Annotated in this window: 55 protein-coding genes (2 of these 55 only partly in view); 20 read left to right on the forward strand and 35 right to left on the reverse strand. The window is 56.9% G+C overall.

All coding sequences use genetic code 11. The annotated features are described in order from the left end of the window. Positions 1–1,210, reverse strand: partial view of an ATP-dependent Clp protease ATP-binding subunit ClpA gene (clpA, locus tag ABIE02_RS03860; RefSeq protein ID WP_032617326.1) — the 5' portion only. It extends 1,067 nt beyond the left edge of the window; 1,210 of the gene's 2,277 nt are visible here — the first part of the coding sequence; its start codon is at positions 1,208–1,210; its stop codon lies beyond the left edge, outside the window. Between the two features lie 30 nt (positions 1,211–1,240). Further along, a complete protein-coding gene (clpS, locus tag ABIE02_RS03865) occupies positions 1,241–1,561 on the reverse strand; it encodes an ATP-dependent Clp protease adapter ClpS (protein ID WP_032617325.1) in 321 nt (106 codons plus the stop codon). A gap of 321 nt (positions 1,562–1,882) precedes the next feature. On the opposite strand from clpS, the gene cspD reads away from it, so the two are divergent. Then, positions 1,883–2,104 (forward strand): cold shock-like protein CspD, encoded by a 222-nt coding sequence (gene cspD, locus ABIE02_RS03870; protein ID WP_032617324.1) that lies wholly within the window; start codon positions 1,883–1,885, stop codon positions 2,102–2,104. Between the two features lie 165 nt (positions 2,105–2,269). Here the strand turns inward: cspD and macB are convergent, their stop codons facing one another. Both macB and macA read right to left on the reverse strand, forming a co-directional pair. Beyond that, entirely contained in the window at positions 2,270–4,210 is a 1,941-nt protein-coding gene (gene macB / locus ABIE02_RS03875; RefSeq protein ID WP_059308384.1) for a macrolide ABC transporter ATP-binding protein/permease MacB, read from the reverse strand. Further along, entirely contained in the window at positions 4,207–5,322 is a 1,116-nt protein-coding gene (gene macA, locus ABIE02_RS03880; RefSeq protein WP_032617322.1) for a macrolide transporter subunit MacA, read from the reverse strand. Before macA ends, macB begins: the two co-directional genes overlap by 4 nt. Positions 5,323–5,481: 159 nt before the next feature. Between macA and ABIE02_RS03885 the strand changes: the two genes are divergently transcribed. Further along, on the forward strand, positions 5,482–6,438 hold the full coding sequence (locus tag ABIE02_RS03885; protein WP_059308385.1) for a VirK/YbjX family protein: 957 nt from the start codon (positions 5,482–5,484) through the stop codon (positions 6,436–6,438). Here ABIE02_RS03885 and ABIE02_RS03890 read toward each other — a convergent pair. Beyond that, the gene (locus tag ABIE02_RS03890) at positions 6,435–8,093 is read right to left on the reverse strand and encodes an ATP-dependent endonuclease (protein ID WP_336995021.1); all 1,659 of its coding nucleotides are present in this window, start codon (positions 8,091–8,093) and stop codon (positions 6,435–6,437) included. The genes ABIE02_RS03885 and ABIE02_RS03890 overlap by 4 nt on opposite strands. Before the next feature lie 358 nt (positions 8,094–8,451). On the opposite strand from ABIE02_RS03890, the gene aqpZ reads away from it, so the two are divergent. The 4 genes from aqpZ (at position 8,452) to hcr (ending at position 12,952) form a co-directional block, all read left to right on the forward strand. After that, positions 8,452–9,147, forward strand: a complete 696-nt coding sequence (gene aqpZ, locus ABIE02_RS03895) for an aquaporin Z (RefSeq protein WP_032617319.1) — start codon at positions 8,452–8,454, stop codon at positions 9,145–9,147. A 130-nt stretch (positions 9,148–9,277) separates the two neighbouring features. Further along, on the forward strand, positions 9,278–10,177 hold the full coding sequence (locus ABIE02_RS03900) for a lysine exporter LysO family protein (RefSeq protein WP_165717607.1): 900 nt from the start codon (positions 9,278–9,280) through the stop codon (positions 10,175–10,177). A gap of 143 nt (positions 10,178–10,320) precedes the next feature. After that, on the forward strand, positions 10,321–11,973 hold the full coding sequence (gene hcp, locus ABIE02_RS03905; protein WP_032617316.1) for a hydroxylamine reductase: 1,653 nt from the start codon (positions 10,321–10,323) through the stop codon (positions 11,971–11,973). Positions 11,974–11,983: 10 nt separating this feature from the next. Beyond that, positions 11,984–12,952 carry an NADH oxidoreductase gene (gene hcr, locus ABIE02_RS03910; protein ID WP_077227496.1) on the forward strand — a complete coding sequence of 323 codons (969 nt, stop codon included), beginning with the start codon at positions 11,984–11,986 and terminating at the stop codon, positions 12,950–12,952. Between the two features lie 98 nt (positions 12,953–13,050). Here the strand turns inward: hcr and ABIE02_RS03915 are convergent, their stop codons facing one another. Continuing rightward, on the reverse strand, positions 13,051–13,485 hold the full coding sequence (locus ABIE02_RS03915) for a DoxX family protein (protein ID WP_336995020.1): 435 nt from the start codon (positions 13,483–13,485) through the stop codon (positions 13,051–13,053). 152 nt (positions 13,486–13,637) lie between these two features. On the opposite strand from ABIE02_RS03915, the gene poxB reads away from it, so the two are divergent. From poxB to ABIE02_RS03935, 4 genes are all read left to right on the forward strand, one after another. Then, positions 13,638–15,356 (forward strand): ubiquinone-dependent pyruvate dehydrogenase, encoded by a 1,719-nt coding sequence (gene poxB, locus ABIE02_RS03920; RefSeq protein ID WP_144838797.1) that lies wholly within the window; start codon positions 13,638–13,640, stop codon positions 15,354–15,356. A 154-nt stretch (positions 15,357–15,510) separates the two neighbouring features. Further along, positions 15,511–16,512, forward strand: a complete 1,002-nt coding sequence (gene ltaE, locus ABIE02_RS03925; RefSeq protein ID WP_336995019.1) for a low-specificity L-threonine aldolase — start codon at positions 15,511–15,513, stop codon at positions 16,510–16,512. 9 nt (positions 16,513–16,521) lie between these two features. Beyond that, positions 16,522–17,958 (forward strand): SDR family oxidoreductase, encoded by a 1,437-nt coding sequence (locus tag ABIE02_RS03930; protein ID WP_336995018.1) that lies wholly within the window; start codon positions 16,522–16,524, stop codon positions 17,956–17,958. Between the two features lie 91 nt (positions 17,959–18,049). Further along, positions 18,050–19,063, forward strand: a complete 1,014-nt coding sequence (locus tag ABIE02_RS03935) for an NAD-dependent epimerase/dehydratase family protein (protein ID WP_032617309.1) — start codon at positions 18,050–18,052, stop codon at positions 19,061–19,063. A gap of 176 nt (positions 19,064–19,239) precedes the next feature. Here ABIE02_RS03935 and iagB read toward each other — a convergent pair whose 3' ends face one another. From iagB to gspC, 14 genes are all read right to left on the reverse strand, one after another. Next, entirely contained in the window at positions 19,240–19,683 is a 444-nt protein-coding gene (iagB, locus tag ABIE02_RS03940; protein WP_059308392.1) for a type III secretion system invasion protein IagB, read from the reverse strand. A gap of 123 nt (positions 19,684–19,806) precedes the next feature. Next, on the reverse strand, positions 19,807–22,500 hold the full coding sequence (locus tag ABIE02_RS03945; RefSeq protein ID WP_336995017.1) for a glycosyl hydrolase family 18 protein: 2,694 nt from the start codon (positions 22,498–22,500) through the stop codon (positions 19,807–19,809). A 247-nt stretch (positions 22,501–22,747) separates the two neighbouring features. Then, positions 22,748–23,545 carry a prepilin peptidase gene (locus ABIE02_RS03950; protein ID WP_336995016.1) on the reverse strand — a complete coding sequence of 266 codons (798 nt, stop codon included), beginning with the start codon at positions 23,543–23,545 and terminating at the stop codon, positions 22,748–22,750. After that, positions 23,542–24,027 (reverse strand): type II secretion system protein GspM, encoded by a 486-nt coding sequence (gspM, locus tag ABIE02_RS03955; protein WP_077227489.1) that lies wholly within the window; start codon positions 24,025–24,027, stop codon positions 23,542–23,544. The genes ABIE02_RS03950 and gspM overlap by 4 nt, the downstream gene beginning before the upstream one ends. Continuing rightward, on the reverse strand, positions 24,024–25,169 hold the full coding sequence (gspL, locus tag ABIE02_RS03960; RefSeq protein WP_336995015.1) for a type II secretion system protein GspL: 1,146 nt from the start codon (positions 25,167–25,169) through the stop codon (positions 24,024–24,026). Before gspL ends, gspM begins: the two co-directional genes overlap by 4 nt. Positions 25,170–25,184: 15 nt before the next feature. After that, on the reverse strand, positions 25,185–26,204 hold the full coding sequence (gene gspK / locus ABIE02_RS03965) for a type II secretion system minor pseudopilin GspK (protein ID WP_336995014.1): 1,020 nt from the start codon (positions 26,202–26,204) through the stop codon (positions 25,185–25,187). Further along, positions 26,201–26,863, reverse strand: a complete 663-nt coding sequence (gene gspJ, locus ABIE02_RS03970) for a type II secretion system minor pseudopilin GspJ (RefSeq protein WP_336995013.1) — start codon at positions 26,861–26,863, stop codon at positions 26,201–26,203. Before gspJ ends, gspK begins: the two co-directional genes overlap by 4 nt. Further along, entirely contained in the window at positions 26,860–27,234 is a 375-nt protein-coding gene (gene gspI / locus ABIE02_RS03975) for a type II secretion system minor pseudopilin GspI (RefSeq protein ID WP_172747808.1), read from the reverse strand. Before gspI ends, gspJ begins: the two co-directional genes overlap by 4 nt. Next, entirely contained in the window at positions 27,227–27,712 is a 486-nt protein-coding gene (gene gspH, locus ABIE02_RS03980) for a type II secretion system minor pseudopilin GspH (RefSeq protein ID WP_144883934.1), read from the reverse strand. The genes gspI and gspH overlap by 8 nt, the downstream gene beginning before the upstream one ends. Beyond that, positions 27,712–28,155: a type II secretion system major pseudopilin GspG gene (gene gspG / locus ABIE02_RS03985; protein ID WP_032617298.1), complete on the reverse strand. Its 444-nt coding sequence runs from the start codon at positions 28,153–28,155 to the stop codon at positions 27,712–27,714. Before gspG ends, gspH begins: the two co-directional genes overlap by 1 nt. 2 nt (positions 28,156–28,157) lie before the next feature. Then, a complete protein-coding gene (gene gspF / locus ABIE02_RS03990; protein ID WP_336995012.1) occupies positions 28,158–29,366 on the reverse strand; it encodes a type II secretion system inner membrane protein GspF in 1,209 nt (402 codons plus the stop codon). Beyond that, positions 29,366–30,844, reverse strand: a complete 1,479-nt coding sequence (gene gspE, locus ABIE02_RS03995) for a type II secretion system ATPase GspE (protein WP_032617296.1) — start codon at positions 30,842–30,844, stop codon at positions 29,366–29,368. The genes gspF and gspE overlap by 1 nt, the downstream gene beginning before the upstream one ends. Before the next feature lie 14 nt (positions 30,845–30,858). After that, the gene (gspD, locus tag ABIE02_RS04000; protein ID WP_270735862.1) at positions 30,859–32,766 is read right to left on the reverse strand and encodes a type II secretion system secretin GspD; all 1,908 of its coding nucleotides are present in this window, start codon (positions 32,764–32,766) and stop codon (positions 30,859–30,861) included. Between the two features lie 13 nt (positions 32,767–32,779). Next, the gene (gene gspC / locus ABIE02_RS04005) at positions 32,780–33,553 is read right to left on the reverse strand and encodes a type II secretion system protein GspC (RefSeq protein ID WP_336995011.1); all 774 of its coding nucleotides are present in this window, start codon (positions 33,551–33,553) and stop codon (positions 32,780–32,782) included. Positions 33,554–33,815: 262 nt separating this feature from the next. Between gspC and ABIE02_RS04010 the strand changes: the two genes are divergently transcribed. Next, complete coding sequence (locus ABIE02_RS04010; protein ID WP_336995010.1) at positions 33,816–35,393, forward strand: ExeA family protein; 1,578 nt, start codon at positions 33,816–33,818, stop codon at positions 35,391–35,393. Next, a complete protein-coding gene (locus ABIE02_RS04015; RefSeq protein ID WP_336995009.1) occupies positions 35,393–36,046 on the forward strand; it encodes a hypothetical protein in 654 nt (217 codons plus the stop codon). The genes ABIE02_RS04010 and ABIE02_RS04015 overlap by 1 nt, the downstream gene beginning before the upstream one ends. On the opposite strand, the gene ABIE02_RS04020 is transcribed toward ABIE02_RS04015, so the two are convergent. The 3 genes from ABIE02_RS04020 to ABIE02_RS04030 form a co-directional block, all read right to left on the reverse strand. Beyond that, positions 36,040–36,663, reverse strand: coding sequence for a helix-turn-helix domain-containing protein (locus ABIE02_RS04020; RefSeq protein ID WP_077227480.1), 624 nt, complete (start codon positions 36,661–36,663; stop codon positions 36,040–36,042). The two genes, ABIE02_RS04015 and ABIE02_RS04020, sit on opposite strands and share 7 nt — an antisense overlap. A gap of 274 nt (positions 36,664–36,937) precedes the next feature. After that, positions 36,938–37,768, reverse strand: a complete 831-nt coding sequence (locus ABIE02_RS04025; protein ID WP_164540061.1) for an N-acetylmuramoyl-L-alanine amidase — start codon at positions 37,766–37,768, stop codon at positions 36,938–36,940. After that, positions 37,765–38,088 carry a heavy metal-binding domain-containing protein gene (locus ABIE02_RS04030; RefSeq protein WP_032617291.1) on the reverse strand — a complete coding sequence of 108 codons (324 nt, stop codon included), beginning with the start codon at positions 38,086–38,088 and terminating at the stop codon, positions 37,765–37,767. Before ABIE02_RS04030 ends, ABIE02_RS04025 begins: the two co-directional genes overlap by 4 nt. Positions 38,089–38,348: 260 nt before the next feature. On the opposite strand from ABIE02_RS04030, the gene ABIE02_RS04035 reads away from it, so the two are divergent. From ABIE02_RS04035 to artJ, 6 genes are all read left to right on the forward strand, one after another. Continuing rightward, positions 38,349–38,867: a lipoprotein gene (locus ABIE02_RS04035; RefSeq protein ID WP_336995008.1), complete on the forward strand. Its 519-nt coding sequence runs from the start codon at positions 38,349–38,351 to the stop codon at positions 38,865–38,867. A gap of 238 nt (positions 38,868–39,105) precedes the next feature. Continuing rightward, a complete protein-coding gene (gene artP, locus ABIE02_RS04040) occupies positions 39,106–39,834 on the forward strand; it encodes an arginine ABC transporter ATP-binding protein ArtP (RefSeq protein ID WP_059308406.1) in 729 nt (242 codons plus the stop codon). A gap of 19 nt (positions 39,835–39,853) precedes the next feature. Beyond that, complete coding sequence (gene artI, locus ABIE02_RS04045) at positions 39,854–40,585, forward strand: arginine ABC transporter substrate-binding protein ArtI (protein WP_032617288.1); 732 nt, start codon at positions 39,854–39,856, stop codon at positions 40,583–40,585. A gap of 6 nt (positions 40,586–40,591) precedes the next feature. Beyond that, positions 40,592–41,308, forward strand: coding sequence for an arginine ABC transporter permease ArtQ (gene artQ, locus ABIE02_RS04050; RefSeq protein WP_032617286.1), 717 nt, complete (start codon positions 40,592–40,594; stop codon positions 41,306–41,308). Then, positions 41,308–41,976: an arginine ABC transporter permease ArtM gene (gene artM / locus ABIE02_RS04055; protein WP_032617284.1), complete on the forward strand. Its 669-nt coding sequence runs from the start codon at positions 41,308–41,310 to the stop codon at positions 41,974–41,976. Before artQ ends, artM begins: the two co-directional genes overlap by 1 nt. Before the next feature lie 174 nt (positions 41,977–42,150). After that, positions 42,151–42,882 carry an arginine ABC transporter substrate-binding protein ArtJ gene (artJ, locus tag ABIE02_RS04060; protein ID WP_270735859.1) on the forward strand — a complete coding sequence of 244 codons (732 nt, stop codon included), beginning with the start codon at positions 42,151–42,153 and terminating at the stop codon, positions 42,880–42,882. Between the two features lie 85 nt (positions 42,883–42,967). Here artJ and ABIE02_RS04065 read toward each other — a convergent pair whose 3' ends face one another. The 11 genes from ABIE02_RS04065 to nfsA all read right to left on the reverse strand — a co-directional run bounded on the left by ABIE02_RS04065 (position 42,968) and on the right by nfsA (position 53,704). After that, positions 42,968–44,422 carry a sensor histidine kinase gene (locus ABIE02_RS04065; protein ID WP_164540059.1) on the reverse strand — a complete coding sequence of 485 codons (1,455 nt, stop codon included), beginning with the start codon at positions 44,420–44,422 and terminating at the stop codon, positions 42,968–42,970. Beyond that, the gene (locus ABIE02_RS04070) at positions 44,419–45,111 is read right to left on the reverse strand and encodes a response regulator transcription factor (protein WP_032617280.1); all 693 of its coding nucleotides are present in this window, start codon (positions 45,109–45,111) and stop codon (positions 44,419–44,421) included. Before ABIE02_RS04070 ends, ABIE02_RS04065 begins: the two co-directional genes overlap by 4 nt. A 149-nt stretch (positions 45,112–45,260) precedes the next feature. Continuing rightward, the gene (gene rlmC, locus ABIE02_RS04075) at positions 45,261–46,388 is read right to left on the reverse strand and encodes a 23S rRNA (uracil(747)-C(5))-methyltransferase RlmC (RefSeq protein ID WP_032617279.1); all 1,128 of its coding nucleotides are present in this window, start codon (positions 46,386–46,388) and stop codon (positions 45,261–45,263) included. A gap of 40 nt (positions 46,389–46,428) precedes the next feature. Further along, positions 46,429–46,917, reverse strand: coding sequence for a YbjO family protein (locus ABIE02_RS04080; protein ID WP_032617278.1), 489 nt, complete (start codon positions 46,915–46,917; stop codon positions 46,429–46,431). A 57-nt stretch (positions 46,918–46,974) separates the two neighbouring features. Then, positions 46,975–47,820, reverse strand: a complete 846-nt coding sequence (gene potI, locus ABIE02_RS04085; protein WP_032617277.1) for a putrescine ABC transporter permease PotI — start codon at positions 47,818–47,820, stop codon at positions 46,975–46,977. Next, the gene (gene potH / locus ABIE02_RS04090; RefSeq protein WP_144883918.1) at positions 47,817–48,767 is read right to left on the reverse strand and encodes a putrescine ABC transporter permease PotH; all 951 of its coding nucleotides are present in this window, start codon (positions 48,765–48,767) and stop codon (positions 47,817–47,819) included. The genes potI and potH overlap by 4 nt, the downstream gene beginning before the upstream one ends. A gap of 9 nt (positions 48,768–48,776) precedes the next feature. Further along, positions 48,777–49,910, reverse strand: a complete 1,134-nt coding sequence (gene potG, locus ABIE02_RS04095) for a putrescine ABC transporter ATP-binding subunit PotG (RefSeq protein ID WP_032617274.1) — start codon at positions 49,908–49,910, stop codon at positions 48,777–48,779. A 96-nt stretch (positions 49,911–50,006) separates the two neighbouring features. Then, on the reverse strand, positions 50,007–51,119 hold the full coding sequence (gene potF, locus ABIE02_RS04100; RefSeq protein WP_059308409.1) for a spermidine/putrescine ABC transporter substrate-binding protein PotF: 1,113 nt from the start codon (positions 51,117–51,119) through the stop codon (positions 50,007–50,009). Between the two features lie 349 nt (positions 51,120–51,468). Further along, positions 51,469–51,945, reverse strand: coding sequence for a YbjN domain-containing protein (locus ABIE02_RS04105; RefSeq protein ID WP_032617271.1), 477 nt, complete (start codon positions 51,943–51,945; stop codon positions 51,469–51,471). A 61-nt stretch (positions 51,946–52,006) separates the two neighbouring features. Then, entirely contained in the window at positions 52,007–52,909 is a 903-nt protein-coding gene (gene rimK, locus ABIE02_RS04110; RefSeq protein ID WP_032617270.1) for a 30S ribosomal protein S6--L-glutamate ligase, read from the reverse strand. A 72-nt stretch (positions 52,910–52,981) separates the two neighbouring features. Continuing rightward, a complete protein-coding gene (gene nfsA / locus ABIE02_RS04115) occupies positions 52,982–53,704 on the reverse strand; it encodes an oxygen-insensitive NADPH nitroreductase (RefSeq protein ID WP_117385730.1) in 723 nt (240 codons plus the stop codon). A 179-nt stretch (positions 53,705–53,883) separates the two neighbouring features. Between nfsA and ABIE02_RS04120 the strand changes: the two genes are divergently transcribed. Beyond that, entirely contained in the window at positions 53,884–54,153 is a 270-nt protein-coding gene (locus tag ABIE02_RS04120) for a GrxA family glutaredoxin (RefSeq protein ID WP_032617267.1), read from the forward strand. A gap of 13 nt (positions 54,154–54,166) precedes the next feature. Here the strand turns inward: ABIE02_RS04120 and ABIE02_RS04125 are convergent, their stop codons facing one another. Then, on the reverse strand, positions 54,167–54,556 hold the full coding sequence (locus tag ABIE02_RS04125) for an inner membrane protein YbjM (protein ID WP_032617266.1): 390 nt from the start codon (positions 54,554–54,556) through the stop codon (positions 54,167–54,169). A 275-nt stretch (positions 54,557–54,831) separates the two neighbouring features. Here ABIE02_RS04125 and ABIE02_RS04130 point away from each other — a divergent pair, with 275 nt between their 5' ends. Beyond that, positions 54,832–56,499, forward strand: partial view of an aspartate:alanine antiporter gene (locus ABIE02_RS04130; RefSeq protein ID WP_032617265.1) — the 5' portion only. 18 nt of this gene lie beyond the right edge of the window; the window shows 1,668 of its 1,686 coding nt (coding positions 1–1,668); it begins with the start codon at positions 54,832–54,834; its stop codon lies beyond the right edge, outside the window.

A 56,499-nucleotide genomic window follows, 5' to 3' on the forward strand; every position in this document is an offset into this window, starting at 1 on the left:
CGTCGATCACGTCGATCGCTTTATCCGGCAGATGGCGATCGTTGATGTATTTCACCGCCAGCTCCACCGCGGCACGCACCGCTTTCGCGGTATAACGCACATCGTGGTGCGCTTCGTACTTCGGTTTCAGGCCGTTGATGATCTGCACCGTTTCTTCAACCGACGGTTCAGTAATGTCGATTTTCTGGAAGCGACGCGCCAGGGCGCGGTCTTTTTCGAAAATATTGCTGAACTCCTGGTAGGTGGTCGAGCCAATCACTCGGATCTTGCCGCTGGAGAGCAGCGGTTTAATCAGGTTGGCCGCATCCACCTGGCCACCAGAGGCAGCACCGGCACCGATGATAGTGTGGATCTCATCGATAAACAGGATGCTGTTGGTATCCTGCTCCAGCTGTTTCAGCAGCGCTTTGAACCGTTTTTCAAAATCACCGCGGTATTTGGTTCCGGCCAGCAACGACCCGATATCCAGCGAGTAGATGGTGCAATCGGCGATCACTTCCGGAACGTCGCCCTGCACAATGCGCCAGGCCAACCCTTCAGCAATGGCCGTTTTACCGACGCCGGATTCCCCCACCAGCAGCGGGTTGTTCTTGCGGCGGCGGCACAGTACCTGGATCGCCCGTTCCAGCTCTTTCTCGCGGCCAATCAGCGGGTCAATACCGCCGACGCGGGCAAGCTGGTTAAGATTGGTGGTGAAGTTTTCCATACGTTCCTCCCCGCCTGCTTGCTCTTCGCTGTTGACCTGATGACCGGAATCGGATGCCTGATTCGGCTCGTCTTTTCGCGTTCCATGAGAGATGAAGTTCACCACATCGAGGCGGCTGACTTCGTGTTTGCGCAGCAGGTAGGCCGCTTGCGACTCCTGCTCGCTGAAGATGGCAACCAGCACGTTGGCACCGGTGACTTCGCTACGCCCTGAGGACTGGACGTGAAATACCGCACGCTGGAGAACACGCTGGAAGCTGAGCGTCGGCTGCGTGTCGCGCTCCTCTTCACTGACGGGCAGTACAGGTGTGGTCTGTTCGATGAAGGCTTCAAGTTCCTGACGCAGCGCCACCAGATCCACGGAGCAGGCTTCAAGCGCTTCGCGGGCGGATGGGTTACTGAGCAGTGCAAGCAGCAGGTGCTCGACCGTCATAAACTCATGTCGGTGCTCACGCGCTCTGGCGAAAGCCATGTTTAAACTGAGTTCCAGTTCTTGATTGAGCATAGGCACCTCCCCCAATTTTCATTGCCTTATTCAGGCTTTTTCCAGCGTACACAGCAACGGATGCTCGTTCTCCCTCGCATACTGGTTCACCATCGCCACCTTCGTCTCTGCGACTTCTGCAGTAAAAACACCGCAGATGGCTTTGCCATGATAGTGAACGGTAAGCATCAGTTGCGTTGCACGTTCTACATCATAAGAAAAGAACTTTTGTAGCACGTCAATAACAAATTCCATCGGCGTGTAGTCATCGTTCATTAACATAACTTTATACATAGATGGCGGTTTTAGCGCGTCGCGCACTTTATCTTCCGCCAGCTTGTCGAAATCGAGCCAGTCGTTCGTCTTACCCATTGTCAGTCGTCATCTTCGTTTACGGTCTCCGGTCGCGGTTCTGATGCTGACAGGAGGCTATACATAACCTGAATCTACCTCAGATGTCAGATAACTCACATCTATTATTGCCATCCGCGATGTCTGTCACAATACCTGTCAATAGCGTTAACTGCTTCAAATTTTGACTCATTTTCCCCCTCCCTTCACCGGCAAATGCTTGACGATCTATCTGGTTTATCTAAATTGTACAGGCGTGAGTTGGCGAGGTTTTGAACAGCCCCCACTCCATCACCGGTTCATTACATCTAACTCAATAAGATTTACGAAGGATGTCGAAGCATGGAAACGGGTACAGTTAAGTGGTTCAACAACGCCAAAGGGTTTGGTTTCATCTGCCCTGAAGGCGGCGGCGAAGACATCTTCGCGCATTACTCCACCATTCAGATGGATGGTTACAGAACGCTGAAAGCCGGACAAGCCGTTCGGTTCGATGTACACCTCGGGCCAAAAGGCAATCATGCCAGCGTTATTGTGCCCATCGAAGCAGAAGTGGTGGCATAGCCCTCTGTTTCATTGTGTACACCCCTCACTCAAAATGCCAGCCCGATACGCTGGCATTTTTATTTGCGGGCTGTCGTACGGCTTCATGCCCGGCGGCGCTGCGCTTGTGCGGGCCTACAAATTTTTGTAGGCCGGGTTAGGCGTAGCGGCCGCCCGGCAACAGACTCACTCCCGGGCTAAGGCATCCACCGGATCCAACCGTGCGGCATTTCTTGCGGGCAGCCAGCCAAACAGAACCCCGGTAAAGGTAGAACAGAGGAAGGCCGTTAACAGCGCCATCGGTGAAAAACCAATTTCCCAGCCGGGTAAAAACAGCTGCAGCGTAAAGGCAATTAACAGGGAGAGCGAAATCCCCAGCGCACCGCCCACCAGACAAACCAGCACCGCTTCAATCAAAAATTGTTGCAGTACATCGCTGGCCCGGGCACCGACCGCCATGCGGATGCCGATTTCGCGCGTACGCTCGGTCACCGACACCAGCATGATATTCATTACCCCAATTCCCCCGACCAGCAGGGAGATGATCGCCACCAGCGTGAGGAAGAGCTGAAGAGTACGTGTGGTCTTTTCCGCCGTTTTCAAGAGGCCGTCCATGTTCCAGGTGAAGAAATCTTTCTTCCCGTGGCGCAGCGTCATCAGGCGCTCAAGCTGTTGCTCCGCCTGGGCGCTGTCGTAGCCCTCCTTCACTCGCACGGTGATCGAGTTCAGCCATGACTGCCCCATAATGCGCCCGGAGATGGTGGTGTACGGCAGCCAGACACGTAAAATCTTGCTGCTGCCAAACATCGACTGCTTCTCCTCCGCCACGCCGATCACCGTCGCGGGCATATTGCCCACCAGGACAATCTCGCCCACCACCTTCGATTTGTTGGGGAACAGCTGTCGCCGGGAGTTCGCATCCAGCACCACCACCTGCGCCCGGCCCGCCAGTTGCTCTGCGTTGAAGGTGCCCCCTTCGCTGAAGGTCATGCCGTAGACGTTAAAGTAATCGCCGCTAACGCCGTTGGCGCTGGCGGCCACGTCGATATTGCCGTAGCGCAGACGCAAATTCTGCGACACCGCCGGGGTGGCGGAATTGACCCACGGCTGCTTCTGGATAGCGGCCAGATCGTCATATTTCAGCGCCTGCTGATACTGCGGCTCATCATCGCCAAAGTCTTTGCCGGGATAGATATCTATGGTGTTGGTGCCAATGGAGCGGATATCGGACAGCACCAGCTGTTTGGCGGCATCGCCTACCACCACAATCGACACCACCGAGGCGATACCGATGATGATCCCGAGCATCGTTAACAGGGTCCGCATCTTGTTGGCGGCCATTGCCAGCCAGGCCATGGTCAGCGCTTCGCGGAAACTGCTGGCAAACTGCCGCCAGCCGGACGGCGGTGGTAGCGCCACCTCCTGACGTCGGGTGGCGTTAAGCGTGGCAGGCGGGTTGCTCACCAGCTCACCGTCGTGGATCTCCACGATCCGCCCGGCCTGCGCGGCCACCTGTGGGTCGTGGGTAACGATGATCACCGTATGCCCCTGATCCCGCAGCTGATGCAGGATCGCCATGACCTCCTCCCCGGAGTGGCTGTCCAGCGCCCCGGTCGGCTCATCGGCAAGAATCACCTGCCCGCCGTTCATCAGCGCCCGGGCGATACTTACCCGCTGCTGCTGGCCGCCAGAGAGCTGCGAGGGCTGGTAATCCACCCGCTCCCCTAACCCCAGCCGGGTGAGCAGCGCCTGCGCCCGCTCAAGGCGTTTTTTTCGCTCCACACCGGCATAGACCGCCGGCACTTCGACGTTCTGCGCCGCGCTCAGGTGCGAGAGCAGATGGTAACGCTGAAAGATAAAGCCGAAATGTTCCCGCCGCAGTTTTGCCAGCGCGTCGCTATCCAGCGTGGCGACATCGGTCCCGGCCACCCGGTAGGTGCCGCTGGTGGGTTTATCCAGACAGCCAAGGATGTTCATCAGCGTCGATTTACCGGAACCTGAGGCCCCGACAATCGCCACCATCTCCCCGGCCTCGACCTGCAGCGTGATGCCCTTCAGCACCTCCACCGGCCCGTCGCCGGAAGGGTAGCTCCGGCGGATATCAATCAGCTCCAGCAGCGCGGTCATTTAGCCGCCCCGGGCTGGCTCTCGCTGATAACCACCTCGTCGCCCTCTTCAAGCCCTTTCACCACTACTACATCGGTGTCGTTACGCGAGCCGAGGCTCACCTCACGTTCACGCGTCTCGCCGTTACGCAGCACCTTCACGTTATAGCGGTTATCTCCCGCCGGTTGCCCCAGCGCCGCCAGCGGTATGGTCAGCACGTTTTTGACCCCCGCCAGCTGGATATGCACCTGCGCGGTCATATCCAGACGCAGCACCCCCTGCGGGTTGGGCACTTCAAAACGGGCGTGATAGAAAATGGCGTCGTTGACCTTCTCGGGCGTCGGGAGAATGTCTTTCAGTACCCCTTCATAGCGGGTTTGCGGATCGCCCAGCACGGTAAACCAGGCTTTTTGTCCCGGCTTAAGGTGGATCACATCCGCCTCGGAAACCTGGGCTTTCACCAGCATGGTGCCCATATCCGCCAGCGTCAGGATGTTCGGTGCCTGCTGGGCGGCGATCACCGTCTGCCCCTGCAGGGTGGTAATTTGCGTCACTTCCCCGGCCATCGGGGCGACGATACGGGTATAGTCGAGGTTGGTTTTGGCCGTGTCCAGTGAGGCCTGATTGCGTTTGATCTGCGCATCGATAGTGCCGATCTGGGCCTGTTTAACGGCCAGTTCGGTCACTGAGGTATCCAGATCCTGCTGTGAGATCGCCTGGGTTGCGGCCAGCTGCCGCTGACGGTTCAGGGTTACCTGGGCCAGCTTACGCTCCGCTTCGGCCTGGCTGCGCTGGGCGCGCAGCTCCATCAGGGTCGCCTCCACCTCTTTGATCTGGTTTTCTGCCTGCTCCGGGTCAATGACCCCCAGCAGCTGCCCCTTTTGTACTTTGTCGCCGATCTCCACCGACAGCGTTTTCAGCTGCCCGCTGACCTGCGCGCCCACGTCTACCTTGCGCAGCGCGTCCAGCTTGCCGGTGGCGAGCACGCTTTGCTGCAGTTCGCCCGGACGGACAATCAGTGTCTGATATTGCGGCACCGGCGCGTTTAGCACCTGCCACAGCCAGAATCCAGCCACCAGTACAATCAGCACCAGCAGCAGAAACAGCTTCCTGCGTTTTCCCTTGAAGTTCATAAATATTCCAAATAGATATTCTGGCTTACATAACTGTTGATTCTAACTAAACCGTTCCTCAACGAAACCCCTGCTTGTCGGGATGGATGAAAATCGTTGAGGAGAGGTTGATAAAACCCCTGCTGAAATAAAGACCTTGCAACAAGACCGGTATTGATTATGTCATCCATCGCAGAGTCATCTTATTCACATCAACCGCAACCCAAATCGGGCTGGCAGCTGTTTCAAAGCCTGGCCTCCGGGAGATTAACCCCCGGGCTTGCCTGGCGCAATCCGGCCTACCGCCGCAAGTTTATGCTGCGATCGCTGATGACGCCATTCAGCACTGCCCGCCTGCTGACAAGCCTGGCAAAACAGCCGCAGTTACTGCAGCTGTTGCAGGTACAGCCGGGGCTGCCCTGCCGCCTGCACCGCCCGTGGTTATCCGTTGCCATCAACCGTCAGCAAACCCTGCAGGCGCTGAGCTGGCACTATCAGACAATGCAGCGCCAGCTCCCGGCAGCGCTGATGAACGGCTATCTCTCCCGGGAAGGGGTGACGTTACTGACCCTGACGGGCAAAGACGATCAGCAGTTTACCCTGCGCCTGTGCGCCGATGCGTTTCTGGATAAAGAGGGTGAAGCCACGCTGGCGTTTTGCGACGCGCAGCAGACGGTGCTGGCAGAGATGACTTTCACGCTGTGCCAGGTTAACGGCACCGCGACGCTGTTTATCGGCGGGATGCAGGGGGCAAAAGCCTTTGTGCCGCACGAGGCGATCCAGAGCGCCACCAAAGCCTGTCACGGCCTGTTCCCGAAACGTCTGCTGGTGGAGGCTGCCATGACGCTGGGCAGCGCCCTCGCCGTAGAGCAGATCGTTGCAGTGAGCAACAGCACCCATATCTACCGCAGCTGGCGCTATCGCAAGAAAAAAGAGGGCAAACTGCTGGCCGATTACGACAGTTTCTGGGCGTCGCTTGGCGGCGAACGCAGCGATGACGGCAATTTCCGTCTGCCGCTCGCCATGCCGCGCAAACCGATGGAGGAGATCGCCAGCAAAAAGCGCGCCGAGTACCGCCGCCGCTTTGCCCTGCTGGACAGCCTGATCGAGCAGGTCAACCAGGCCACCGGCCGTTAATCGGCTCTCCCGCGCGCCAGCCACAGCACGCGGGAGAACATTTTCCGCAACAGGGTCGGCACCGCTTCAACTCCACGCCGCCCGGCCTCCATCGCCACTTCAATCGCCAGATCGGGCTTCGACGAGCGATGAATGGCTTTCATGATCACCCGCCGCATATTCATGGGAACATCGTCGGGGATCATCGCCACCCGATGAAAGACGTCTGAGAATCCCTGGCGGTACATGAAGTGCTCCATGTCCATGGCGGGTAGCGCCGTCAGGTGCGCGCGCTCCTCTTCCCGATCGTTATTGATCAGCCCGCGCACGGTGGCGGCATATTTCTTGCCCGCCTCGTCGCCGTCCACCAGCACATGCCACTCAATGCCCATCCGGCGGGCAAATTTGATCAGCGGTTTTAAGCCCGACTGGGCGAACTCAATGACCTTAATCCCTTCTGCATCGAAGTGGTGGCCGCACTGGCGGGCCAGCTCGTTGATTACCCAGGTTTCGGTCTCCCCTTCCACCAGCAGCCAGCAGCGGGCGAACAGAGAGGAGGCGCGATTAAAGCGAATATGGAAGGCGATCCGGCGGCTGTCCTCGGCGTTCATCCCCCCCGGCCCGAGACGAAAAGCCGTGACACGAGATGATTCGCGCACCAGGCGACAGACGTGCTCGACCGGGGTTAACGACAGTAGCTCGCCGGAGTTAGTGGTGGTGATGCGTTGCAGCGGCAGTAGGTTGAGCAGATGCCACGCTACCGAGAGCATAATCGGGTGCAGGCGCGTCTCGGGATCTTCCACCAGCAGCAGCGGGCGGGCATCCCTGTCGAGCCGGACCGTGCCCTTGGCCTGCAGCAGCGTTGAGAACAGCCCCAGCAGGATCACCCGGTGCGAACGGCCGCCGGGCTTGTCGATCATCCGGTTGATGATGTCGAGATAGCGCCAGCTGCGCTGTTCATCATGGGATCGCCGCCGCATCAGCCGGTTGCGGACCGGCGAGGTGCCCTGCTCGGTAAAGTAGTGCTCCAGCAGCTGAACCATCGCAGACAGTCCCTGGCGGATCTGGCCGTCGGTTAAATTTTGCGGCCGGGCTACCAGCTCGCGGGCCAGGTAATCCAGTTCGCGGGCGGTGACTTCCACGTCGGGCATGTTGGGCACCGTGCCGTTACGGATCCGGCGCATAAACCGGGCGTCGCGCAGGCGTAGCACCGGCATCAGGCGCACCAGATGACGCGCCAGCTCATCAATATCCGCCAGCTTCAGAGGATTGCCATCAGTATCAAGAAAGCCGCGCAGGGTCAGCACGCTGTCGTCATTGGCCAGCTCCCCTTCAAGACGATAAAAGATGCGCTGATAGCCGTCATCGCAGGGCACCCAGCAGTCGGCAAGCGGGCGGTAGCGACGAACGCGATGGCGGCCCGGCTCGGATTCACGGAAGGTGAGAATAATATGCAGATGGTGTTCACGTCCCAGCATATCCCCGGGAGGAAACCAGAAGTCTTCCCGGACAAAATGATACAGTTCGGATTCAGGGGAGAGCAGCAGCGTCAGGGCATCCAGCAGGCTGGATTTACCCCAGGCGTTTTCCCCAATCAGCACGTTGTTGTGCTCCAGCATCAGCGACAGACGGTTAATGCCGCGAAACCCCACGATTTCCACACGTTCCAGCAACATGTACCCTCCGGGAGAGATGAACTTTTTCCTTTAAGTTATCAGGAGTATAACCCCAGCACGGCCGAACGGACACCCGATTATCAGTAGAATAGTCATATGAAAATTTAAAAAAAATTAAATATTCAGCCGCCAGCTTTCATCCGAAATAAAAATATCCGCGTAATCGTTTTGCTGCCGGAAATTCCGCCATGCGTTTTTTACTTAAAGGCATCACCTTGCCCTACATCAAATTTACCTTATTTATTTCGCTGGTGAGGGGGGATATTCATTTTTAAAATAATGGCGTTTCAAAACTCATCGCCCTATTGGCGATAAATAACAATGGCGCAGACTTGCGCCTTTTTTCATTGAGGTGGTTATGTTCAGAAAATTAGCAGCGGAATGTTTTGGTACATTCTGGCTGGTGTTTGGTGGCTGCGGCAGCGCCGTGCTGGCGGCAGGTTTCCCGGAACTAGGGATTGGTTTTGTCGGGGTTGCTCTGGCCTTCGGCTTAACGGTATTAACCATGGCGTATGCCGTGGGGCATATTTCCGGCGGGCATTTTAACCCGGCGGTTACATTAGGTTTATGGGCGGGCGGTCGTTTTCCGGCAAAAGAGATTATCGGCTATATTATTGCCCAGCTGATTGGCGGCATTATTGCGGCCGCTATTCTGTATTTGATTGCCAGCGGTAAAGCAGGCTTTGATGCCGCGGCCAGCGGTTTTGCTGCGAACGGATTTGGCGAGCACTCGCCGGGCGGTTACTCGATGCTGTCTGCCATCGTCATTGAAATTGTGCTGACCGCCGGCTTCCTGCTGGTGATCCACGGCGCCACCGATAAACGCGCCCCGGCCGGTTTTGCCCCCCTTGCGATTGGCCTGGCGCTGACCCTGATCCATCTGATCAGCATTCCGGTGACCAACACCTCAGTTAACCCGGCACGCAGTACCGCAGTAGCGCTCTTCCAGGGCGGCTGGGCGCTGGATCAGCTGTGGCTGTTCTGGGTGATGCCGATTGTCGGCGGTATCCTCGGCGGCGTGCTGTACCGCACCCTGCTGGAAAAACGCGACTGAACCAACGCCGCGCCGGGCAAGCGTCAGCGCCGCCCGGCCTTAAACCGCACCTCTCCCCATTTTCTACCTTTACTGAACCGCCTGAATTGGGTAGTGTCACTGCGCCATTCATATAAAGGACCGGTTGTTCATGTTTTCAGGACTCTTAATCATTCTGATCCCGCTGATCGTGGGTTATCTCATTCCTCTTCGTCAGCTGTCAGCGTTAAAACTGATCAACCGTTTACTGAGCTGGATTGTTTACGTCATTCTGTTTTTTATGGGCATCAGCCTCGCCTTCCTCGATAATCTGGCGACCAACCTGCTCTCGATCCTGCATTACTCCGTCATTACGATAGGGGTTATTTTGCTGTGCAATATTGCGGCCCTCTTCTGGCTGGAACGCGTTATTCCGTGGAAAAACCACCATCATCAGGAAAAATTACCGTCGCGTATCGCCATGGCGCTGGAGTCACTGAAATTATGCGGCGTGGTGGTGCTCGGTTTTATGCTGGGTCTGACCGGGTTCGCCTTTTTACAACACGCCACCGAGGCCAGCGAATATACCTTGATCTTCCTGCTGTTCCTGATTGGTATTCAGCTGCGAAATAACGGCATGACCTTAAAACAGATTGTCCTTAATCGCCGCGGCATGATGGTCGCCGTCATCGTGGTGGGCAGTTCGCTGGTGGGCGGGGTGATCAACGCCTTTATTCTCGACCTGCCGCTCAATACCGCCCTGGCAATGGCCTCCGGTTTTGGTTGGTACTCTCTGTCCGGCATTCTGTTAACCGAATCTTTTGGCCCGGTCATTGGCAGCGCCGCCTTCTTTAACGATTTAGGCCGCGAGCTGATCGCCATTATGCTTATTCCGGGCCTGGTCCGTCGTAGCCGCTCCACGGCGCTGGGCCTGTGTGGTGCCACCTCGATGGACTTTACCCTGCCGGTGCTGCAACGCTCGGGCGGGCTGGAGATGGTGCCTGCAGCCATCGTTCACGGCTTTATTTTAAGCCTGCTGGTGCCGATCATGATGGCGTTCTTCTCCGCCTGATACTTCTTAGGCGGTAGCCTTCTACCGCCAAAATTGCGCTAAATCAATAACCCTCTACTTAGTGAAAGAAAGCCCTTTTCACCGTATCGCCGCAAGCATAATCTTAAACATGTATATCAAATATAACTTTAACAGGTGTGATTATGTTTTGTGTGCAATGTGAACAAACCATCCGTACCCCAGCTGGCAACGGCTGCTCCTACGCACAGGGCATGTGCGGTAAAACCGCAGAAACTTCCGATCTGCAGGATCTGCTGATTGCAGCCCTGCAAGGTTTATCCGCCTGGGCGGTAAAAGCCCGGGAATATGGCATTATCGACCACTATGTTGATAACTTCGCTCCACGCGCGTTTTTCTCTACCCTGACGAACGTCAACTTCGATTCACCACGCATTGTCGGCTACGCCCGCGAAGCCATTGCCCTGCGTGACGCCCTGAAAGCGCAGTCCCTGAATGTTGATGCCAATGCCCGCGTCGATAACCCTATGGCCGACCTGCAACTGGTGAGCGACGATCTCGGCGACCTGCAACGTCAGGCGGCAGACTTTACCCCGAACAAAGACAAAGCGGCGATCGGTGAGAACATCCTCGGCCTGCGTCTGCTGTGCCTGTACGGCCTGAAAGGTGCCGCGGCCTATATGGAACACGCGCACGTTCTGGATCAGTACGACAACGATATCTACGCCCAGTACCACAAAATTATGGCGTGGCTGGGCACCTGGCCTTCTGACATGAACGCTCTGCTGGAGTGCTCCATGGAAATCGGCCAGATGAACTTCAAGGTGATGAGCATTCTCGATGCCGGTGAAACCACCAAATATGGCCACCCAACGCCGACTCAGGTCAACGTCAAAGCGACCGAAGGCAAGTGCATCCTGATTTCCGGTCACGACCTGAAAGATCTCTATAACCTGTTGGAGCAGACCGACGGCACCGGCGTGAACGTCTACACCCACGGCGAGATGCTGCCTGCCCACGGCTACCCTGAGCTGCGCAAATTCAAACATCTGATCGGTAACTACGGCAGCGGCTGGCAGAACCAGCAGGTCGAGTTCGCCCGCTTCCCTGGCCCGATCGTGATGACCTCTAACTGCATCATCGACCCAACCGTTGGCGCTTACGACGATCGTATCTGGACCCGCAGCATTGTCGGCTGGCCGGGTGTGAGCCACCTTGAGGGTGACGATTTTGGTCCGGTGATCGCCCAGGCACAGCAGATGGCGGGCTTCCCGTACAGCGAAATTCCACACCTGATCACCGTTGGTTTTGGCCGTCAGACCCTGCTGGGTGCCGCGGATTCCCTGATCGACCTGGTGAGCCGTGAAAAACTGCGTCACATCTTCCTGGTGGGCGGCTGCGACGGCGCACGCGGGGAACGTAATTACTTCACCGATTTCGCCACCAGCGTACCGGATGACTGCCTGATCCTGACCCTGGCCTGCGGTAAATACCGCTTCAACAAGCTGGAGTTCGGGGATATCGAAGGCCTGCCGCGTCTGATCGACGCCGGTCAGTGTAACGACGCTTACTCGGCAATCATTCTGGCTGTCACCCTGGCAGAAAAACTGGGCTGTGGCGTGAACGACCTGCCGCTGTCGCTGGTGCTCTCCTGGTTCGAACAGAAAGCGATTGTGATCCTGCTGACCCTGCTGTCGCTGGGCGTGAAAAACATCGTTACCGGCCCGACCGCACCAGGCTTCTTTACGCCGGATCTGCTGGCCGTCCTCAACGAGAAGTTTGGTCTGCGTTCCGTGACCACCGTTGAAGAAGACATGAAGCAACTGCTGAGCGCGTAAGGAGTAAAGAATGACAATGCCAACCCATCAGTGCCCATGGCGGATGCAGGTTCATCACATCCATCAGGAAACGCCGGACGTCTGGACCCTGTCACTGCTCTGCCACGACTACTATCCGTACCGTGCCGGGCAGTATGCGCTGGTCAGCGTGCGTAACTCAGCGGAGACGCTGCGGGCGTACACTATCTCCTCAACGCCAGGCATCAGTGAGTACATTACGCTGACCATCCGCCGCATTGATGAGGGGGCAGGCTCGCAGTGGCTGACCCGTGACGTGAAACGTGGGGATTATCTCTGGCTCTCCGACGCGCAAGGGGATTTCACCTGTGACGATAAGCCAGACGATAAATTCCTGCTGCTGGCCGCCGGTTGCGGCGTGACGCCGGTGATGTCAATGCGTCGCTGGCTGGCGAAGTACCGCCCTCAGGCCGACGTGGAGGTGATCTTCAGCGTGCGCTCGCCGCAGGATGTGATTTTCGCGGATGAATGGCGTAACTACCCGGTCACCCTGGTGGCCGAAAACAACGCCACGGCCGGTTTTGTCGCCGGTCGCCTGAGCCGCGAGCTGCTGCAACGCGTGCCGGATATCGCCAGTCGTACCGTGATGACCTGTGGTCCGGCAGCGTATATGGACATCGTGGAAGAAGAGGTGAAGGCCCTGGGCGTAACCCGCTTCTTTAAAGAGCAGTTCTTCACCCCGGTGGCAGAAGCCGCCACCAGTGGGCTGAAGTTCACCAAACTGCAACCGGCGCAGACCTTCTTTGGCCGCGTGGGCAGCACGCTGCTGGAGGCGCTGGAGAGCAATAACGTGCCGGTGGTGGCCGCCTGTCGTGCAGGCGTGTGCGGCTGCTGTAAAACGAAGGTGGTTGACGGAAATTACACCGTCAGCAGCACCATGACGCTGACGGATGCCGAAGTGGCGGAAGGCTATGTACTGGCCTGCTCCTGTCATCCGCAGGGAGATTTAGTGCTGGCCTGATAAAAACGCCCGGTGGCGCTGTGCTACCGGGCCTACCAACTCAGCAAACTGTAGGCCGGGCACATACAGTGTCGCCCGGCTTTACTGCCGCAGAAGCATTACTTCCACGCCGGATCGCGCACCACCGCATACCGCCCTGCCCCTAAAAATGCCACCGCCAGCGCGCCCACAAAGAAGTAGACCAGGCTCTCAATCGCCCAAGCCCCTACCGCATCCAGCGCGAAGGTTTTACCGGTGCCCACCATCAACCACGCCACCACCATGGTAAAGGCCAGCACCAGCGCAGCTGGGCGGGTAAGGATGCCGAGAATAATCAGGATCGGGGCGATAACTTCGCCAACCAATACGCCATAGGCAATAAAACCTGGCAGCCCCTTCGCCACCAGCATGCCTGCGATGCCCCCCACCCCGTCGATGGCCTTATGCAGGCCATGAAACAGCATCAATCCCCCTACCGCCAGACGCAACAACAGCTTACCCGTATCGTCGTATGTTAGCTTTTCATTAACACCAATTAACAATGATTTAACCATTTGAATTTATTCCTTTTTTCACCCGGAGCTACCCCACAATATGACGAAATATTGCACATTGAAAGCAACCATTAATGAGGGGGATTAACCCAGCATGGCGGTGAGTTTCATCTAAGCTTGAAAGCGTTATCACATTCAGGAGACGGACTACCATGAAACAAACCGTGGCGAACTACATCGCGAAAATGCTGGAACAGGCCGGAGTAAAACGGATCTGGGGTGTCACCGGGGATTCACTTAACGGTCTGAGCGACAGCCTGAACCGGATGGACACTATCGAGTGGATGCCCACCCGTCATGAGGAGGTCGCCGCGTTCGCCGCCGGGGCCGAGGCTCAGCTCACCGGCGAGCTGGCGGTCTGCGCCGGTTCCTGCGGGCCAGGCAATCTGCATCTGATCAACGGCCTGTTTGATTGTCATCGTAATCACGTCCCGGTGCTGGCCATCGCCGCACACATTCCGTCGAGTGAGATCGGCAGCGGCTATTTCCAGGAGACACATCCCCAGGAACTGTTCCGCGAATGCAGCCACTACTGCGAGCTGATCTCCTCGCCAGAGCAGATCCCCCAGGTGCTGGCTCTGGCCATGCGCAACGCCATTTTAAAACGCGGCGTCTCGGTAATTGTGTTGCCTGGCGACGTGGCGTTGCAGGCGGCCCCGGAGAGCGCCAGTAACCACTGGTATCCCGCCCCCCTGCCGGTAGTCACCCCCGCCCAGGCCGAACTGAAAAAGCTGGCCCAGCTACTGCGCTACTCCAGCAATATTGCCCTGATGTGCGGCAGCGGTTGTGCCGGTGCACATGATGAGCTGCTGGAATTTGCGGGCATGCTCAAGGCGCCGATTGTTCACGCCCTGCGCGGCAAAGAGCATGTGGAGTACGATAACCCTTACGACGTGGGGATGACCGGGCTGATCGGCTTCTCGTCCGGGTTCCACACCATGATGAACGCCGACACCCTGGTGCTGCTCGGCACCCAGTTCCCTTATCGCGCGTTTTACCCCACCGATGCCAAAATCATCCAGATCGACATCAACCCGGCCAGCATCGGGGCGCACAGCAAAGTCGATATGGCGCTTGTGGGTGATATCAAGGCCACGCTCGCCGCCCTGATGCCATTGCTGGAGGAGAAGACCGATCGTAAGTTCCTTGATAAAGCGCTCAGCGACTATCGCGATGCGCGCAAAGGGCTGGACGACCTGGCGAAGCCCAGCGACAAGGCGCTGCACCCGCAGTACCTGGCGCAACAGATCAGCCATTACGCCGACGATGACGCCATCTTCACCTGCGACGTGGGCACCCCCACCGTCTGGGCGGCGCGCTACCTGAAAATGAACGGCAAACGCCGCCTGCTCGGCTCGTTCAACCACGGTTCGATGGCGAACGCCATGCCGCAGGCGCTGGGGGCCAAAGCCACCGCGCCGGATCGCCAGGTGGTGGCGATGTGCGGCGACGGCGGGTTTAGCATGCTGATGGGCGACTTCCTCTCGGTGGCGCAGATGAAGCTGCCGATTAAGATCATCGTCTTCAACAACAGCGTGCTGGGCTTTGTGGCGATGGAGATGAAAGCCGGGGGCTATCTCACCGACGGCACCGACCTGCACGACACCAATTTCGCGGCTATCGCGGAAGCCTGCGGCATCACCGGCATCCGGGTGGAGAAAGCCTCGGAGGTGGATGACGCCCTGCAACGCGCCTTCGCTACCGACGGCCCGGTGCTGGTGGATGTGGTGGTCGCCAAAGACGAACTGGCGATCCCACCGCAGATCAAACTTGAACAGGCGAAAGGGTTTAGCCTGTATATGCTGCGCGCCATCATCAGCGGTCGCGGCGACGAAGTTCTGGAACTGGCAAAAACCAACTGGCTCAGGTAAAAATATCCTTTTCAATTCATACACAAAATTCTTCGCGTTGCATTAAGGCGGCAAGCCCGAAAATCCCCGGAAGCAGAGGTAACGATGTGATGGGGGTTTGAGGGGGCAGCCAACGCCGCGGCAGCGCGAAGGAGGACGTGTATAAGGATATGACATGATTGATTTACGCAGTGATACCGTTACTCGCCCGACGCAGGCCATGCTCAAGGAGATGCTGGAAGCACCGGTCGGGGACGACGTCTATGGTGATGACCCCACCGTTAACGAACTTCAGCGTTACGCCGCCGAACTGAGCGGCAAAGAGGCCGCCCTGTTCCTGCCGACAGGCACCCAGGCCAACCTCGTGGCCCTGCTCAGCCACTGCGAGCGCGGCGAAGAGTATATCGTCGGTCAGGGGGCACATAACTACCTGTACGAAGCCGGTGGTGCAGCGGTGCTGGGCAGCATTCAGCCCCAGCCAATCGATGCCGCGCCTGACGGCACCCTGCCCCTGGACAAGGTCGCGGCCAAAATCAAAGCCGATGATATCCACTTCGCCCGCACCAGACTGCTCAGCCTCGAAAATACCCATAACGGCAAAGTGCTGCCGCGCGAGTACCTGAAAGCAGCGTGGGACTTTACCCGCGAGCGTAAGCTGGGGCTGCACGTGGACGGCGCGCGCATCTTTAACGCCGTGGTGGAGTATGGCTGCGAGCTGAACGCGATCACGCAATATTGCGACTCGTTCACCATTTGTCTCTCCAAAGGGCTGGGCACACCTGTGGGTTCCCTGCTGGTGGGCGATGCCGACTACATCAAGCGAGCCAACCGCTGGCGTAAAATGACCGGGGGCGGCATGCGCCAGGCCGGGATCCTCGCCGCTGCGGGTCTGTACGCACTGAAAAATAACGTTGCTCGCCTGAAAGACGATCACGACAACGCGGCATGGATGGCGACGCAGCTGCGCGAGATCGGCGCCGATGTGATGCGTTACGATACCAATATGCTGTTTGTGCGCGTGGGTGACGACAATGCCGCCGCGCTGGGCGCCTTTATGAAAGAACGCGGCGTGTTGATCAATGCTTCCGGCGTGGTTCGTCTGGTGATGCATCTCGACGTCAACCGCGAGCAGCTTGCCGACGTGGTTGCCCACTGGCAGGCTTTTTTGCAGCGCTAAGGAGCTAACGTGCCGCAACGTATTCTGGTGCTGGGTGCCAGCGGGTATATCGGCCAACATCTGGTGGTCGCCCTGAGCGTGCGCGGGTATCAGGTCCGGGCTGCGGCACGCAACGTTGAGCGCCTGCAAAAGCAAAACCTGCCCAACGTCAGTTGCCATGCTATCGATCTCAACTGGCCGCAGGAACTGGCGGCCCTGCTTGAAGGGGTGGATACCCTCTATTATCTGGTGCACAGCATGGGCGAAGGGGGAGACTTCATCGCTCACGAGCGCCAGGTGGCGATGAACGTGCGCGACCTGCTGCTGGATAATCCGGTCAAACAGATCATCTTCCTCAGTTCGTTGCAGGCACCGGAGCATGAGCAGTCCGACCATTTGCGCGCCCGGCAGTTGACCGCTGAAATCCTGCGCAGCGCCGGGATCCCACTCACCGAACTGCGGGCCGGGATCATCGTCGGGGCGGGATCTGCCGCCTTCGAGGTGATGCGTGACATGGTCTATAACCTGCCGGTGTTGACCCCGCCGCGCTGGGTGCGCTCGCGCACCACGCCGATTGCGCTGGAGAACCTGCTGTACTACCTGGTTGAATTGCTCCATCACCCGGCCACAACGCACCGGGTACTGGAGGCCGCCGGGCCAGAGGTGTTGAGCTACCAGCAGCAGTTCGAACATTTTATGGCGGTAAGCGGCCGCCGTCGCCCGCTGATCCCCATCCCCTTCCCGACCCGCTGGATCTCGGTGTGGTTTTTAAACGTCATTACCTCCGTACCGCCGACCACCGCCAAAGCCTTAATCCAGGGGCTGAAGCACGATCTGCTGGCCGATGACCGGACTCTGCGGGCGCTGATCCCGCAGGAATTAATTCGCTTCGATGACGCGGTGCGCAATACGCTGAAAGAAGAGGAGAAGCTGGTGAACTCCAGCGACTGGGGTTACGACGCCCAGGCCTTCGCCCGCTGGCGGCCGGAATATGGTTATTACCCGAAACAGGCCGGTTGTACGGTAAAAACCGCCGCCAGCCTGAGCGCCTTATGGCAGGTGGTCAATCAGATCGGCGGGAAAGAGGGCTACTTCTTTGGCAATGCCCTGTGGCAAACCCGGGCGATGATGGACCTGCTGGTGGGGCACAAGCTGGCGAAAGGCCGTCCGGCGGCCCCCTGGCTGCAAACCGGCGATACGGTCGACAGCTGGAAGGTGATTATCGTCGAGCCGGAGAAGCAGTTGGCGATGCTGTTTGGCATGAAAGCCCCCGGCCTCGGGCGTTTGTGTTTTACCCTGAAGGACAAAGGCGACCACCGGGAGCTGGACGTGCGCGCCTGGTGGCACCCGCACGGCATGCCCGGTCTGTTCTACTGGCTGCTGATGATCCCGGCGCACCTGTTCATCTTCCGCGGTATGGCCCGGCGTATTGCCCGTCTGGCAGAACAAAAGACAGAAAAAGTCTAATTAAAACTGCGAATCTTTCACGTTTCCCATTGCATGCAAGCGTAATTCACGGAAGAATGCGCACGAAATTCTTTTCAAACAGTGGATCGATATGAAGGTACTGGTTACCGGCGCCACCAGCGGCTTAGGCCGTAATGCGGTGGAGTTTTTGCGCAATAAAGGCGTCAGCGTCCGGGCTACCGGTCGCAATGAAGCGATGGGTAAATTGCTGCAAAAAATGGGCGCAGAGTTTGTCCATGCCGACCTGACGGAACTGGTCTCTTCCCAGGCAAAAGTGATGCTGGCCGGGATCGATACGCTGTGGCACTGCTCCAGCTTTACCTCGCCGTGGGGAACCCAGGAAGCGTTCGATCTGGCTAACGTGCGCGCTACCCGCCGTCTGGGGGAGTGGGCTGTGGCCTGGGGCGTGCGCAACTTTGTCCACATCTCTTCCCCGTCGCTCTATTTTGACTATCACCACCATCGCGACGTCCAGGAAGATTTCCGTCCTGCGCGCTACGCCTGCGAATTTGCCCGCAGCAAAGCCGCCAGCGAACAGGTGATCGATCTGCTGGCGCAGTCCAACCCGCATACCCGCTTTACCATCCTGCGGCCCCAGAGCCTGTTTGGCCCGCACGATAAAGTCTTTATTCCACGCCTGGCGCAGATGATGCACCACTACGGTAGCGTGCTGCTGCCGCGCGGCGGTGATGCGCTGGTGGACATGACCTATTTCGACAACGCCATTCATGCCATGTGGCTGGCCAGCCAGAGCGAATGCGATCAGCTCCCTTCCGGGCGGGCGTACAACATCACCAACGGCGAACCGCGCTCCCTGCGCAGCATTGTGCAGAAGCTGATTGACGAGCTGAATATTCACTGCCGGATCCGCTCGGTGCCTTACCCGATGCTGGATATTATTGCCCGCAGCATGGAGCGGCTGGGGAACAAGGCTGCCAAAGAGCCTGCCCTGACCCACTACGGGGTGTCGAAACTTAACTTTGATTTTACCCTCGATACGCAGCGCGCTGAGAGTGAGCTGGGCTATAAACCGCTGGTGACGCTGGATGAAGGGATTGTGCGTACCGCGGCGTGGCTGCGGGATCACGGGAAATTACATCGCTAGCCATCTGTGACATGATGCCCTCTCCCACCGGGAAAGGGCAAAACAGGGGTTTTATCGTACTGACCCGGCGTCTGCCCATGTCAAACCTGCGTCAGGTTCACCCTACGCCGAACCCGGAACAGCCAAATTGTCTTTCTGAAAAATACCGGGAAAAACTCGTCAAAAAATCAGCCCGGTTATTTGTACTGCGACACGCGTTTTATTCTCTGGTATTTATCCCAGACTTTTCTGGCGTAGAGCATACGCTGAGGGAAATTCTCGCGTTTTAGTCCGGCGTTATACGCCCCGACCGCTTCCCAGTTATAGCCATAGACTTTAATCATGCCGGAGAGAATAGACGCGCCCACCATAATGGAGGTGCATGGCTCCGCCATTAAGCGATATTCATCGATACCTTTACGTTCCAGCTCAGGGAAATGTGAGCTGTTAATTTGCATCAGTCCAACATCCCGTGAACCATCGTGGTTATACCCTACCGCATAGGGGTTAAGGCCGGACTCGACTTCGGCAATGGCAAATAACAGATAGGGATCGACGTGATAATAATGCCCTGCCGTATTCCAGCAATTGGCAAATGCCCCCTGGCTGATTAACAGCAACAGAAAAATAAACCGTTTCATTTCATCACCTGACGGATGCAGGCCGTTTTCCTTGTGTACCTTTAAAGAACTGACCGCCCTCCGGGAGGAGCGCGGTCAGGGGTTGCGGGCGATATTCACACCCGCGGTCTCAGACGAAGAAGATTATTTGCAGTCTGATGCTGCACCCTCTTTCACCCAGACATCGCTGTGGGCCGGGTTGTCACCACGGGTCCACCATTTCGCACGGTACTCGGAACCTTCATAGGTTGTGGTATCGCCACCGTTGTAAACCACATCCGCTTTCCAGCCGAATTTCACCTTGCTGACCAGATCCCAGGATTCGGAAGAGAAGCCAGGCTGGTTGCCCTGAGTCCAGTATTTCGCTTTCCAGACCAGGTGGTCGAAGCTGACGATATCGCCATTGTTGTACACCGCACTGGCATTCCAGGCAGCGTATTTGCTGGCATTGGCATCGACAGGGTTATCGCAGCTGCTGCTCGCGCTGCCCTCATCAGACGGCGGTGTCACGTCATCAGCCGGTGGCGTGACGTCGTCAGCAGGCGGGGTCACGTCGTCAGCTGGCGCAGCGGCTTTTGGCGTCACAGTGACCTGCACGTTGGACTGCACGCTGGTCTTGCCATCGCTCACCATGGCGCTCAGGGTGTAATGCTCTTCTGAAGACACTTCTGGTGCGGTGATACGCACGTTCGCGGTATCAGTACCGGAGGCATTCATATCTGCCGGTACGCTCCAGCTGTAGGTCAGGGCATCGCCATCCGGGTCGGTGGCCTGAACATGCAGAGACTGCGTCTGGCCCGCTTCCAGGGTGATGGCTTCCATTGGGTTAACCACCGGCGCCTGGTTCGCTTTTGGCGCTTTGTTCAGCACCTGGACATCCGCCGTGCTGCTCAGACCTTTTGCATCGGTCACGGTCAGGCGGAAAGCCAGCGTCTGGTTGGCGGTAACCGCCGGGGCGCTAAAGGATGCTTTCGCGGAGGTGCTGTTGGCGATAGCCACCGTTGCGCCTGCGGTCTGGGTCCACTTGTAGGTCAGCGCATCGCCATCCGGGTCGGAAGAGGCAGAGCCATCCAGCGTCACGGTAACCGGGCCGGTGACGGCCTGATCCACCGCCGTCGCCACTGGGGCACGGTTGGTGACAACAGGCTGGTCAGAGGAAGAACCACTGCCCAACAGGCTTTCGTTCATGGCATTCAGGATGTCGCCGTTATCGGACTCAACGGACCACGCGAACAGGCCGCCGAGGTTTTTGTCCAGGACATACTTGCCTTTCGCGGCAACAGAACGGGCGTCGTCATAGCTCAGCAGTTCGCCGGTGGATTTGTTAAAGAGGTAAGGTGCTTCAGCCGCGGCGTCATATTTGTACTCCCAGCCTGGCTTGCCTTTCATCTGGTTAGCGATGACGCGATAGTCAACGATACCCGCTTCCCAGGTACCTGCAATTGGCCCGGTCGCTGTGCCGGTGAACGGATTGTCACCGTTATAACCATGCACACCCGTCCAGCCGCGGCCATACATCGCTGCACCGACCACGATTTTGCCCGGCTGTACGTGCTGATCCAGCATCGCTTTCACCGCGTTGTCGGTGGTGTAGTTAGTCGCAGGATTCCAGGAGGAGCCATACAGCGCCGTCTGGTGACCCAGCTCGGTGTTGCTCCATGCGCCGTAGTAGTCGTAGCTCATCAGGAAGATATGGTCGATATACTGCTGAGCGTTGGTGTAATCCACGTCCTCGATCTTATCCTTACCCGCGCCAATCGCGGTGGTCAGCTCATAAGTACGACCGGTTTCCGCTGAGAGCTCATTCAGCATCGCACGGAGATCGTGCATCAGCGCGGTGTAGGTGGCTTTATCGGTTTGCGGATTGCCCAGTTTGGCATTCTCACCGCCGCCGCCCGGGAATTCCCAGTCGATATCCACACCGTCAAACACTTTCCAGGTTTTCAGGAACTCTTTCACTGAGCCGACGAAACGGTCGCGCAGCACTTTGTTATCCATCTGGAAGAATGGATCGGACAGGGTCCAGCCGCCGACGGAAGGCAGAATTTTCAGATTCGGGTTGGCTTTTTTCATCGCCATCAGCTGGCCGTAGTTGCCTTTGTACGGCTCATCCCAGCCGGTCACGCCTTGCTGTGGTTTTTGCAGGGCAGCCCACGGGTCATGAATGGCTACGGTGTAATCCTCGCGACCTGCGCAGGCACGTTTCAGAGATTCCAGCGCGCCGGACGCTTTTGCGCTGTCGTTGATGCCATCACCGCCACAGATTGGAATGAAGCCGTACAGAATGTGGTTCAGGTTAGCCACCGGGATTTTATCTACGGTGAAGTTACGGTCATAGACGCCCCACTCAGGGAAATAGGCCGCCACCACTTTGTCGGTGTGCTTCGCAAAGGCTTTGTTGTTCTCTTGCAGGGTGGTGGTCAGCGGCAGCAGGTGGCTGCCATCGGTATCCGCCACAATGATCAGCTTGCTGGCGCTGGTGCTACAGCCGCTGTCATTACACAGCTGGACCTGCTCCTGGTAACGGCCGCCTTTCATCACTTTAAAGGTGGCAGAACCAGCTGCGCTGCCCGCGCCGGACCAGACCTCTTTGCCATCCAGCAGCACTTTTGCTGACGTTGGCGCATCGCCGCTCCACATGTTCCACTCGACTTTGACGTCAGCGCCATCGTGAACTTTGACCAGGTTGTTATAATCCTGCGCGGCCTGGTTAACTTCAACGATCGCAAATTTGTCATTACCGTTGGTCAGCGACGGTACGCCTGGGACGGCTGCAAATACAGGGCTAACGGCCGCCGCCACAAAAAGTGCCAGATATTTTGGCTTCATAAATTTCATTTTCAATTCCCGATAACTAATTTGTGAACTTAAAGAACATGTCTTCCATAAACATGAATAAAACCAGCATGGCGCGCAAAAAAGATTAAAATACATTGCCACTTAATATGCTTTTAAGATTTCCTGATAATCTCAACAGTAAGATTAATAATCCATGCGGTTTGTAAATCGAATGGTATTCGTAAAAGAAGCCGTACTCACTCAATTCCCCTGCCGAAAAAATTTCAAAAAATAATTGACAGATTATTTACAGAGCGAGCGCATAAATATGGCTAATAAAGGTCATTACACCGGCTAAAGTAATAGCGGGACCAAAAGGAATCTGCGGTGATTTATTCGTCGAACTAATAAAAAAGAAATAACCCGTAATGCCCATTAACGAGGCCAGCAATATTATTGTCGGTAACGCCTGCCAGCCACACCAGGCCCCCAGCGCCGCCAGCAGTTTGAAATCGCCGTAGCCAAGCCCCTCTTTTCCCGTTGCCAGACGAAACGCCCAGTACAACAGCCAGAGCGACAGATACCCCGCCACCGCGCCGATAATGGCATCGCTCAGCGCCAGCGTATGGCTGAAGATGTGAACCAACAGCCCGGCCCACAGCAGGGGTTGCGTCAGGCAGTCCGGTAGCAGCTGATAGCGCCCGTCAATGATGGCCAACGGCAGCAAAAAGGCCGCCATCAGCCAGAGGGAAAAGAGCGCCGATATGGTGGGTAGACACCAGGCCGTGGCGGCAAAAAACAGGGCGGTAAAGGCTTCGAGCAGCCATAACCGCAGCGGGATTGCGCTGCCGCACTGGTGGCATCGCCCGCGCAGCGCCAGCCAGCTGACCAGCGGGATGTTTTCCCACCAGCACAATTGATGCTGGCACGCCGGACAGTGGGAGGCCGGGAACAGGAGATTGATCCGCGAATCCTCCCCAAGCATCATCTGCGGAACCCGCTCTGCCACCACGCCGAGAAAGCTGCCGATAATGGCCCCCAGTATGGCGCTCATCGTGCAAAACAGCGCCGGGCTGCTCTCCCGCAGCAGCGCCAGGCTGGTCATGCCATCTTCGTCCAGCTGAGCTGGATCTCCGCCTTAACGTCACTCAGATGGTCCACCGGCGTGAGCTTCATTTTATCCAGCCGGATCCCTGAGGCAGTATTGATTTCACGCAGCCAGTTCTTCAGCTCATAAATATTCACCCGAGGCACAATAAAAGATAACGTCTGCCCCTCCTGTCGAACGTCATTCAGCGGCAGCTTAATTTCCCGCGCGCTGTTTTCCACCACGCTGCGCGGATTATTGGTTTTCAGTTGCTGGACCTGCAGATGATTTTTATCGATTTCGCTGCGCATCCAGGCCAGGGTTTCGGTCTGACGCTTCAGCGTGGCCTGGCTGTTTTTTATCATATTGTCCAGCGGCACCACGCCTGCGTAATAGACCAGAGCACAGCAAAACGCTGTGCCACAGAGTGTAATTAATCGCTTTTCGCGGACGCTGTATTGCTGATAACGCGCTTTGAGTTGCGCGACTCGCTGTTTCATTTATGCTTCCCTGTAATCATGGCGGTATAAGGCGCAGCCGTGGAAACCGGCTGGAGAGAAAAATCAAAATCCGTATTCGCCTGCCTGATAAATGCCTGTAGTGATTCGCTATGTTCTGCGACGGCGCTGAGCGTCCACGCGTTTTGCGCGCTGTCGTACTCCAGCAAATTAATTTCCATTCCCGGCACCGATTGCTTCGCTTTATTCAGATCGTCCAGTTGCAGAAAGACGCCTTTCTTCACCTTCTTAAGGTTCTGACCAAAATGGTATTTGATGTTCGTTTGCTGCCGCAGGCTGGGGAAATGGTACTGATACACCGTGGCATTCTCCTCTTGCAGCTGGTTTTCCTGCTGCACCAGCATCCAGGCCATGGCCAGCCTCGGCCCCAGCAGCAGCCCCAGGCTGAGGATCCCCAGCGCGACCATCACGCCTTTCAGGCTTTTTGTCGTGCCCCCCTGCGCGCCACGGGGATCAAAATCACCGTGCAAGACGTTAGCCCGGCAGGCCTGCCATTGGGGTTGAATCAGTTGCAAAGGATGCTGCCAGGGTAAGGTTTCATCCACCTTTACCCCTTCTGGGGCCTCGCCGTAGCAACGCACCTCTCCTTCGCCGGTCTTCTCCATCAGCAGCGGCAGGAGCGAGGCATCGGTTTCACACGCCCCTGCGGTGGAAGAACGCAGCCAGTAGTTCTCCCCCAGCGAGACCAGCGTGCGTCCCCCCTCGGCCACCGGCAGCAGCCAGGCGTCAGGCAGCGCCTGCACCACCTTTAGCCCGGCCTGCTGGAAAACTGCGATCCAGTGATGTAAGCGCTGGGCATCAATGGCGACGGCGTCCACTTCCCGCCCTTTTTTATTCAACACCGTCCAGTGAAGCGCATCGACATCGCCAATCAGCGTCTCTTCTGCCAGCCAGGAGAAGGCCGTCGCCTGGGCGCCAGGGCCTTTCTTCGGCAGTGAAAAGTGACGGAAGATCATCTCGCTGGCGGGCAACAACAGACAGACGTGGGCAGCCAGGGGGTGTGACGCAAGCGTATTCAGCGCCGCCATGCCGCTGAGCGTCTGCACCTGCTGGCTGCCGGATTCGCACCACGCAATATTCCCGTCCTCGCGGCTATCGGGACGAATAAAGAGTCTTTTTTTCATCGGTATCGGCTTTTGTTATTCAATCATTCGGTAACGACGCTGCCACGTCCGGATCTCGCCCGCTTCGGTATTCATCTGAAGCTGGCTGACCACGTGAAGCGTTAAATCGTCGGTGTTGCCGGTGTAGTTGACCCGGAAATAACGACTGCTGACGGCAACCTGCGCAGCCACCTGCGTTAAATCGTCTTTCAGCTGCGGGAAGTTTTGCTCCAGCGCTTTGCTGAACGCCTCAACACTCTCCCACCCCGCTTCAGGACGCGCCGCGAGCAGGCGTGCTGCGTCATCCTCCGTCAGTTTCCCCGGAAACAGCGCCGCCAGCAGGGTTGCCTGTTCGGGCTTCAGGCTGTTGACGTCAATTTTGCTGTTGGCATCCGGCAAGGCACACAGCAAGGTACTGACTTTCGCGTAGGCCGCCGCCGGGAACGCAGGCAGCAGCTTAATTTCGCCAATGTTGCGCATCATCTGGTTGGCCGGAAGACGCGCGGGCTGAACACCCGCCCAGGCATCACTCTCCTGCGCTTCTTTCGCCGTGGTGCTGTCGCCATCAAGGTAATCCACCAGCTGGCCATAGACCTGTTCCGCCGTGGCGTGATCCAGACCGCCGTTAACCAGCAGTTGCTCGACGGTGCGCTGTTTACGCGGTTTTTCCGGGATAGCGGACGGCTCCTGCCCCCCCTGTGCCGCCTTCTCTTCTGTGAGCAGGTTATTGACGTTAAAGCAGTCTTCGGCATCCTCAACCTGGCTCACCACCGTGTAATACTCCCCCTGTGTCTCAAGGGGTTCATGCCATTCGCCCTCCAGCGTCAGGACGCTGTTTTCGCCTATGGCGGCGGTCTGTAACCGCATTTTCACCACCTGCTCCTGACGCTGAATGGCCCAGCGCAGCTGCTGCTGACTCACCTGATAGTGGGTTTTCTGTAAATTGCGGCAGAACTGCTGGCTAATTTTGGCCGCCAGGGCTGACATCATCACCAGCAGGATGAGCACCACTAACAGGGCGACGCCTCGCTGCTGTCGCAGGGTAACGCTGCTCATGACTGGCCTCCCGTCGCAGGCGCTGCCGCCTGTTCGGGCGCGGGTGCGGATGGCGCGGCCTCGGGCTTCTCGCCTTCGGCTTTTGCGACGATCTGCGGTTGCGGCATATCGCCAGGGGTCGTAAACACCCAGCGCCAGGTCTCGCCATTCTCCATCGTCAGCGTCAGTTCCACGCCGTCAGGCTGGTGGTCGCTCTCACTCCAGCGCTTTTGCCATGACCCGCTGTAAAACCGCCACTCGGCTGACTTCACCTCGGCGACAATCGGCACTTCTTCCGGTTTGACGCCCGCCGGGCTGTCTATCGCCGGCCACACATCGCGCCACAGGCGGTGATCGTCAACGCGCCAGCGGACGCGTTCGAGCTGCACCTGGCCGCTCATGCCATTGAGCGTGGTCAGTTCAAGGGCATTATCCTGCTGGACAAACACCCCGCCGTCGTTGCGCGGCGCGCGGGCCTGCAGCTGGAAAAAATCACGCTCCAGCAGGCTCCAGGCGCGCTGGATCTGGTTGAGCTTTGCCGCATTACGATCCGTCGCATTGCTGGTGCGCATCGCGCCATCCAGGATTTGCCAGGCGAGGGTGCTGATCACGGCAAAAATAGTGAGCGCAATCATGATCTCCAGCAGCGTAAACCCGCGCTGGTGCTGAATTTTTTTCACTTTTTCTCCCCTGGCGGCAGGATCCTGAGCGCCACCACCGGCTGGCTCTCATCCCCTTCGGCATAGACCTGGATCTTATCCACCAGACGGTTGTCGGCTGCCTTAACCCGCTGCATACGCCAGTTCCAGCTGCGCCCGCCCATGATTTCGGTGCCCTGCTGTTGAGCATCAGGGAAATCGCTTCCGGTCAGTTGCGCTTCTGCCAGCTGATTCTCTGCAACCCAGCTGGCCTGCAAGGTATCGGCAAGCCCGTGGGTGAAGCGCACGTTCAGGGAGATGGAGTTCATGAGCGCCAGCGCGGCGGTGGAGAAGATCACCAGCGCCACCATCACCTCCAGCAGCGTCATGCCTTGTTGCTTTGCCTTAGCCATCGTTTTCTACCGTTACCGGTGCCGCGCCCTGCGACACCACGCGGAAATGGTGCTGTTTATCGAAGCTCTGCAATGTCAACGTGAAACGGCTGATCTCCCCGTCCGGCAAAAAGACGATTTGCGGCTCAGCGTCGGGCGTGGCGGCCAGACGCTGGGGGGAGAGCGACACGTGCATCTCTTCAGGGAAATGCCCCTGAGTCGTGATACGTCTTTCAGACAGAGGAACCCAGCGACGCTGGCCGTTTTTAACCGTCAGCGTCACCAGTTGATAATTATCCGGGGTGATCACCAGGCCAACGATATTTCCGTCCATGACGGCACGATCAGAGCCATAATCCACAAGGGCTTTTAATTGCTGGCCAAATATATCCGCGCCACTGCGGGAGGGTATTGTCGAGACCACCATCATGGCGCAACTGGCAAATATGACTAACGCCAGGATAATTTCCAGCAAAGTAAAGCCGCGTTGCCTGTTCATTATTTTTTATCGAATGACCAGTTAGTAATATCGTCTGCGGTATTGGCTTCCCCGTCCGGGCCTGCGGAAAAGACATCAATGGCGCCATGTTCACCAGGGCTGACCAGAATATAATCGCTGCCCCATGGATCCTGCGGCAGACGGCGAATATAGCCGTCGGCACGATAGCCGTTCGGGATTGGCGCGATTTCTGGTTTGGTGACCAGCGCCTGCAGGCCCTGTTCCGTGGTGGGATAGCGGTGGTTATCCAGCTTGTACATATCCAGCGAACCTTCCAGCGCCACAATATCGCTGGTGGCTTTCTGGGTATCGGCCTTCTCTTTATTACCCATTAAATTCGGCACCACCATACTGGCCAGCACGCCGAGAATAACAATGACCACCATTAATTCGAGCAAAGTAAAGCCCGCCTGGCGCGCCAGGTTTTTTCGTTTCATCGCCATAATTAACCTACCATGTTATTAAGTTGCAGAAGCGGTTGTAATATTGACATCACAATAAACAGAACAATGGTCGCCATGGAGACCACCAGCGCCGGTTCAAATACCGACAGCGTTAATGTAATTCGATGCTGTAATGCGGATTCCTGGTTTTCTGCCGCCCGATCCATCAGATTGCCTAATTCGCCACTCTCTTCACCGGAGGCGATCATATACAGCATGGTGGGCGGGAATAATTTCGCCTGCTCCAGCGCGGCATATAACGAGGCTCCCTGACGCACGGTGTCCGCCGCCTGCTCCAGCACCTGGCGGGCATGGAGGTTTTCAATCCCGTCCATGGCGATATACATCCCCTCCAGCAACGGCACGCTACTGGCCTGCAGAATGCTCAGGGTGCGGATATAGCGCGCGCTGTTGATGGCGCACACCAGCTTTTTAACCGGCGAGGCGTTCACCAGCCAGCGGTGCCAGAGATAGCGATGACTGTTTTTTTTCAGCCAGCTTTTAAAGCCGATAAAGGCTGCCGCCAGCCCGCCGCCGATATAGATGCCATACGCCTGCAGGAAATCACTCACCGCAATCAGCGTCCGGGTGGTGATCGGCAGCTGTTGTTTCATATGGGTAAACTGCTCAATCACCTGGGGCACAACCGCCACCAGCAGAATGCAGATCACCGCCACGGCCACCACCGTCAGGGTGATGGGGTAAACCATCGCCTGGGTGAGCTTGCTTTTCATCTTCTGGCGCTGTTCGTTGTATTCGGCCAGCTTTTCCAGCACATCGCCGAGATGGCCGGTCTTTTCCCCGGCCATCACCAGCGTGCAGTAGAGCTTGTCAAAAGTGCGCGGAAACTGGCTGAAGGCGTCGAACAGGGTATGCCCTTCCACCACCTTGTCGCGGATATCCGTCACCATCGCCGCCAGTTTTTTATCTTCCGATTGCTTTGCGATCGCCTTCAGGGCGCTTTCCAGCGGCAGCGCGGCGTTAACCAGGGTTGCAAGCTGGCGGGTAAACATCGACAGCACGGGGGTGGAGAGCTTTACCCCCTTCTGCGCGCCACCGCTGGCGGCCTGTTCGCGGGTGACGGTAACGCTCACCGGGATCAGCTTTTGATCGCGCAACACCTGACGCACCTGCTTTGGCCCCTCGGCCTGTAAGGTGCCGCGCTGGGTTTTGCCCGCCGCATTGGTAGCCGTCCATGCATACCACGCCATTATTCATCTCCCCCGCGCTCGGCGGTGACGCGCATCACCTCTTCCAGCGAGGTGACGCCAGAGATCACCTTCAGCAGGCCGTTTTCGCGCAGGCTGTAGGCCTGACGGAACAGCTCGGTCTCAATGGACATTTCGTCTTTGTCTTCATGAATAGCCCGGCGCATCGTACTGTCGACTACCAGAAATTCATGGATCCCCGCCCGCCCCTGATACCCGCTCTGACGACAGTGCTCGCAGCCCACCGCGCGATAGATTGCTTTCGGCGGCGTATCCATAAAGCTGAACAGGGCTTTTTCATTGTCGTCCAGCGGACTGGTGGTTCGGCAGTGGGTACACAGCCGCCGCACCAGACGCTGGGCAATGACGCCGAGCAACGATGATCCGATTAAAAACGACTCCAGCCCCATATCGCGCAGACGGGTAATCGCCCCTGCCGCGCTGTTGGTGTGCAAAGTGGACATCACCAGGTGACCGGTCAGTGACGCCTGCACCGCAATTTGCGCGGTTTCGCCGTCACGAATTTCGCCGATCATTACCACGTCCGGGTCCTGACGCAGAATAGCTCGCAGCCCACGGGCGAACGTCATATCCACGCGCGGATTGACCTGCGTCTGTCCTACCCCTTCCAGCTCGTATTCAATCGGATCTTCGACGGTAAGAATGTTGCGTTCGTGTCCGTTCAGCGCTGAAAGAATGGCGTACAAGGTGGTGCTTTTCCCGGAGCCTGTCGGCCCGGTAACGAGAATAATGCCGTGCGGGCGACCAATCAGCCCTTTCAGCTGCTGTAACTCTTCGTCTATCAGCCCCAGCTTGTTGATATCCGGCTTGAGGTTGCTCTTATCCAACAGACGCATGACCACGCGCTCGCCGTACTGCGACGGTATGGTGGAAACACGCACGTCGATGGCTTTACGACCGATGCGCAGCGAGATACGGCCATCCTGCGGCAGACGTTTTTCAGCGATATCAAGCTTTGACATGACCTTGATACGCGACACCAGCAGCGGCGCAAGCTTCCGCGCCGGTTGCAGTACCGGGCGCAGCACGCCATCGACGCGAAAGCGGATGCTCAGCGTGCGCTCAAAGGTTTCGATATGAATATCCGAGGCGCCCTCTTTCACCGCTTCGCCCAGAATGGCGTTAATCAGGCGGATCACCGGCGAGTTTTCGTCGTTATCCAGCAGATCCTCGTTATCAGGGATCTCCTCCGTTAACGCCATCAAATCGATGTCGGCGTCCATGTCATCCACTAACTGCTGGGAAACGCCGCTGTTCTGCTGCCAGATTTTGGCCAGCATCTCGTCAAAGGCTTCGGCCGTGAGGATAGTCGGGGTGAAGGATCGCCCCAGCACCCGGCGTACTTCCAGCAGGGCAAACGCCGGAGCGTCATCACGCACCCAGACCTGATCCTGATAACAGAGGATCCCGTGGGTTTTGGCGTAGTTGCTGGTGCATAACTCATGACTCAGTCCATCCATGTTGCGCCTCGCCCTTACTCTTTAAACGGATTGCGATTGACCGGTTTTGTACTGGTCGCAGTCGGGTAAGCGGGCAGCACGGCATTGCTCTCAGGTTCGATAACGCCGAGCTTTTTCTCCTCCAGGCGCTGCTGCTGCCGCGCCCGGATCTGGTCATATTTTTCCTTCGAAGACGCGCTGTAGGTATCGTCGTCACGCAGAACAGTGGTGTGAATAAAGACCATCAGGTTACGTTTCGAGGTGTCCTGTGAGGTGTAGCGGAACAGTTGCCCCACCAGCGGAAGATCCCCCAGCAACGGCACTTTCGAGACGTTCTGCCTGGTGACGTTCTCCATCAATCCGCCGAGGACCACCGTCTGCCCACTGTGCACCATCACTTCGTTATTGATGGTACGGGTGTTAAAGGTCGGGCCGAGGCTGGCATCATCCGTTGAACTGGCATCCACGCTGGAGACTTCCTGCTCAATCTTCAGATGAATGATGTCACCGTCGTTGATCTGCGGAACAATTTTCAGCTTCGTACCGACCGTTTTACGCTCCACCGAGTTAAAGACGTTATCGCCGCTGGTGGTCTGAGAACCCGCCAGCACCGGCACATCCTGGCCGACGTTAAACGAGGCCTCTTTATTATCCAGGGTCACCACGCTCGGGGTCGACAGAATGTCGTTTTTGCCGTCGGTAGAGAGTGCGGTCATCAGTGCGCCGAAATCACCGTTAAAGAAGCCCGTTGCCAGGCCGGTAAAGCTGGTGCCTTTCATGGTCCCGTTCTTGATCTGGCTGATCGGCAGGCCGGTGGAGCCAAACTGCACCCCGCCGTGTTTACCGGTCCACTGCACGCCGAGGTCAAGACCGCTTCCGTCCTGCACTTCAGCAATGATCGCCTCCACCAGCACCTGTGGACGGCGGATATCCAGTTTGTCGATGACCTTTTCCAGCGAGTTCATCACGTTTGGCTGGGCGGTGATCACCAGCGAGTTGGTGGCCTCGTCAGCGGTTATATTCAGATCGTTGCCGGCGGAGGTTGTTTTCCCTTTCGCCGCGCCCGATTTATCCTTCAGCTGCTCGCCGATACCGGTTAACACCGGGACGACTTTGCTGGCATTGGCGTATTTCAGGTAGAAGACGCGGGTATTGCCTTCATTGTTCTGTTCGCGATCGAGCTGCCCCACCAGCGACCGGGTGCGCGCGCGGGCGTCTTCCGTGCCACTGATGATCAGGCTGTTGGTTTCGTCATCGGCGACCACTTTGGTGGCCAGCTGCGGCGCGTTTTGCCCCTTCTGCTCTTCATTGTTGAGATTATTCAACATGTCAGACAGCTCTTTGGCAGAGGCGTAGCGCAGCGGCACGATCTCCCGGCGCTGCATCCCGGAGCGATCGACGCGCTGCACCAGGTCCACCAGGCGGTTAACCACCGAGGCTTTTCCGGTCAGCAGCAGCACGTTGGAAGGTTCAAAATGGACCACGTTGCCAATACCGGTGGCGTCGTTCAGCTGGCGCAGCAGCGGGGCCAGTTCGCGGACCGGCACGTTTTCCATCCGCACGACACGGGTGATGATCTCATCGCCTTTGCCGGGATGCTGGCTGTCAGCCAGCGGCGCACCCGCGGTACGCGCGACCGTTGAACGCACGACTTTCACCATACCGTTATCCATCGGGATCACCGACAGACCGTACAGATCCAGCACGCTAAGGAAGAACTGATAATATTCATCTTCCGTCAGCACGTTATAGGTCTTAACCGATACATTTCCCTGAACGGAAGGATCGACAAGAATTGTTTTATTCAGATTGCGGCTTACCGTATCAATAAATTCGCGAATATCGGTGTTCTTGAAACTGGCGCTAAAATTTGCCGCCATCACGGAATTAGACATCAAAGACGCTGCTGTCAGCGCGACACACGCCCAGGGAAATTTCTTCATAACATTACACTTGTTAATTGTTGAAAACATTAACCCGAATATTTTCAAGGTGAGCGTGGCGTCGGACTACGACTTCCGCTTCTCTCATTTTTGACCAGCTGGCGATAATATTTTTCGCCTGCTCCGCTCGCGTCATATCGACGGCATTTACTTTCACTACCACATCCCCTTTTTTCAGCCCGCTATGGCTAAAAAAGGAGGAAGAATTTTTAGGTTTTATTTGATAGCCTTCCAGTTGGCCCTTTTCGACATAAGGCATCAGGACAAGGTAATCATTGAGATGAATATTATCGGCACCCGCATCGTTTTTCGGTTTTGGCACCGGCGACGCATTCGCATCGCCTTTAATATAATCGGGGCGTTTTAACGCCAGCACCTGCCGCTCGCCCTGGTAATTCACCACCACATTGTCGCTGTTGATCTCTTCGATCCACGCATCGTTGTAGCCCGGCAGATACTCGCCTTCGCGGTAACTCTGCTGGCCAACCGGGGTTTTGATCACCGCAAACGAAAGCCACGCTTCGTCGCTGCTGATAATCCCGTCGACCTCCGCTGAAATCGTCTTTTGCGCCGCCTGCTGAAGCGCAGGCTGTTTAACCGCAGGCTGGAACAGCGCAAAAGTCTGCTCCTCCGGGCGCGGGCGCGGGCTCGACGGTGAATGACCCGGAAGGGGATCGGCCGCCTTTCTGTACTCTTTAAATACGACATATCCCTGATGACCGCTGAATATCAGCAGAACAAACATCACGCAGGGCGCAATCAATCGGGAATAAAGCTGCATTTTCATTTTTTAACTGACCTTGTCGCAAATGCAGGAATTAGCAGCCTGGCGCTGCACCTTAAAAACCCGGAAATAATAATAATGACGCCCGGCCCGCTCCATCGGGTTTGCCGTTAACTTTAATGAAGAAAAATATTGACCCTGAAAAAAAGCAATGTTAAGCGCGAACAACAGGTTATTTTTCTCCTGTATAAAAATTGCTGCGACACGCGCCTTCCCTTACTTTTCAGCCTGAAAATCGGTTAATGAAATACAACGGTGAAGTGTCATGTATCTGAGTCATTATAAATTTACCCGCCACCCTTTCAGGAGTGCGGTCCGCCCCTGCGGGAGCTTCTTTGCCGCTTACCACCAGGATGTCTTCGGCATGCTGGCGGAGAAATCAACCGTACCCGGCATTGCCGCGCTCTTCAGCGATGACGAAGATCTGCTGGCCACCTTCACCGGCCAGGTGCTGGCAAAGTCACCAGCCGGGGTTGCCATCAACGCGTTTCCGAAACTCAACGCCAAAGCCCTGCTGTATAAACTCAGCGCCAACGCAAAAGATGCCAATAACAGAATTCATGCCATTGATGCAGTGCTGCGCCAATGGCATGAAAAATACCCTTCCTGCAAAAAAAACAGCCTGGTGCTGGCTATCGCCGCCACCCAGTCGATGCGGGATAATTGCTGGGAAACTCTGGGCATGCTGCTGTCCCGCGCGCAGGAGTGCAATCTGTCGCTGACGCTGGTGCTGACCGGCACTCCCGATCAGGAAGCTCGCCTGATGAACCACTCCGGTCTGGCGTCCCGGGTCCATACCCGCCATACCCTACGCCCGCTGACCTGCCATGAGACCCTGAGCTATGTTACGGCGCAGGCGGAGGCGTGTGGTGCCGGGGCATCCCCCTTTACCCCGGCCCGTGTACGCCGGATGCACGCCCTGACCAAAGGGTCGGTGAGCAAACTGAACACCCTGGCGCACCTGTCGATGCTGGCGGCCTGGACGGAGCGCGCCGCAGTGGTGGGGCCACGCCATTTACGTCTGGCGGCAGGCGAAGTGCTGCCGCGTAAAACCCACGGCAAAACGCTGGCGACGGTCGGTCTGTTCGCCAGCGTGCTGTTTGCCGCCTGCGGCTGGTACTTCTCTCCCGCCATTACCGCAACATTGCCAGTGCAGCCGCCCATCCCCGCGAGCTGGACGCAACCGCGCCCTGCGCTGAAAGCACCGGTCCAGCCGGCGATCGAGAAAGAGGTGGTGAACGCGCCGGACGCCATGCATCAGCTCTATACCATGTGGGGGTACGATCCTTCCGCCGAGGAGGCGCTCTGCCAGAATGCCGCCCGGGTGAATCTCGCGTGTAAGCAGGGTAACGCCCCGCTGCCGACGCTGGAAAAAGAGGGCTATCCGTGGATAAGCGAACTGAAAACCGGGGATCACCTGAACTATGCCGTGGTGGCACGGGTAGGAGCGAACTCCCTCGATCTGCTGATGAATAATCGCACCTGGCAGGTGAAGCGAAGCTGGTTCACCGCACATGCCACCGGGAACTACACCTTACTGCACCGTCTGACCCCGGCCGGGAAAGATGAGATCAACGCCACCAGCAGCGGCCAGGATCTGGCCTGGTTCGATACGCAGCTCAGCCAGGCGTTGCATGAGCCAGACACGCATACCCAAGCCTGGACGCATGAGCTGGAGAAGCGGACCCGCGAATTCCAGTCTGTCGCGCAGTTAAACGTTGATGGCATACCGGGTGAAGATACCCTGATGCAGTTGATGCGTTTCAATAACACCACCCCTGCCATATTGACGCCGGTTTCAAAGGCCGCGCCGCACACCCTGGCGCAAGGAAAAGCACGCTAATGTCCACGATTTGCCTGGCTGCGCAGCGCAGCTTCCAGACCGGTGAGGCGGTCTGGTTCTCTTACCGTCTCCCCTCACTGAACACAATGCTTGTCAGAACGCTGGCAAGCTTATGTTGCCTGTTTGCGCTGCTGGCCGCGGGCCTGTATGCCCATATTTACTGGAATCTGCGTCACCCGGCCCCTGCGCCAAAACCGGTGAGCGTCGCGCAGCCTGACACGCAGCTTTCGGATATGCATTATGTTTACGTGTCGAAACCCTTCCCGACACCAAAAGTCAGTCACCCGGAATACAGCGCGCCTTTGCCGCCGCCGGGGGATCCGTTGATGATGGACAGCGAGCCTGACTGGCAGCAAGCCCCGGACAGTGACAGTTCCGCCAGCCCTTTATCCGACTCGCATGACGTTCCGCCGGAAACCGGGTCACTCTCATTAAAGGAACGGCTTATGGAAGCGCTTAAAGAACAGCAGCAGGATTATTCGCGGGGAAAAATACCGCAGGACCCGGTTGATGAGACACAAGCCAGCGCTCTGAATGGCGAAAGCGTAATAAATCAGACGGCGGCGTTTAAAACTGAAAAAATATCTGTGCAGGGAATAAAAAAATCTCCATCGGCGTTAACCCATGGAGATTCGGAGAAGGATGTTCAGTAACGTTCCGGTAGGCTGCTGATGTTTATCAATTTACCTTTTTCCACCACAATGTACTGACCTTTTTTCAGGTCGGAGAGAATTTTTATAATGGTGCTACGCGCCAGGTTGGTGTATTCCTGAATATAGTCATAAACATTAATATCGCGATTCTGGTAGAGAATAAGATCATTAATTTCCAGAAGAAATTCGCGCACCACGGAATAGGCGCTGCGGGCAACCAAAACATCGTCCCGCTTACTCAGAATATCAATATACCAGACCAGAATTTGGCTAAATTCGAGCCAGAGATTGTTTTCACTGATGATGCGCTCAAATTCCTCTCTTTTGATGGTGCGAATAACGCTGGTATCGCGGGTAATACCATACATATGAGACGCCCGGTTATAGACAGCGGAGACCCCTAAAAAGCCCGCATGACGCATGGTGAACATGCTTAACTCATCGGAACGTCGGCGAATTTCGATTTCACCGCGGATCAGGATGTGAACATAATTGGTATCTGCAGTAATGACTTTCTGCCATTTTTTCAGTGTTTTTTCAGGATAATCAGCCGTGGCAGCGATAATCGCGTCTATCGCTTTTTCCGGGCGACTATTTCTACTGTAAATATTTAACATTAGTATGCCTGTTTCATTTTTTTTAGAGTAAATGGAACCCCTGCAACAGCAATGTCGCAACTGATAAATGAGGTCCGATTCAAATAAATTAAGACGATAGCCTGGAGGAAAATTACTCTCTAATATTTTTAATTGGCTAACTTGATTAGCAAGCTATGCTTCTATATTAAATGTGGGTAATTTTAAGTCAATTAACTAAAAATGAATTGGCAATGTACTTAAGATTAATCTTAAGCCAAAGACAAATACTCATAAGTGAGTAGTTTTTTTTAGGTTATTTTTGTCCGTATTTTTCCAGCAGAGCTTCTGCAATGGCTATTGTTTCTTTATCAGAAACACCACTCCATAATTTTGACCGGAAATGCATCTGAAACGCCATAATAATACGTTTCTGCTGCGCCAACGATATATTATCCGGCACCTCGTAACCGTATCGGGAAAGCAGATTAAGCAGCGTGGCAGTGTCCGCAGGCTCATAAGGAGGCTGTCCGTTCAGATAAAACGCGACCCGGTCAGGATCGGGCCAGGCACCAATGCCCTGCTGCGCCAGCGCCTGCCATGGGAACAGCGGCCCCGGATCGTCTTTGCGCTGAGGCGCGATATCCGCATGGGCTACCACGTTTTGTGGCTTGATGTCATAGCGCTGGATAATGTCCTTCGCCAGCGGGATCAGGGCGGCAATCTGCGCCGGTTCAAACGGCGCGAAGCGTTTCTCATCGCCGTGCTTTTGCCAGCCGCGGTTTTCCAGCTCAATCCCAATCGAGGTGTCATTAATACGGGTAGCGCCGCGCCAGTAGCTCACCCCGGCATGCCAGGCCAGATCGCGCTCCGGCACCAGCTGCCAGATCCGCGGCTTGCCGTTGTGCTGCGGCGGGATCGCCGGGATCAAATAGTGGGAGCTGACGTTTTTATCGGTCAGGGTGGCGAGAGAGCTGTCGAAGTCGTCGGCAGTATAGTGGATCACCAGCACCTTGATACGCGGGTAGGCCGCCTGGGCCTGCCGTCGGGTATCCAACTCATAGGCACCTTTATCCACGACGCCTTTTTCTGTCGCACAGCCTGCCAGCAGCAGCGCCAGCAGGAGAGGCGCAAGCGCGTGCTTCATCGGCGCGTTTTCACTGCCGTACCGCTGACGCTGACCATCAACATGCTGGCGTCTTTGCCGACGGTTTCGTAGTCGATATCGATCCCCACGACGGCATCCGCGCCCAGGGCCTTCGCCTGCTCGCCCAGCTCTTTAAAGGCGATGTCACGAGCTTTACGCAGCTCTTTTTCATACGCGCCAGAGCGGCCGCCGACGATATCGCGGATACCGGCAAAAAAGTCGCGGAAGATATTGGCGCCGAGAATGGCTTCGCCGGTCACCACGCCGCAGTATTCGCTGATCGGCTGCCCTTCCAGAGTGGGGGTGGTAGAAAATTGCATCTTCGTCTCCTTGTTGCGCGTTAAGTGCAGGACCCGGCCCATCAGGCGTTTATTGTTGAAGGCAGTTTGGACACGGACAGCGCGGAACAACCGGAGCGTACACGTAGTACGTGAGGATTGTGAGCACTGGCAAGGTCCAAAATGGCGAATAAAATAGCCTGATGGGCCGGGTCTAAGCGTATAAGAACAAAACCATTATCTCTTCGTTACGCTATCATTTAAAGGTTAGTTAATTATTGCAGCCTCATAAGGAAATCAACATGCGCTATTCTGCTTTGACGCTTTTAGTGCCTTGCGCGCTGCTGCTCAGCGCCTGCACCACCCCGGTCACCCCGGCTTTTAAGGATATCGGTACCCGCAGCGGCAGCTGCATTACTGGCGGCCCGGATGCTGTGGCCCAACAATTCTATGACTACCGCATTTCGCACCGCAGCAATGACTTCACCGCGCTGCGCCCGTATCTGAGCGATGACCTGGCGATGCTTCTCAATAATGCCAGCCGCGATCCGCAGCATCAAAACCTGCTGAAAGACGATCCTTTCTCCAGCCGCAACATTGCGCCGCAAAAAGCTGAAGTCTCCAGCGCATCCACTATTCCGAATACCGATGCGCGCAACATTCCGCTGCGGGTGAAACTGACGCAGGGCAGCGAGACCTGGCAGGATGAAGTGCTGATGATCCGCGAGGGTCAGTGCTGGGCAGTTGATGACGTGCGCTATCTCGGCGGCACTGTTCACGCCCCGGCAGGCACCCTGCGCCAGTCCATTGAAAAACGCTAAACAGTCACGCTTAACCGCCCGTCAAGCAGGGAAAACCCCGTAAAATGTCTGGCATTTCGTGAGGAATGCCGACATTTATACTCGCCGCCCAGACCTTCCGCTATTTTGTGCTATGTTTAGGTATAGATTCGGTTTATATTTAACTTTTAACGCAGAAATATTGCATAACTATTCTGCCGACGGTACTATTTGCGGCCTCAATTGCTATAGATTGCCTGGATGAGTAAAGACTGCCCCGATGAGTATTCAACTAAACGGCATTAACTGCTTCTACGGCGCACACCAGGCGCTGTTCGACATCACACTGAATTGTCCTGAGGGCGAAACGCTGGTGCTGTTAGGCCCAAGCGGGGCGGGTAAAAGCTCGCTGCTTCGCGTCCTCAATCTGCTTGAAATGCCGCGCTCCGGTACGCTGGATATCGCCGGTAATCACTTTAATTTTGCCAAAGCGCCGTCTGAAAAAGCGATCCGCGATCTGCGTCAGAACGTCGGGATGGTCTTCCAGCAATACAATCTTTGGCCGCACCTGACCGTGCAGCAGAACCTGATCGAAGCCCCATGCCGCGTGCTGGGCCTCTCCAAAGAGCAGGCGCTGGCGCGTGCCGAGAAGCTGCTGGAACGTCTGCGCCTGAAGCCCTACAGCGATCGTTATCCGCTGCACCTCTCTGGCGGTCAGCAGCAGCGTGTGGCCATTGCCCGCGCGCTGATGATGGAGCCTGCGGTGCTGCTGTTTGATGAACCGACCGCCGCGCTGGACCCGGAAATCACTGCCCAGATCGTCAGCATTATTCGCGAGCTGGCGGAAACCAATATTACTCAGGTGATCGTGACGCACGAAGTGGAAGTGGCGCGTAAAACCGCCAGTCGTGTGGTCTATATGGAAAACGGTCATATTGTTGAGCAAGGGGATGCGAGCTGCTTTGCCCAGCCGCAGACCGACGCGTTCAGAAATTATCTGTCTCACTAATCGAATCGAGAGAACGACAATGAAAAAAATAGTGATTGCCGCCCTGCTTGCCAGCGTTAGCCTCTCTGCCACCGCTGCCGAAACCATTCGTTTCGCCACCGAAGCCTCCTACCCTCCGTTTGAATCAATGGATGCGAACAACAAGATTGTGGGCTTCGATGTGGATCTGGCTAACGCCCTGTGTAAAGAGATCGACGCCACCTGTACTTTCTCGAATCAGTCTTTCGACAGCCTGATCCCAAGCCTGAAATTCCGCCGTATTGATGCGGTCATGGCCGGTATGGATATCACGCCAGAGCGTGAAAAGCAGGTTCTGTTCAGCACCCCGTATTACGAGAACTCTGCCCTGTTCATCGGTCAGAAAGGCAAATATGCCTCTATTGATGCGCTGAAAGGCAAGAAAGTGGGCGTGCAGAACGGCACCACCCATCAGAAATTCATTATGGATAAGCACCCGGAAATCACTACCGTGCCTTACGACAGCTACCAGAACGCCCGTCTGGATCTGCAAAATGGCCGTATTGATGCCGTCTTTGGCGATAACGCGGTGGTCACCGAATGGCTGAAGGCCAACGACAAGCTGGCCGCGGTTGGCGATAAAGTGACGGATAAAGATTACTTCGGCACCGGTCTGGGTATTGCTGTGCGTCAGGGCAACACCGCGCTGCAGCAGAAATTCAACACCGCGCTGGAAAAAGTGAAGAAAGATGGCACGTACGATTCCATCTATAAAAAATGGTTCCAGAAGTAAGATCTGATGAACGAAATTTTTCCATTAGCAAGCGCCGCCGGGATGACCGTCGGCCTTGCCGTTTGTGCGCTGATTATCGGCCTGGTGCTGGCGATGATCTTTGCCGTGTGGGAGTCGGCTAAGTGGCGACCTGTCGCCTGGACCGGCTCTGCACTGGTGACCCTTCTTCGTGGCCTGCCGGAAATTCTGGTGGTCCTGTTTATCTATTTCGGCTCCTCGCAGCTGCTGCTGATGCTGTCGGACGGCTTTACGCTCAATCTGGGCGTGGTGCAGATCCCGATTCAGATGCAGATCGAAAACTTCGATGTCAGCCCGTTCCTGTGCGGCGTGATCGCCCTCTCCCTGCTCTATTCCGCCTATGCATCGCAGACTCTGCGCGGCGCACTGAAAGCGGTGCCGGTAGGCCAGTGGGAGTCCGGCCAGGCGCTGGGGCTGTCGAAAACAGCGATCTTCTTCCGTCTGGTGATGCCGCAGATGTGGCGTCATGCCCTGCCGGGGCTTGGCAATCAGTGGCTGGTGCTACTGAAAGATACCGCGCTGGTGAGCTTAATCAGCGTTAACGACCTGATGCTGCAAACCAAAAGCATCGCCACCCGTACCCAGGAGCCCTTTACCTGGTACATCGTGGCGGCGGCCATCTACCTGGTGATCACGTTGCTCAGTCAGTACATTCTCAAGCGTATTGACCTGCGTGCGACGCGTTTTGAACGGAGACCAGGCTGATGCTGGATTACTTACCCGAACTGATGAAAGGGCTGCACACCAGCCTGACGTTGACCGTCGCCTCGATTATCGTGGCGCTGGTGCTGGCGTTGATTTTCACCATCATCCTGACGCTGAAAACGCCGGTACTGGTGTGGATTGTCCGCGGCTATATCACGCTGTTTACCGGCACACCGCTGCTGGTGCAGATCTTCCTGATTTACTACGGCCCGGGCCAGTTCCCGACGCTACAGGAATATCCGGTGCTGTGGCATTTGCTCTCCGAGCCGTGGCTGTGCGCCCTGCTGGCCCTGTCGCTGAACAGCGCCGCCTATACCACCCAACTGTTCTACGGGGCCATTCGCGCCATCCCGGACGGGCAGTGGCAGTCGTGCGGTGCGCTGGGGATGAGCAAGAAAGATACGCTGGCGATCCTGCTGCCGTACGCCTTCAAGCGCGCCCTCTCTTCGTACTCTAACGAAGTGGTGCTGGTGTTCAAAAGTACCTCGCTGGCCTACACCATCACCCTGATGGAGGTGATGGGTCACGGACAATTGCTGTACGGACGCACCTACGATGTGATGGTGTTTGGTGCCGCCGGATTGATCTACCTGGTGGTCAACGGCCTGCTGACGCTGCTGATGCGTTTAGTTGAGCGTAAAGCGCTGGCCTTCGAACGCCGCAACTAAGACTGCATACATTGTGATTACTCTAGGCGGGCAAGTCTAACGACCACCCGCCTTTTTTTAGGAATCAAGTAATAGTTAATCATTTTTATTGCATACAAATTCATTCAATGGCATTGTAACTCCCAGCCGCAGACACGGCGCATAATGACAAGATTGACAGACGGGAGCTTCACAATGAAAAAGTTAGTTCTGGCCGCTTTACTGGCAACCTTCGCCGCGGGCGCTTCTGCCGCCGATAAAATCAACTTCGGTGTTTCTGCTACCTATCCACCGTTCGAGTCACTGGATGCCAGCAACCAGATCGTCGGGTTTGATATTGACCTGGCAAAAGCGCTGTGTACCCAAATGCAGGCGGAGTGCACCTTTACTAACCACGCCTTTGACAGCCTGATCCCGTCCCTGAAATTCAAAAAATATGACGCGGTGATCTCGGGCATGGATATCACCCCGGAGCGTAGCAAGCAGGTTGCCTTTACTGACCCGTACTACGCCAACTCCGCAGTGGTGATCGCCAAAAAAGGCCAGTACACCTCCTTTGAGCAGCTGAAAGGCAAGCGCATTGGCATGGAAAACGGCACCACACACCAGAAATACCTCCAGGATAAGCACCCGGAAGTGAAAACCGTGGCGTACGACAGCTACCAGAATGCGATTATCGACCTGAAAAATGGCCGTATCGATGGCGTGTTTGGCGACACGGCGGTGGTGAACGAGTGGCTGAAAACCAACCCGCAGCTGGGCACCGCAACGGATAAAGTGACCGACCCGCAGTACTTCGGCACCGGTCTGGGCATTGCCGTACGCCCGGATAACAAAACCCTGGTAGAGAAACTGAACGGCGCTCTGAAAGCGATTAAAGCAGACGGCACCTATCAGAAAATCAGCGACCAGTGGTTCCCGCAGTAAGATTTTTTGCCCGCGGGCGGCTACGCCTTACCCGGCCGGTTTGAGATTTGCAGGCCGGGTAAGCGTCAGCGCTACCCGGCATGGCTCACAGCGGCACAAAGAAACGAAAACAGGCTCCATGCGCCGCCTCCATCAGTTTGATCCCGCCGCCGTGCAGCTCCAGCATCCTTTTGACAATCAACAGCCCCAGCCCACCGCGATTATCCCGCGATGCCTGCTGACTCAGCGCTGAAGGCCGCATGAACAGCTGATCCCGGAGATGTTCATCGACGCCCGGCCCGCTGTCATTCACCTCCACCTGCAACTGCTCCCCCTCCAGCCACACCTTCAGCCCAATTTCGCCGCCTGGCGGCGTATGACGAATGGCGTTATCCAGCAGGTTGGTCACCACCCGCTCGATCATCGACAGATCGGCGTTGATCATCGGCAACTGGCGCGGCACGTCGATATGCAGCCGGAGCTGACGGGTCTCCACCGCCAGGTCAAACTTTTGCGCCACGTCGGAGATCAGCTCCCCGATGGCAAAGCGCTCCCGCTGCGGCTTGATGCTGCCATGCTCAAGACGCGCCAGCTCAAACAGCTGCTGGGACAGATGACGCACTTTATGCCCCTGACGCAGGGCAATAGCGAGATAGTGCTGCGTCTCCTGCGCCGAAAGCGTGCCGGATTTGAGGGACAGCGTTTCCAGATACCCCAGCAGCGAGGTCAGCGGCGTGCGCAGATCGTGGGAGATGTTGGCGATAAACTCCCGGCGCTGCCGGTCGCTGTCGGCCAGTTGATCCCACTGGCTGGCAATCTGCTGCGCCAGCTCGATAAAGGTGTTACGCAGCAGGGCCACTTCGTCAGACGGGGCGGCCTGCGGGGGCTGGGCGGCCAGCTGCTTGATAACGTGCATACTTTCCCGATCGAGGCCACTCACCTCGTCGGTCAACTGCTTCACCGGCCGGGTGACCCAGTACCAGACCAGCCCCCCCGCCAGCGCCCCGAAAAGGGCCACCAGCAGCAGCGACCAGAGCACCGTGCTCCAGAGCGTTTTTTGCCACGCCTGCTCCGCCAGTGCGTTCAGCTCTTCCCCCTGCAAAATGATATACAGATAACCGCGCAGTACGCCGTCCTGATGCAACGGCACGGCGCTGAAGACCTTCTCGCCCGTCAGGGTGCGTGGATCGTCCCCGTAGACCGGCATCATCCCGCCGCTGAGAAACTGCTGAACCGGCGCAACGGCGAGCTTCTGCCGTTTGATATGCCCCGGCGGGGCGGCATCCGCGAGGATCTGTCCGTCCGGGGAGAGAATGTAGAGTTCCACACTGGGGTTAAAGGTCATCAGCCGATCGAACAGCGGCTTGAGCCGGGTGCGATCGACCTGCCCCTGGGCATCCAGCAGTGTTTCGCGCTGGGCGATGTGCTGCGCCAGCCCGCCGGACAAACGCTGCACCATGGCGTTGCCGTACTGCATGCTGGTCCAGAGCTGCACCGCGCAGGCCACCGCCGCACAGCCCGTCAGCAAGAGGATAAACAGCAGGGTCAGGCGGCGCGTCATTCTGCCTCCCGGGCAAACCGGTAGCCTTTACCCCACACGGTGCGGATCACCTCCGGCTCGGCGGCATCTTTTTCAATTTTTACCCGCAGGCGGTTGATATGGGTGTTGACGGTGTGTTCGTAGCCTTCGTGCTGGTAGCCCCACACCTGTTCGAGAAGGGCCAGGCGGGAGAAAACCTCCCCGGGATGACGGGCGAAAAAGTAGAGTAAATCGAACTCACGCGGCGTGAGATCCACCACCTCGCCGTGCAGCTGGACGCTGCGGGCCAGCGGGTCGATGGTCAGGCCGTGGGCGGTGATAAGCCCGGATGTCTGCTGGCCCATCGCCTGCTGACGGCGGAACAGCGCCCGGATCCGCGCCACCAGCTCCTGCACCGAGAAGGGTTTGGCGAGGTAATCATCGGCCCCGGTTTCAAGGCCCAGAATGCGCTCGGTTTCGCTGCTGCGGGCGCTGATGATAATCACCGGCAGGTAGTGGTCGCGCTGGCGGATCGCCCGGCAGAGGGTCAGTCCGTCAACGTTGGGCAGCATCAGGTCGAGGATCACCGCATCCCAGTGGGTTTGCCCGAGCAGGTGCAGCGCCTTTTCCCCGTCTGCCTCGTGGGTGATCACATAACCTTCGTCTTCTAAATTGAGGCGCAGTAACGCGGCGATATCGCCATCGTCCTCCACCAGCAGGATCTGCTTCATCGGTCAGCCTTATTCAATCTTAACAGGTAAAGCTTACCCGATTTCCGGGGCGGGAAACGTTCACATTTTGTTTAACATTGTGCGGAGGTGCCCTCGCCACGGCGCTCTCCCGCAGGGAGAGCGCAAGCGCAGCGTCGCCGGGCAGTGGCTCAACGCTTAATTAACAGCGTTAATACTTCGTAGTGCGCGGTGTGGGGGAACATATCGAACAGCTGAACGCGCGCAATGTGATAGCCCGGCAGGGCGTGGAGATCTTTCGCCATCGTCTGCGCATTGCAGCTGGAGTAGATAATAAACTGCGGAGCCATCTGGCTCAGGTAGTCACACAGCGCCTGGCCGATGCCGCGCCGGGGCGGGTTAACCAGCACCAGATCCGGCACGTTGTCCTGGCCGGTGGCAAACTGCGTTGAATCGAGCGCCTGAAAATGCAAATTGGTTAACCCCAGCTCGGTGGCTGACTGCGTGGCGCAGGCGATCGCCTCGGCAGAGATTTCAATCCCGGTCAGCTTCATCTGCGGCGTGGCGCAGTGCAGGCCAAAGCCGCCGACGCCGCAGAACAGATCCCACATATGGTTGACCGGCAGCTGACGCACCCAGTCGCGCGCGGTGGCATAGAGCTGGCTGGCAACGGTTGGGTTGGTCTGGAAGAAGCTCTTCGGGCGGATCCACAGCGGCACGTCGTTGAAGCGTTCTGCCAGCGCCTGGGCGTCGGTGAGGAAGATCTCTTCGTCCCCTTCCATGATCGCCATATGCACCGGCTGAATGTTCGCGGTAATCACCGTCAGCTGCGGTAACTGCTGTTGCAGCCACGGCAGGGCCGCGCGCAGTTGGGGCAGCTTAGCCTGCGAGCGCAGCACGAAACGCAGCATCATCCCGCCATCACGCTGGCTTTCTGTCAGCAGAATATACTTCAGCTCGCCGCGCTTGCGTTCCACGTTGTAGGGGGTCAGACCCGCGCGGGCAATAAAGGGTTTCAGAGCGGCAAAGACCGGGGCGAACGAGGCCGGATAGAGCGGGCAGTCGGTGAGATCGACAGGCGTGCCATCCCGGTGCAACATGCCGAGCAGCGGCTTCTCGACGCTGCCGCTGACCACCATTTTGGCTTTATTGCGAAAGGCCTGTTCCGGCCCGCTGACGGGCGCGCACCACTCAGCCACCGGCAGGCCAGACAGTAAAGTCTGCAGGTCGGCCATTTTGGCGGAAAGTTGAGAAGAAACCGGCTGTTCTATCCACTGACAGGAGCGACAGCGACCGGCGTCATAGAGTGCGCACTGCATAACGAAACCTTAATACGTCTGGGGGCAGCGATTATACACGTTATTGCAGACGGAAAAACCGTCGGCTGGCCGCCGGAACAAACAGCAGGCCGAGCACCAGCAGGTCGGGCAGCTTTTGCATCACCAGGGTGTGGAAGATCTCGCGTTTTGACTCGCCGGGGATGCTGAACAGTTCAGGATAACCGTAGCCCAGCGACGCGGCCCACAGATAGCCGGTAGCCACCACCTGGGTCAGAAGGTAGATAAGTCGCGCCCAGTTACGCCCTTTTACCAGCGAAAAAGCGCAGTAAATTTCGATAAACACCAGCATCAGGCTGGCGAAAAAGACCAGCGTCAGGTTCCATGTCTGGACACTGCGGTGAATGAACTCCCCCATGCCGCGCACGCCCAGGGTATTGAAAATCATGAATACATCAAGGCAGCGGATCATAATAATGGCGAGCGCCGCCACCTGCACCAGAGCAGGAACATTCAGACGGGCATGTGACTGACTTGTTTTACTGAAAAATCCCAACGTGATGTCTTCCATGAAACGATGCCGCGATAACGCGGCATCTCATTTACGCCTGTGCAGATTTTAGGAGCTTCAGCCGCGTCTTGCACGTTGGATATCGCGCTGGCGCTGTTTTTCAGAACGCGCCATCAGATACCAGGCAATCAGCCCGATAATGCCCACCACGCCGAGAATGATCGTTGCCAGGGCGTTGATCTCCGGGTTAACCCCCATGCGCACGCTGGAGAAGACCAGCATCGGCAGCGTGGTCGCTCCCGGGCCAGAGACGAAACTGGCGATCACCAGGTCGTCCAGCGACAGGGTAAAGGCCAGCAGCCAGCCGGAGACCACCGCCGGCATAATCATCGGCAGGGTGATGATAAAGAACACCTTCAGCGGCGTGGCGCCCAGATCCATCGCCGCCTCTTCAATGGAGTGATCCAGCTCGCGCAGGCGCGAGGAGATCACCACTGCAACATAGGCGGTACAGAAGGTGACGTGGGCCAGCCAGATGGTCAACATGCCGCGATCTGACGGCCAGCCGATGGCGTGCCCCATGGCGACAAACAGCAGCAGCAGCGACAGGCCGGTGATCACGTCGGGCATGACCAGCGGAGCGGTGATCATAAAGGCAAAACCGTTGGCCCCGCGAAAGCGACCAAAGCGCACCATGACCACGGCGGCGATGGTGCCGAGGATCACCGCCATCGTTGCCGCACAGGCGGCAATGGTCAGGCTTAACCCCACGGCGCTGATCATCGCCTGGTCGTGGAACAGCTCGCCGTACCAGCGCGTGGACCAGCCCGCCCACACCGTCACCAGCTTCGAGCTGTTGAAGGAGTAGATCACCAGCATCAGCATCGGTGCATACAGGAACGTAAAGCCGAGCACCAGGATCAGGATCCGCCACGGAGAGCGCACTACCGGTAAGTTGTTCATCCATGATCTCCCATCTGTTTCTGCTGGTACTTGTGGAACCACATGATCGGCACGATCAGCAGGAGCAGCATTACGATCGCCACCGCCGAGGCCACCGGCCAGTCGCGGTTGTTAAAGAACTCCTGCCACAGCACGCGGCCAATCATAATGCTGTCCGGGCCGCCGAGCAGTTCCGGGATCACGAACTCCCCCACCGCCGGGATAAACACCAGCATCGATCCGGCGATAATCCCGCCTTTGGTCAGCGGCACAATCACGGTGAAGAAGGTTTTTAGCGGACGGGCGCCGAGATCAAGCGCTGCTTCCACCAGCGAATAGTCGATGCGCGTCAGGGCGGTGTAGATCGGCAGCACCATAAAGGGCAGATAGGCGTACACGATGCCGATATAGACCGCCAGGTTGGTGTGCAGAATCGTCAGCGGCTGATCGATAACCCCCAGCCACAGCAGAAAGTTGTTCAGCACGCCGTTGTTTTTCAGGATCCCCATCCAGGCATAAACGCGGATCAGGAACGAGGTCCAGGAAGGTAAAATCACCAGTAGCAGCAGGATATTTCGCGTCGAGGGCTTGCTGTGCGCCACTGCCCAGGCCAGCGGGTAGGCCAGCAGAAGGCAGCAAATCGTTGAGATGCCCGCCACCTGCAACGACTGTAAATAGGCCTCAAAATAGAGCGGATCGTCGGTCAGTTGCAGGAAGTTGCCCAGGTTGAGCATGATCGACAGCTGACTGTCTCCCCACTCCACCAGGTCGCTGTAGGGCGGGATTGCCCGCGCCATCTCTGCCAGGCTGATTTTAAACACAATCAGGAACGGCAGCAGGAACAGCAGGATCAGCCACACGTATGGGAGGGCGATCACCAGTTTGCGCCCATGGGCCATCTGCATCCGCGTCAGCCAGCTGGTATCAATGCCCGCCGCTATGCGGGCCGCAGGTTCAGGTTTGCTCATCGCCGTTCCTTATACCGTCAGTACAACGCAGCTGTCTGCTTCCCAACACAGACGCACTTCGTCGCCCCAGGTCGGCAGCCCCTTGCGGTAGCGCCAGGTGTTCTGCAGCTGGGCGCTGATCATCTGGCCGCTCTTCAGCCGGACGTGATAGATGGAGAGATCGCCGAGATAGGCAATATGTACCACCTCCCCCACCGCAAAGTTGTAGCCGTCGGCCGGGGGTGCATCGCACAGGGTGATTTTTTCCGGGCGCAGCGCCACGTATACCGGCACGTTGTCCACCACCGAGTTGTCGGCGGCAACCTTCAGCGGATGAATGAGTCCCGGCGAGTCGATCACCAGGCCGTCCTCTTCCCGCGCTTTCAGCAGCCCTTCAAACACGTTGATTGAGCCGATAAATTCGGCGCTGTAGCGGGTGGTCGGGTGCTCGTAAATCTCTTCCGGCTCCCCTATCTGCACAAACTTGCCGCGGTTCATGATCGCGATGCGTCCGGCCATGGTCATGGCCTCTTCCTGGTCGTGAGTGACCATCACGCAGGTCACGCCCACGCGCTCCAGAATATCCACCACTTCCAGCTGCATACGGTCGCGCAGTTTTTTATCCAGCGCGCCCATCGGCTCATCTAACAGCAGCAGTTTGGGGCGTTTCGCCAGGCTGCGGGCCAGGGCCACACGCTGGCGTTGCCCACCCGAGAGCTGATGCGGCTTGCGCTTTGCAAACTCTTGCATGTGCACCAGGCTCAGCATTTCGGCCACGCGGGTGGCGATCTCGGCTTTCGGCATTTTGTCCTGCTTCAGGCCAAAGGCGATGTTCTGCTCCACGGTCATGTGCGGGAAGAGCGCGTAGGACTGAAACATCATATTGATGGGACGCTGATACGGCGGCACGTGGGAAAGGTCGACGCCATCAAGCATAATCTGCCCGGCGCTGGGCTGTTCAAACCCGGCCAGCATACGCAGCAACGTCGATTTCCCGCAGCCGGATGGGCCAAGCAGGGCAAAAATTTCGCCTTTATAAATGGTCAGGCTGGCATCATCCACGGCATTCTGACCATCAAAGGATTTGGTCAGGTTGCGGATTTCCAGCAGCGGGGTCAGCGCTTTACGGGTTTTCGCCTGCGGGCGGGGGATCGCGTCGTTCACGGGGTGCTCTCCGGCATCAATCAAACTGGTGCAAACGCACCATCAGGGTGCGTATCGCCGGGCACGCGCTTGCGTTGCCCGGCGTACATCACATCGTTATTTACCGCTTTTCACTTTCGTCCACGCACGGGTACGCACGCGGTCGATTTTCGGCTCCTGAACGCTCAGGGTGAACATTTTGGCGCGCACGTCAGCCGGTGGATAGATCCCCGGGTTATCACGCACTTCGGCGCTGACAAGGCTGGTGGCCTCTTTGTTGCCGTTGGCATAGAAGACGTGGTCAGAGATATGGGCAATAACATCCGGGCGCAGCAGATAGTTCAGGAACTGATAAGCTTCGTCTTTGTTTTTTGCATCGGCAGGCATCGCGAAGACGTCAAAGAAGGCCATCGCCCCCTCTTTCGGGATCGAATAGGCGATATTCACACCGTTTTTGGCTTCTTTGGCGCGGTTAGCCGCCTGCAGAACATCCCCTGCCCAGCCGATGGCTACACAGATGTCGCCGTTCGCCAGATCGTTAATGTACTGAGACGAGTGGAAATAACGGATATTAGGACGCAGCTTCAGCAGCAGGTCTGTTGCCGGGCCGGTGTAGTCATCCGCTTTGGTGCTGTTCGGATCTTTGCCGAGGTAATTCAGGACGGTGGCAAACACCTCTTCCGGGGCATCGAGGAACGACACGCCGCAGCTTTTCAGCTTCTCAAGGTTCTCTGGCTTCAGCACCAGATCCCAGCTATTTACCGGGGCATCGGCACCCAACACCTGTTTCACTTTGTCGACGTTATAGCCGATGCCCGTGGTGGCCCACATATACGGCATCGCGTATTTGTTTTCCGGGTCGTGTTTGGCGATAAGCTTCAGCAGCTCGGGATCGAGGTTTTTCCACTCCGGCAGTTTGCTTTTGTCCAGCGGCTGGAACACGCCAGCAGAGAGCTGACGCTCAAGGAAGCTGGCTGACGGCACCACCAGGTCGAAGCCGGTGCTGCCCGCCATCAGTTTGCCTTCCAGCACTTCGTTGGAGTCGAAGACGTCGTAAACGACTTTAATCCCGGTCTCTTTTTCGAAATTCGCCACCGTGTCCGGGGCAATATAATCAGACCAGTTATAGATATGCAGCGTTTTTTGTTCCGCCGCAAGCGTGCCGGCAGAGACCGCCATCAGAGCACCTGCAACCAGACCCGATAACCATTTTTTATGTAAAGCGATCATAGCGTTAATCCTTCTGAAAGCGCGTTAACAAACGCGCCAAAAATGAACACTCTTAACCTATGCAAGAAACGTGCATAATTTATCACTCTGCATGCAGCAGAAGATGTTACTCAGGTGGCGGTATCTGCTCGCATTTAACAGCATCGCAAGAATAAACTGTAGCTTGTCTCCGTAGCTATAGCTCAGATTAAAAAACGCCTTTTAACAATTTTTTATGCAGGAAGTGTCTATGTGATAAGCCGATTTGCCGGGATGGCGGTGAATAATTCTTTAAAGGAAGGTTAAATCCAGCAGAAACGAGGGTGTTATGCAGCCGCCACGACAGCGACTGCCTAAAAGTCAGACAGCTTTAGTGCAGAAAATTGCCCGCAGATTCAGGCTGCTCAGCGCCCTCTTCGGCGTTGTAGAGCAGTTGATGGGCGCTGGCTTCAAGCATCACCATGGAGATCTGCTCTTCGCTCTGCTGGATGAACGCCGCGAACTGCGGGAAAGTCAGCCCGACGGTGGCGTTGAAAGACTGGCAAACCACCAGCTTTGGCAGATTATCATCCTGTATATCGAGAAATGCTTTCACCGTCAAAGAACTGGCATTGATGGCAGATAAATCCGATGCTAAGGCCAGTAACGCCGAGGGTTTGACCTCTGCCAGCGCGGAAAAAAGAATGACGTCATTAATCAAATCGAGCTTGGCATCAAACACACCGTCAAAGTTTTGCATATGCGGCAGGTGCAGCGCCTGGCAGGTGTCGCATTCAAAAAAGCTGACGCCCATGTTGTCGAGCCAGTGACGCAAAGTATCAAGTGTCGGTACAACGAGTGAATCCATAACGGTGGAACCCCTTTAAAAAATAGTGCCTGTGCCAGGCGACGTGTGCGTGGCAGGTCAGTTATCCGCCCGTTTTCAGGCAAAACTCCGGCGTAGCCTGACGCTCTATCCAGCCGATCATCTTCCCGGCTATGTCAATCCCGGTGGTTTTCTCAATGCCTTCCAGCCCCGGTGAGGCATTCACTTCCATCACCAGCGGCCCGCGATCGGCACGTAAGATATCGACCCCGGCAACATCCAGCCCCAGCGTCTGCGCGGCCAGCAGTGCAATCTCCCGCTCGCGCGCGGTGATCTCTACCACCCGGGCAACACCGCCCCGGTGCAGGTTGGAGCGAAAATCGCCCTCTTTGGCCTGGCGCTCAATGGCCGCGACCACTTCATCCCCCACCACCAGACAGCGAATGTCGCGCCCTTTGGCCTCCTGAATGTACTCCTGCACCAGAATATGCGCGTTCAGGCCGCGAAAGGCATCAATCACGCTCTCTGCCGCCTGGCGGGTTTCGGCCAGCACCACGCCAATCCCCTGGGTGCCTTCTACCAGCTTGACCACCAGCGGTGCCCCGCCCACCATCTCGATCAGATCGCTGGTGTCGTCGGGCGAATGGGCAATACCGGTGATCGGCAGGTCGATCCCCTGACGGGCCAGCAGCTGCAGGGAGCGAAGTTTGTCGCGCGCCCGGGTAATGGCCACGGATTCATTCAGCGGATAACTGCCGAGCAGTTCAAACTGGCGCAGCGCGGCGGTGCCATAAAAGGTGATTGCCGAGCCAATGCGCGGGATAACCGCGTCGAAATGCGGCAGTTGACGCCCTTTATAGTGAATGGAGGATGCCGCCGGACTGATATTCATATAGCAGGACAGCGGATCGAGGATTTCTACATGATGGCCACGCTGCTCTGCCGCTTCACGCAGGCGTTTACAGGAAAAGAGCGTTCCATCCCGGGACAATATGGCAATTTTCACCCTGCACCTCTCAGACATAATCCGGTAAAAGCCTGCGTATCATACACGCAGGCAGGCGCAGGATGAATGGACTTATCGTGTAGCCCAGCCCTGTTTATGCAAATAATCGAGAATAAACGGACGGTTTTCCTTGATGATGGTGCGGCGGATATGGTCGCTCCAGGTATCACGGCGGTTATTGGTCGCGCGGCTGAGATAGTAGTTCGCCAGCTCCTCGTCGTACTGCGCCAGCACCTCTTTATCGACCGGCTGGTAGTGGTTTTCATGCACCACCATCGCCGCTGGCAGGCGCGGCTTGACGTCCGGGTTATCCGCAGGCCAGCCCAGGCACAGACCAAACAGCGGCAGAACGTGCTTCGGCAGCTGCAACAGTTCGGTCACGGCCTCAATACTGTTGCGGATACCGCCAATATAAACGCCACCCAACCCCAGCGACTCTGCCGCCGTCATCGCGTTCTGCGCCAGCATCGCGGTATCCACCACGCCGAGCAGCAGTTGTTCTGCCAGGCCAAGCTGCGCCTCAGGACAAATTTGCAGATGGCGGTTGAAGTCGGCGCAGAACACCCAAAACTCCGCCGCCTCAGCAACGTGCTTTTGCCCGCCGGTGAGGGTCACCAGCTGTTCACGCATCGCCGGGTCGGTGATGCGGATAATGGAGCTGCACTGCAGGAAGCTGGAGCTGGAGGTGCCCTGCGCACCGGCAATAATGGCCTCGCGCTGCGCTTCGGTGATAGGTTCCTGGGTAAAATGGCGGATGGAGCGGTGGGAACGTAACAGATCAATTACTGGCGTCATCTTGTCTCTCTTTACGGCGTTACTGACATTTCGCCAGTATAGGCAAAGAAAATGAGGCTGTAATTGGCCAAACATAGCCTGAAGGTATCAATGTAACAGGCAGAACCTGCTTTCCATTACCGATAGTTATCGGCAATATAGTGTCATTCGCCGTCTGGCTTAGTTTCAGGAGAGAGAAAATGTTTGCAGTAATTTTTGGACGTCCGGGTTGCCCTTACTGTGTGCGCGCAAAAGATCTGGCAGAAAAACTGACCGCTGAGCGTGAAGATTTTAACTACCGCTACGTGGACATCCACGCAGAAGGCATCTCTAAAGCCGATCTGGAACAGACCGTAGGTAAGCCGGTTGAAACTGTTCCGCAGATCTTCCTCGACCAGACTCACATCGGCGGCTTTACCGATTTTGAAGCCTATGCCAAAGAGCACCTGGGCCTGTTCGCTGCCCAGTAAGCCTTTCACGCCCTCACTCTGAGGGCGTTTTTACTCTCACCCGGCGGTGCTTCAGCGCCCGGCGCACAAACAGAAAGAACAACGCCCCTAATGCACACCAGAAAACGCCGCTCAGCAGCCAGGCCAGTTCCTGCAGAATGCTGCGTGACGAAATAAAGATCATCCGCATCACCACCAGACAGACCGGCGCGGCGAGTATCGCCCCCATCAGCGGCCTGATCACCTCGCCACCACGGGAGAAGAAGCCGGCAGCGATACCGGGTAAGATGAAAAAAAGTAGCCCAAGCCCAGGGTACCCCGAAGAAATAAACGCCCCCCTCACCTGGTACATCAGACAGATGCAAACTGCGGTAAACAGTAAAAAGCAGCAAGCCACGCCAAACCAGTTACGTTTAATATTCAATCTATCCCCCTGCCATTGCGGGCAAATACTTTTCCGTCCGATGGACGCCAATTAGTTGAGTCACCCGGCCTTCCTTGCCAAAATCACCGGGTCTTAACGTCACTGCTATCATTGGGTGATATCTGTTAAAAATTCACTAATAGTTTGATATTACTTTGTGGGATATATTATGATATGCGATCAGGAGTGTCTTAACTCCTGTTATTACAGCGCAAACAGTAGCCTAAATATCCCACCCCTTCAACCACTTACTGGTAAACGAAAAGTTATCCTCCGTGAACATAAACGTCGCAGAATTGTTAAATGGGAATTACATCCTGTTATTATTTGTGGTACTGGCTTTAGGTCTTTGCCTGGGGAAATTACGTCTCGGGTCAATCCAACTCGGTAATTCTATTGGCGTTTTAGTCGTTTCATTATTATTAGGCCAGCAGCATTTCAGTATTAACACCGATGCCCTGAATCTGGGCTTTATGCTGTTTATTTTTTGTGTCGGCGTTGAAGCTGGTCCCAACTTTTTTTCTATTTTCTTCCGCGACGGTAAAAATTACCTGATGCTGGCGCTGGTGATGGTTGGCAGTGCCCTGTTAATCGCGCTGGGTTTAGGCAAGATCTTTGGCTGGGATATTGGCCTGACGGCGGGCATGCTGGCCGGGTCGATGACCTCCACGCCGGTGCTGGTCGGTGCCGGGGATACGCTGCGCCATCTTGGGCTGGATAACGCCCAACTGTCACTGGCGCTGGATCACCTGAGCCTTGGCTATGCCCTGACCTATCTGATCGGTCTGGTGAGCCTGATTGTGGGCGCGCGCTATTTACCGAAATTACAGCATCAGGATCTGCAGACCAGCGCCCAGCAAATCGCCCGCGAGCGCGGTCTGGACACTGACATCAAACGCAAAGTTTATCTTCCGGTGATCCGCGCCTACCGTGTCGGCCCGGAGCTGGTGGCCTGGGCCGACGGTAAAAATCTGCGTGAGCTGGGCATCTATCGCCAGACGGGCTGCTATATCGAACGTATTCGCCGTAACGGCATTCTGGCCAACCCGGACGGCGATGCGGTGCTGCAGATGGGCGATGACATCGCGTTGGTGGGTTACCCGGATGCGCACGCCCGTCTCGATCCGAGCTTCCGCAACGGCAAAGAGGTGTTCGACCGCGACCTGCTCGACATGCGCATCGTCACCGAAGAGATTGTGGTCAAAAACCACAATGCCGTTGGCCGCCGTCTGGCACAGCTCAAGCTGACCGACCACGGTTGCTTCCTCAACCGGGTGATCCGCAGCCAGATTGAGATGCCAATCGATGACAACATCGTGCTGAACAAGGGCGATGTGTTGCAGGTGAGCGGCGACACGCGCCGCGTGAAAACCGTCGCTGACCGCATCGGCTTTATCTCCATTCACAGCCAGGTGACCGATCTGCTGGCGTTCTGCGCCTTCTTTATCGTTGGCCTGATGATTGGGATGATCACCTTCCAGTTCAGCAACTTTAGCTTCGGCATTGGTAACGCGGCGGGCCTGCTGTTCGCCGGGATCATGCTCGGCTTCCTGCGAGCCAACCACCCCACCTTCGGCTACATCCCTCAGGGCGCGCTGAACATGGTGAAAGAGTTTGGCCTGATGGTGTTCATGGCGGGCGTCGGTTTAAGCGCGGGCAGCGGCATTGGTCACAGCCTGGGCGCGGTGGGCTGGCAGATGCTGGTGGCCGGGTTGATCGTCAGCCTGGTACCGGTGGTGATCTGTTTCCTCTTCGGTGCCTACGTGCTGCGCATGAACCGCGCCATGCTGTTTGGCGCGATGATGGGGGCGCGTACCTGTGCCCCTGCGATGGAAATCATCAGCGATACCGCACGCAGCAACATCCCGGCGCTGGGCTATGCCGGCACCTATGCCATCGCTAACGTGCTGTTAACCCTGGCGGGGACCTTGATCATCATCATC

This window comes from Leclercia sp. 1548, assembly GCF_050435045.1.
Lineage (GTDB): Bacteria > Pseudomonadota > Gammaproteobacteria > Enterobacterales > Enterobacteriaceae > Enterobacter > Enterobacter adecarboxylatus.

What these genes read in the sequence shown, in the direction of transcription:
- clpS (WP_032617325.1), bottom strand. Translation starts at nt 1,561, where the DNA reads ATGGGTAAGACGAACGACTGGCTCGATTTCGACAAGCTGGCGGAAGAT.
- cspD (WP_032617324.1), top strand. Translation starts at nt 1,883, where the DNA reads ATGGAAACGGGTACAGTTAAGTGGTTCAACAACGCCAAAGGGTTTGGT.
- macB (WP_059308384.1), bottom strand. Translation starts at nt 4,210, where the DNA reads ATGACCGCGCTGCTGGAGCTGATTGATATCCGCCGGAGCTACCCTTCC.
- macA (WP_032617322.1), bottom strand. Translation starts at nt 5,322, where the DNA reads ATGAACTTCAAGGGAAAACGCAGGAAGCTGTTTCTGCTGCTGGTGCTG.
- ABIE02_RS03885 (WP_059308385.1), top strand. Translation starts at nt 5,482, where the DNA reads ATGTCATCCATCGCAGAGTCATCTTATTCACATCAACCGCAACCCAAA.
- ABIE02_RS03890 (WP_336995021.1), bottom strand. Translation starts at nt 8,093, where the DNA reads ATGTTGCTGGAACGTGTGGAAATCGTGGGGTTTCGCGGCATTAACCGT.
- aqpZ (WP_032617319.1), top strand. Translation starts at nt 8,452, where the DNA reads ATGTTCAGAAAATTAGCAGCGGAATGTTTTGGTACATTCTGGCTGGTG.
- ABIE02_RS03900 (WP_165717607.1), top strand. Translation starts at nt 9,278, where the DNA reads ATGTTTTCAGGACTCTTAATCATTCTGATCCCGCTGATCGTGGGTTAT.
- hcp (WP_032617316.1), top strand. Translation starts at nt 10,321, where the DNA reads ATGTTTTGTGTGCAATGTGAACAAACCATCCGTACCCCAGCTGGCAAC.
- hcr (WP_077227496.1), top strand. Translation starts at nt 11,984, where the DNA reads ATGACAATGCCAACCCATCAGTGCCCATGGCGGATGCAGGTTCATCAC.
- ABIE02_RS03915 (WP_336995020.1), bottom strand. Translation starts at nt 13,485, where the DNA reads ATGGTTAAATCATTGTTAATTGGTGTTAATGAAAAGCTAACATACGAC.
- poxB (WP_144838797.1), top strand. Translation starts at nt 13,638, where the DNA reads ATGAAACAAACCGTGGCGAACTACATCGCGAAAATGCTGGAACAGGCC.
- ltaE (WP_336995019.1), top strand. Translation starts at nt 15,511, where the DNA reads ATGATTGATTTACGCAGTGATACCGTTACTCGCCCGACGCAGGCCATG.
- ABIE02_RS03935 (WP_032617309.1), top strand. Translation starts at nt 18,050, where the DNA reads ATGAAGGTACTGGTTACCGGCGCCACCAGCGGCTTAGGCCGTAATGCG.
- iagB (WP_059308392.1), bottom strand. Translation starts at nt 19,683, where the DNA reads ATGAAACGGTTTATTTTTCTGTTGCTGTTAATCAGCCAGGGGGCATTT.
- ABIE02_RS03945 (WP_336995017.1), bottom strand. Translation starts at nt 22,500, where the DNA reads ATGAAATTTATGAAGCCAAAATATCTGGCACTTTTTGTGGCGGCGGCC.
- ABIE02_RS03950 (WP_336995016.1), bottom strand. Translation starts at nt 23,545, where the DNA reads ATGACCAGCCTGGCGCTGCTGCGGGAGAGCAGCCCGGCGCTGTTTTGC.
- gspM (WP_077227489.1), bottom strand. Translation starts at nt 24,027, where the DNA reads ATGAAACAGCGAGTCGCGCAACTCAAAGCGCGTTATCAGCAATACAGC.
- gspL (WP_336995015.1), bottom strand. Translation starts at nt 25,169, where the DNA reads ATGAAAAAAAGACTCTTTATTCGTCCCGATAGCCGCGAGGACGGGAAT.
- gspK (WP_336995014.1), bottom strand. Translation starts at nt 26,204, where the DNA reads ATGAGCAGCGTTACCCTGCGACAGCAGCGAGGCGTCGCCCTGTTAGTG.
- gspI (WP_172747808.1), bottom strand. Translation starts at nt 27,234, where the DNA reads ATGGCTAAGGCAAAGCAACAAGGCATGACGCTGCTGGAGGTGATGGTG.
- gspH (WP_144883934.1), bottom strand. Translation starts at nt 27,712, where the DNA reads ATGAACAGGCAACGCGGCTTTACTTTGCTGGAAATTATCCTGGCGTTA.
- gspG (WP_032617298.1), bottom strand. Translation starts at nt 28,155, where the DNA reads ATGGCGATGAAACGAAAAAACCTGGCGCGCCAGGCGGGCTTTACTTTG.
- gspF (WP_336995012.1), bottom strand. Translation starts at nt 29,366, where the DNA reads ATGGCGTGGTATGCATGGACGGCTACCAATGCGGCGGGCAAAACCCAG.
- gspE (WP_032617296.1), bottom strand. Translation starts at nt 30,844, where the DNA reads ATGGATGGACTGAGTCATGAGTTATGCACCAGCAACTACGCCAAAACC.
- gspD (WP_270735862.1), bottom strand. Translation starts at nt 32,766, where the DNA reads ATGAAGAAATTTCCCTGGGCGTGTGTCGCGCTGACAGCAGCGTCTTTG.
- gspC (WP_336995011.1), bottom strand. Translation starts at nt 33,553, where the DNA reads ATGAAAATGCAGCTTTATTCCCGATTGATTGCGCCCTGCGTGATGTTT.
- ABIE02_RS04010 (WP_336995010.1), top strand. Translation starts at nt 33,816, where the DNA reads ATGTATCTGAGTCATTATAAATTTACCCGCCACCCTTTCAGGAGTGCG.
- ABIE02_RS04015 (WP_336995009.1), top strand. Translation starts at nt 35,393, where the DNA reads ATGTCCACGATTTGCCTGGCTGCGCAGCGCAGCTTCCAGACCGGTGAG.
- ABIE02_RS04020 (WP_077227480.1), bottom strand. Translation starts at nt 36,663, where the DNA reads ATGTTAAATATTTACAGTAGAAATAGTCGCCCGGAAAAAGCGATAGAC.
- ABIE02_RS04025 (WP_164540061.1), bottom strand. Translation starts at nt 37,768, where the DNA reads ATGAAGCACGCGCTTGCGCCTCTCCTGCTGGCGCTGCTGCTGGCAGGC.
- ABIE02_RS04030 (WP_032617291.1), bottom strand. Translation starts at nt 38,088, where the DNA reads ATGCAATTTTCTACCACCCCCACTCTGGAAGGGCAGCCGATCAGCGAA.
- ABIE02_RS04035 (WP_336995008.1), top strand. Translation starts at nt 38,349, where the DNA reads ATGCGCTATTCTGCTTTGACGCTTTTAGTGCCTTGCGCGCTGCTGCTC.
- artP (WP_059308406.1), top strand. Translation starts at nt 39,106, where the DNA reads ATGAGTATTCAACTAAACGGCATTAACTGCTTCTACGGCGCACACCAG.
- artI (WP_032617288.1), top strand. Translation starts at nt 39,854, where the DNA reads ATGAAAAAAATAGTGATTGCCGCCCTGCTTGCCAGCGTTAGCCTCTCT.
- artQ (WP_032617286.1), top strand. Translation starts at nt 40,592, where the DNA reads ATGAACGAAATTTTTCCATTAGCAAGCGCCGCCGGGATGACCGTCGGC.
- artM (WP_032617284.1), top strand. Translation starts at nt 41,308, where the DNA reads ATGCTGGATTACTTACCCGAACTGATGAAAGGGCTGCACACCAGCCTG.
- artJ (WP_270735859.1), top strand. Translation starts at nt 42,151, where the DNA reads ATGAAAAAGTTAGTTCTGGCCGCTTTACTGGCAACCTTCGCCGCGGGC.
- ABIE02_RS04065 (WP_164540059.1), bottom strand. Translation starts at nt 44,422, where the DNA reads ATGACGCGCCGCCTGACCCTGCTGTTTATCCTCTTGCTGACGGGCTGT.
- ABIE02_RS04070 (WP_032617280.1), bottom strand. Translation starts at nt 45,111, where the DNA reads ATGAAGCAGATCCTGCTGGTGGAGGACGATGGCGATATCGCCGCGTTA.
- rlmC (WP_032617279.1), bottom strand. Translation starts at nt 46,388, where the DNA reads ATGCAGTGCGCACTCTATGACGCCGGTCGCTGTCGCTCCTGTCAGTGG.
- ABIE02_RS04080 (WP_032617278.1), bottom strand. Translation starts at nt 46,917, where the DNA reads ATGGAAGACATCACGTTGGGATTTTTCAGTAAAACAAGTCAGTCACAT.
- potI (WP_032617277.1), bottom strand. Translation starts at nt 47,820, where the DNA reads ATGAACAACTTACCGGTAGTGCGCTCTCCGTGGCGGATCCTGATCCTG.
- potH (WP_144883918.1), bottom strand. Translation starts at nt 48,767, where the DNA reads ATGAGCAAACCTGAACCTGCGGCCCGCATAGCGGCGGGCATTGATACC.
- potF (WP_059308409.1), bottom strand. Translation starts at nt 51,119, where the DNA reads ATGATCGCTTTACATAAAAAATGGTTATCGGGTCTGGTTGCAGGTGCT.
- ABIE02_RS04105 (WP_032617271.1), bottom strand. Translation starts at nt 51,945, where the DNA reads ATGGATTCACTCGTTGTACCGACACTTGATACTTTGCGTCACTGGCTC.
- nfsA (WP_117385730.1), bottom strand. Translation starts at nt 53,704, where the DNA reads ATGACGCCAGTAATTGATCTGTTACGTTCCCACCGCTCCATCCGCCAT.
- ABIE02_RS04120 (WP_032617267.1), top strand. Translation starts at nt 53,884, where the DNA reads ATGTTTGCAGTAATTTTTGGACGTCCGGGTTGCCCTTACTGTGTGCGC.